Source organism: Bacillus cereus group sp. MYBK95-2, from assembly GCF_051915225.1.
Taxonomy (GTDB): Bacteria; Bacillota; Bacilli; order Bacillales; family Bacillaceae_G; genus Bacillus_A; species Bacillus_A cereus.
In genome coordinates, this window is record NZ_JBQAEH010000003.1 from 461372 (window position 1) to 519042 (window position 57671).

Here is a 57671-nt window from a genome sequence, read left to right on the forward strand (position 1 = left end):
GTTACAGCTCCCTATAATACAAATCAAATAGCGAAATGGTTAGAAGCACATGCAAAGCCTTTAAAAACAACTAATCCAACTGCATCTCTTAATGATTTGAAACCACTTAAGGATATGGTAGGTTCAGCTTCAATTGTAGGTTTAGGTGAAGCTACGCATGGGGCTCATGAAGTTTTTACGATGAAACACCGCATTGTTAAGTATTTAGTATCTGAAAAGGGCTTTACCAATCTAGTTTTAGAAGAGGGATGGGACAGGGCCTTGGAACTTGATCGATATGTTCTTACTGGTAAGGGAAACCCAAGCCAACATCTAACACCTGTATTTAAGACGAAAGAAATGCTAGATTTACTTGATTGGATTCGGCAATATAATGCTAATCCAAAACATAAATCGAAAGTACGTGTCATCGGGATGGACATTCAATCAGTAAACGAAAATGTTTATAATAATATAATAGAATATATTAAAGCGAATAATTCAAAACTGTTGCCTAGAGTAGAAGAGAAGATAAAAGGGCTTATTCCTGTAACAAAGGATATGAATACTTTTGAAAGCCTTACGAAAGAAGAAAAAGAAAAGTATGTTTTAGATGCTAAACAAATTAGTGCTTTATTAGAGGAAAATAAAAGTCATTTAAATGGGAAATCTAAAGAGTTCGTATGGATAAAGCAAAATGCTCGTATTATTGAACAGTTTACTACAATGTTAGCGACACCTCCTGATAAACCAGCGGATTTTTATTTGAAACATGATATTGCAATGTATGAAAATGCGAAGTGGACTGAAGAACATTTAGGAAAAACCATTGTATGGGGACATAATGGACACGTTTCGAAAACAAATATGCTTTCTTTTATATACCCTAAAGTAGCAGGGCAGCATTTAGCAGAATATTACGGAAAACGGTACGTATCTATTGGAACGTCAGTTTATGAAGGACAATACAATGTGAAGAATAGCAATGGTGAATTTGGCCCCTATGGAACATTAAAATCGGATAATCCAAACAGTTATAACTACATCTTTGGACAAGTTAAAAAAGATCAATTTTTTATTGATTTACGTAAGGCGAACGGCGTGACAAAAACTTGGTTAAACAAACAACATCCAATTTTCGCTGGAATAACTACCGAAGGGCCTGATATACCAAAAACTGTTGATATATCATTAGGTAAAGCGTTTGATATACTTGTTCAAATTCAAAAAGTGAGTCCATCTCAAGTACATCAATAAATTTAGAATCATGTGCCTTAATGACAAATTTCATAGTGTTTCATATAACACAATGAAATTTGTTTTATATAGCAAGAAGAATAATCGCATTAGAAAAAATCAGCAGTTTAACCTGTTAAGAGTAAAACGAATCTTACAATATGTAAAGCGCAAAAACACTGAAGCGAAAAGCATCGGTGTTTTTTACGCTTTCGGGCACAGATGCTACTTCAATCCTATTGTAGAAGTGATTTTGTATGTAAGGAATTTGTAAGGAATAGGTAAGAAAAAAGAGATTTTCATTGTGTAGGATAAAAATATAAGGAGGCATGAAGGGGGGAACAAGTACGGCCTACATATAAAACAAATAATCAGTAACAAGAGTGTTTTAAGGAAAAGAAGTAATTTCTATGGTTAATATGTATGTGGAAAAAGAGTGATTTAGAGATTGTTAGAACACAATGGTGTTTGTGAAAATAATGATTAGTACGTTGATTGCAAATTCAGTGTTGACTTTTATCATTGGGAGAGTTGATAGCTGTGTGGTTCGTATATGAGACAGCTATTAGCCATCAATACAATTTAAATAGAAGAGAGGAATTCTTTATGAAAACACGCAGTAAAATTACATGTGCAAGTCTAGCACTTTTAATAGGTGGAAGTTCCCTGTTATACATAACACCAACATCAGTTGTAAAAGCAGAACCTACGCAAAATGTATCTAGTTCGTTACAAACAAGTACGCAAAGCGATCGTACTTCCGTTAAGAAAGCAATGCGAGATGAACTGCAACTTGGATACCCGGGAATACTCGCTCAAATTTCTAAGGGTGGTAAAACTTGGAGTTATACGGCTGGGATAGCGGATCTGAGAACTAAGAAACCAATGAAAGCAGATTTTCGCTTTCGCATTGGCAGTGTGACGAAAACGTTCATTGCAACAGTTCTACTTCAATTATCTGGAGAGAACCGTTTGAATCTAGACGACTCCATTGAAAAATGGTTACCTGGCGTTATTCAAGGAAACGGATATGATGGTAACCAGATTACTATCCGTCAAATATTGAATCATACAAGTGGTATTGCTGATTATATAAATTCAAAAGACTTCGATATTACGGATATAAAAAAATCGTATACGGCTGAAGAATTTGTAAAGATGGGGATTTCACTTCCCCCAGACTTTGCCCCAGGAAAGGGTTGGTCTTATTCAAATACAGGATATGTAATACTAGGAATCCTTATTGAAAAAGTAACAGGAAACAGCTATGCGGAAGAGGTTGAAAATCGGATTATTGAACCGCTGGATTTGTCAAATACATTTCTACCTGGTAATTCAAGCGTGATTCCAGGCACCAAGCATGCCCGTGGCTACTTGCAACTAGACGGAGCGAGTGAGCTAAAAGATGTTACTTATATTAACCCAGGTAGCTCGGATGGAGATATGATTTCTACTGCTGACGACTTAAACAAATTCTTCTCTTGCTTACTAGGTGGCAAATTACTGAAGGAACAGCAGTTAAAACAAATGCTTACTACAGTTCCTACAAATAGAGAGGGAACCGGATATGGTCTTGGAATACTTGAAATTAAGCTTCCGAACGGTGTCTCGGTATGGGGACACAGGGGTGCCGTTCCAGGGTTTTCCACTTTTGCTGGTGGAACACTTGGAGGTAAACATACACTCGCTATCAATTCGAACAGTTTAAACCTTAATAACCCGGAAGTTTTTAAGAACATTTTACTTGCTGAATTTAGAAAGTAGGAAAAACGGATAAATTTTGTCATTTGTAATTTCCATCGGAATGGATTACCGCTTGAAAGAGTATAGAGGGATTAAGTATCTAGAAACAATCAAGCCAATCATGAAGAATGGCTAAGTAAAAGGATTTGTTTATACATTGGCCAATTAAAAGAGCAACAGATATAATGAGTGATTAGTATGTATCTAGTATTGCATTTGTATTGGTATCGTCACGGATTATAAATTTGTATAAGGTGCGAAGTTTAATTTAAGACTTCGCACTTTTGATGTTTAACAGCTTTTATTACGAAGCTATTAACAATAGAAAAAAGGAGAATGTAACTAGTTATGTGGATACTACTGTATGATTGGTGCAACAAATTGTGACTCTAACGTATTTGAAAGGCCTGATAAATTCAACGTTTATCGTCCTGACATTGATATTAAAAAGGCATTTAGTGGTACTGCAAGACATCTTGCTTTTGGATTAAGTATCTATAATTGTGTAGGAGCAGCATTTGCAAAATTAGAAATTGAAATAGATTCAACCATTAAAGATAATATTAGCAGGAAAAAATTGAGGGGCATTAAGGATTTTGTGAAGAAGACTTCAAAAATGAACTGAAATCTAATAAACAACGTAAAAGCTAAAAGATTTTCGCTGTGAGAACATCTCAAAATATTAAATTGATGGTAACTTTGTTGTAGCTCTTTAAACATACCTATATTAAAACCCAAATATCTCAGCATTAAATTGAGAAATTTGGGTTTTTCTAAAGGAATCAATTTTTTAAAAAATTTTTAGAAATTTAAACATAAAGTATTGTATACATGTAAGTATGATTAAAAATGAAAAGTTGTAAATGCTAAATTTAATTAAATACGCCTTGCTCTCTTTAACATTGGCCTGAATGAATAGTTTATAGGAGATTACACTGGCTAAAGATGCGATGATTGTTCCGAGCCCTCCAATATTTACTCCTAGTAATAAAGCTTTCCAATCAGAAGTAAAGTTTGATAGAAGAATTGAAGTAGGAAAATTGCTAATCAATTGACTCAAAAATATGGAACTAAAGAAGACTGAAGTATCTCCTCTTAAATTAGCGCGAGCAAATGTCTCCAGTGCATCCGAATGTGAAATGTTTCCGATGAAAATAAAAAAACAGACAAAGGTTATTAGAAGAAAGTAATCGATCTTAAATAGTAAGTTTCTATCTAACGTAAATGCTGCTATCAATGTGACTATTAGTGCAATGTAATAATTAATGACACCAAAAATAGATGCAATGATAGTGAGAAGTATTAAAATCCAGACGTTAGCTTTTTTTCGATTTTTCACGGTAATAACAGGTAGTTCTATTTTCAAATCTGTTTTTTGAAGTTTTTGAGTACATATAAATAACAAACTAATTCCAAGTACAGCTAAAAGCAGGATTGAACCTAAAAATGGGATGAGCTTAATTCCATAGTAAGAATATAGGTATAAATTTTGTGGGTTTCCCATAGGCATCAAGCTACTACCGATGTTTGCCGCAATTGTTTGCAAGATGATTGTATCCATCATGTTCATTTGTGTTTTTTTACTAATGACAAGTGTTATTGGTACAAAAGTGAGGAGAGCGACATCATTTGTTACAAACATGGAGCAAATAAAGCATAACAAAATTAGAATAATAGATATTGACCTGCTGTTATTGCATTTATTTAAAATGGCAACGGCAAGTTTGTCTAATATCTTTAGCTGTTCCAAGGCCTTAATGGCCACCATTAGATTAAATAAGCTAATTAACACTTCAAAGTTAATATATTCGATCTTTGGCGAATGTATTAAGCAGCTTACAATTGCTAGTATTAGTGAAATGGTAAGTACTAAATCTTTTTTTAAAAATCCGAATTTCATAAGGAGTCTTTTTTTATTTTGAACGAATACTATTTCTTTCACAATACACCACCTGTAATCTATGTTAGTAAATATACGTTTTTTGGGATAACTCGATATTGCTAGAAAAGAGGATGTCATAAGTTCCTAAATAAGAGTTTTGTAATGTTTCATCCCTTCAATAAAATCCTTTTTTGCTTAGTGTCTTTCATGTTGTAAATATGTGCAATATAGACGAATCCAGCTAGGGGGATTAATTGAGAAAACAAATGTTTTTTGTATGATACCATAAATAAATTAAATGCTTTATTTTTTTAATATTCTTATAATATTCTATTGATTCTTGATTTCAAATACTTTATAAGAAGTTCTAAAAGAGAAAAAGTATGCATGTTTTTTATGAAGAAAATAGAGGCTTGTCAAAGGTTAGGTAGAACAGAATCTGCGACGTTTGGATACTGTATAAAATTTACAAAATCTCAGTGTTTTTTAGATGGAAAAAACTTAAAATATTTTTTGTTTTTATAAAAATCTGTACTTTTTCGTAACATTCTGTACTTTTAATTATAAATTAAAGACAAGATTTTCTTAGTTGAATAGTGAAAGCGCTTTATAGAGTTTTTCGCGAAGTTTTTACCTAGCCTATTTTTGAGATTAGTAGTGAGAAAGGAGATATTTCCATGTTCTTGAGAAGATTAACAAAAAACCACTTAATCACTATTGATTATTATGATTTAAATCACCGGTAAACGAAACAAACATAGTAGTACAACAATGTTAGTGGATAAAAATATTAGTTTTGCAGAAAGGGGTAGAGCATCCGTTTGTATAATTGTTAAGTACTTCAAAATTTCAATTTTACGGTTACATGTTGTGATGTTTGCTTAAACAGGCCAATCCGATTCATATAGAAAATTTTTATCCTTGTTGTATTTGAATATGAAAGAGGTATTTATACCAGGAAATATAGGTGATTTTTATATAGATTATGATAGATAAATTTTGGTATGGAGTGATGATATGGAAAGGTTTTTTGTAGATTTAGTCGGATCAACAAATGATTTTTTATGGTCTAAATTGTTAATTATTATGCTTGTTATTTGCGGAATTTATTTTACATTTAAATTGAATTTTGTACAGTTTCGAATGTTAAAAGAGATGGTCCGTGTATTAATGGAGGGAAAAAGTGGTGCTAAAGATCAAGTTTCTCCTTTTCAAGCGTTTTGTATTGGTATGGCAGCCCGCGTTGGAACAGGGAATATTACAGGAATTGCGATTGCAATTGCATTAGGTGGTCCTGGAGCTGTATTTTGGATGTGGATTATTTCTATTATTAGCTCGGCCTCCAGTTTTGTCGAAAGCACATTAGCACAGATATATAAAGTAAAAGATAAAACTGGTTTCCGCGGTGGTCCATCCTATTATATGGAAAAAGGGTTGAATAAACGTTGGATGGGAGTATTATTCTCTATTTTAATCACAATTACTTTTGGTCTTGTATTCAATTCAGTACAATCAAATACAGTTACAATTGCTTTTCAAAACTCATTTGGTACAGATCGTCTAACAGTTGGGATAATCATGGCCATTGCTTTCGCTGCGATTATTTTTGGTGGTGTACAACGTATTGCAAAAATGGCTGAATACAAGGTGGTATTTTTAGCGGTATTATACATTGGAGTTGCATTATTTGTTGTAGTTACCAACATATCAAAAATGCCGGAAGTTCTTTCTCTTATTGTTCAAAACGCATTTGGTTTTAAACAAATAGCAGGCGGTTCAATTGGTGCAGCACTTATGAATGGAGTTAAACGTGGTTTATTTTCAAATGAAGCTGGTATGGGAAGTGCACCAAACGTTGCCGCAACAGCAACAACAAGTCATCCGGTGAAACAAGGACTGATTCAAGCATTTGGTGTATTAACGGATACACTGATCATTTGTACTAGCACTGCCTTTATTATTTTGCTGTCTGATGCATATAAACAACCGGGATTAAATGGTATTGCACTTACACAAGCAGCATTAAGTGAACACATAGGTCCTTGGGCATCGGGTTGTCTTGCTATCTTTGTTTTTTTATTTGGATTTGGTGCGTTAATTGGCAACTATTATTATGGTGAAACAAATATTCGCTTCTTACATACAAGTAAAGTGTGGTTAATGATATACAGAATAAGTGTGTTGGCTATGATTGTATTTGGTTCTGTTGCAAAGATTCAAATTGTATGGGATTTAGCGGACTTATTTATGGGCTTTATGGTTATTATTAATTTAATTGCTATTACCTTACTTTCAAAAGTAGCATTTGCGGCGTTACAAGATTATATAAACCAGAAAAAAGCTGGTAAAGATCCTATTTTTTATAAAGAAAACATTAAAGGGCTTGAAAATATTGAATGTTGGGATAGTTATGAGAAAACTTCAAAAAAGAAAAGTGTGTAATAAGAAGGATATTCAGACTGCAATATGTCTGAATATTTTTCTTGGTTCTAGTGCAAATATTATTGATTATAGTAAAGAAAAAATCATTCTATATAAAGTTAATAGTACGGGGGAATATGATTAAATGATAAAGGATTCTAGCGTTCAAGTTGAGAGTCAAGAAAAAGTTTGCTTAGATCAATGGGTAGCTCATTATCGAACGTATGCAGCTAAGGGACGAAGCGCCAGTTATATTCCTGCTCTGAGGGAAATAAATGTATCGCAGTTAGGTATTTGTATAGTAAAGCCAGATGGAACAATGATAAAATCAGGAGATTGGGAGATACCTTTCACATTACAAAGTATATCAAAAGTAATCGGTTTTATAGCCGCTTGTTTAAGTCGCGGTATTTCTTATGTATTAGAACGAGTTGACGTAGAGCCAACTGGAGATGCCTTTAATTCAATTATTCGTTTAGAGATACATAAACCAGGAAAACCTTTTAATCCTATGATCAATGCTGGAGCAATTACGATAGCTTCACTTTTGCCAGGGACATCGGTGCAAGAAAAATTAGAATCTCTATACGTATTAATTGAAAAAATGATAGAGAAGCGTCCCGCTATTAATGAAATAGTATTTCAATCAGAATGGGAAACGGCTCATCGTAATAGAGCATTAGCATACTATTTAAAGGAGAATGGTTTTCTAGAATCAGATGTGGAGGAGACACTAGAGGTTTACCTAAAACAATGTTCGATTGAAATAAATACAGAAGATATTGCCTTAATAGGGCTTATACTAGCACATGATGGATATCATCCTATTCGCAAAGAACAAGTGCTCCCTAAAGAAGTAGCTAGGTTAACAAAAGCTTTAATGCTTACTTGTGGAATGTACAATGCTTCCGGAAAATTTGCTGCTTTCATTGGATTACCAGCTAAGAGTGGGGTATCGGGCGGAATTATGACACTTGTTCCCTCAAAATCTAGGAAGGATTTATCGTTTCAAGATGGATGTGGTATTGGTATTTACGGACCAGCCATTGATGAGTATGGGAATAGTTTACCAGGAATTATGTTGTTAGAACATATTGCAAAAGAATGGGATTTAAGTATATTTTAAAAAGGAGCACAGATATTTTGGTGTTAGAGCGAGTCCAAAAGTGTTCAGACCTTATATTGTGTCTGAACATTTTTGAGTTATAAAGTATCTTTCTAAAGTAGAAGGGTGTAATGAATACTCACAATCTATAATGCTTTCGTTTATATCTTATTTATCAGCTTTTGAAAAAAATAGAGTAAGTATTGTATTAATGCAAATAGGTTTGTATACTGACTGTTAGGCGAAAGTGAGAAGTGATTATTTTGAATCTTAGTAATTTAGTAAAAAAAGACATCTATATTCTCGTTTTAATGATACTTACAGTACCCTTAGTAGGTGAAATAAAGTCATTTCCTTTAAATGAAACATTTAGAATGAGCTTTGGCGCACCAACATTTTTCTTTTTTTTGTTATTGTTTCGACGAATTCCAGCATTTTTACCGGGTTTTTTAACAGCGATAGTCGTGGTAGTATTTCGTATCTCAATGGATGTCATTATAAAGGGAAATATGGATTGGCTAGCCGCTTTTCATACTCACTATCCTAGTTTTTTCTTTTATTTTACTTATTCGTATCTCTTTCATTTAGCAAAAATCAAACGTTTTTATCATCAACCACTAATGATTGGTTTTATTGGTTGCATGATTGAAATACTGTCAGACTGTGTGGAATTAATGATTCAATATTTCGTATTAAAAACATCGATCACATCCGAGGCAATAAATGAGATCATTGTTATCGCATGTTCCCATAGTTTTATAGTTCTAAGCTTTTTCAATATGATGAAATTGTATGAAGCACAATCAAGGGAGAGACATATAAAGAAGCAAAATGAACACATGCTCATGCTCATCTCTAATTTATATGAAGATGCTGTTCATTTAAAGAAAACATTACAAGATGCTGAGAATATAACAAAAAAATCCTATGATTTATATAAAACCTTAGACTCCTTTGAGCACAAACAGATGGATTTTCAGTTTGAGGATTTAAGGCAACAGGCATTACAAATTGCTGGTGAGGTCCATGACGTTAAAAAGGATAACCAACGTATTTTTGCGGGACTTTCAAAATTAATTTCTGATGAAAGTTTTACAGATTATATGTCTGTGCATGAACTAGTAAATATCATTATACGGGCAAATACGAAATATGCACGGTTGCTAGAGAAAGACATCCAATTTGTGTATAAAATTGATGGTGTGCATCCTCATTATCATATTTACACAATCTTATCTATTATAAATAATATCGTTACAAACGCTGTAGAAGCTATCCAAGGTATGGGAACCATCACAATTGACATTAATAAAGACCACCATTTTGTTGAATTTCAAATAGGCGATAATGGTCCTGGTATTTCTTCAAAATATAAAGATTCAATTTTTGAGCCTGGGTTTACTTCTAAATATGATGATTTAGGCAACCCATCGACAGGTATCGGATTATCGTATGTTAAAGAAATGGTCGAACAACTTGAAGGTGATGTTACGCTTGAGGACAGAACCGAAGGAAAAGGATCAATTTTTATAATTAGATTAGGGATTGATCATATAATTTCGAAAGGGTGATTCTATGTATTTTTATATAGTAGATGATGAAAAAGCGGTTCGCTCAATGTTGGCTCAAATTATCGAGGATGAAGATCTTGGGGAGGTTATAGGAGAAGCTGAGGATGGTTTATCTTTAGAGCAACAAATGGTAATCCTTAAAAATATAGACATTTTATTTATCGATTTGTTAATGCCGAATCAAGATGGAATAAAAACAATTCGTCAAATAAAGCCTTCGTTTAAAGGGAAAATCATCATGGTCTCTCAAGTAGAATCAAAAGAATTAATTGCTGAAGCTTATTCGCTTGGTGTTGAATACTATATTATTAAGCCAATTAACCGGATTGAAGTATTAACAGTTGTTCGGAAAGTCATTGAACGAATTCGTTTGGAAAAATCAATAAAAAACATTCAAGAATCGCTTAATATGGTACTAAAATTGGATAGTAATTTAAGTACGCAAGAAAAATACCGTAGTGAAAAACATTTAAATACTTTCAATCATTTTCAAAATTCCATTCATTTTCTTTTGTCTGAATTAGGAATAGCCAGTGAAAGTGGAAGTAAAGATTTAATGGATATGCTAGATTATTTATATAAATATGAACAAGATAACACGTTGGAACAAGGCTTTCCCTCACTAAAAGAGATTTTTATGAATTTGGCTCAAAAAAAACTTGGGGATTCAGCTGAAGATGCCGAATTAAAAAGGTTCATAGAAGCTTCCAAACAACGGATTCGGAGAGCAATTTATCAATCATTAAACCATTTAGCATCCCTTGGACTTACTGATTTTTTAAACCCGAAGTTCGAAAATTATGCTTCTAGATTTTTTGATTTTACTACCGTAAGGAGAAAGATGACAGAATTGAATAATGAACCAACATTACCTGCTCGTATTGATACGAAAAAATTTATTCAAGTTCTTTATTTTGAAGCAAAACGAATACACCTGGAGTTAAGATGATAAACTCTTGCTAATTATTATTTTCAATTGATAGATTGATAATAATTTTTCTTTTTATTCTCTTTTATTTCATATTAGTTTTAAAATCAGAAAATTCCGTATCGATTCGATAGAAGTGTAGGAACTTAGAACAAAAGAATATGTAGTTTTTATTTTTTTCAACATTAATATTCATAAAAAAAAACGAGTATTTTCACAATAAAATATAAATACATAGTAAGTTGAATTTAAAAAAAGATGCTATCTTCTAGCATCTTTTTTTCTTTAAGAGGAAATATCATTGATCCTTATATTATTTGAAATTCAAATGCGGGCATATAAATAAGGGAAAAGGAGATAATATTTAACAAATTATAATTGGAAATGGTATTTTAGGTCAGAAATGTTTTTATACTAATTAGGTTATTGGTACTAAATAAGCATAATGTCTCGCTTTTCTGCTCTTTAATCTTATCGTTATTTTTTATTAAGTACATATCGTTTTTTAGAAATCTCAATCCTAGCAGAGTATATAAATTGGGTGATAAAAATGTGGAACATAATTACTTCTTATCTTCCAGATTGGAAAGTCTTTGTACAAGCGTTTATCTTGTTTTTAATTCCGTATACTATCTCAAGATTTTTTCATTGGGTTCGTATGTCAGAGAAAGAGTGGGAAGAATGAGTTGGTGGAAGTCAAGAGACAAACAAGTGAAAAAAAATAATATTCAAAGTAAAACGAAACAAGAGCATAAACCATCTCAAAATGCAAACGTTCATTTCACAAATGATTTTGCCTCTAACTTAGAACTTATAAAGCAACAAATCGGACATAATTCTGATGTTCGCTTTCGGAAGTTTAATATTGGACGCACAGATATTCAGGCTGGGATCGTTTTTGTTGATGGTCTATCAGATAAAGAGATAATTGACAAACATATTATGAAATTACTAATGGATGATTTTTCTGATGAATATAAAAATGAATCTTCTTATGTGGAGGGGACTGTTTCAAAAGAATATATTAAAAATAAAGTTCTTACAATTAGTGAAGTAGCAGAAGTCCATTACATAAAAGATTTAATACCCAAAGTATTGATAGGTTCAACAGCTCTTTTAATTGATGGTTTAGCAGATGTGTTTATTCTTGGTACAACAAAAGCAAATAAACGAAACATTGAAGAACCAGTATCGGAGGCATTAGTCAGAGGGCCACGGGTCGGTTTTACTGAAGTATTAAGTGATAATACCTCACTTTTGCGACGACACTGTGCGGATGAGAGCTTATCATTAGTAAAGCTACCAGTAGGAGAACGTGCAAAGAAAGAGTTAGTTGTCGCATTTATTAAAGATCTTGCTAGTACAGAATTGGTGGATGAAATAAAAAACAGAATTCAGAAAATTGACATAGACAGTGTACTCGAATCTGGTTATATAGAGCAACTTATTGAAGATAATTATCTCAGTCCTTTTCCGCAGATTCAAAATACAGAACGACCTGATCGTGTTATTAGTGCTTTGATGGAAGGTCGAGTAGCTATTTTGTTAGATGGAACACCATTTGTTTTAATTGCTCCAGTTACATTTAGCATGCTGCTGCAATCACCAGAAGATTATTATGAAAGGTGGCTTCCTGGTACACTTCTCCGCTTATTACGCTTCATGACAGCTTTTGTTTCATTATTTGCTCCAGCACTGTATATTTCTTTCATTTCATTTCATCCAGGATTAATTCCCACTAAGCTCGCTATTTCTATTATCGGATCGCGAGAAGGAGTTCCTTTTCCCGCTTTAATAGAAGCGTTAATTATGGAAATAGCTATCGAAGTTTTACGAGAAGCAGGTTTACGTCTGCCTAAACCGATTGGACCGGCAATGGGAATTGTGGGCGGTTTAATAATTGGTCAGGCTGCCGTAGAAGCAGGAATTGTTAGTCCAATAATGGTTATTGTTGTTGCGGTAACAGCTATTTCTTCTTTTACTATTCCGCAATATAGTGTGGGAATTACGTTACGCATTCTTCGTTTTGTAGCTATGTTTTGTGCTGCGATATTTGGCTTGTATGGAGTTATTCTCTTCTTTCTTTTACTTTGCAGTCATTTAGTGAAACTGAAAAGTTTTGGCGTTCCTTATACCAGCCCTGCTGTTCCATATCGATTCAGTGACTGGAAAGATTTTATGGTTCGCATGCCATTAAAAATAATGAGACGTCGACCGAAAATAATGCATACCAAAAAAACTATCCGCAAAAGGTAGCTGATGACGAAAGGAAGTGGCCTTCAATGATTACTATACCTAAAGACCGAATAACAACTTCACAAGCAGTTGTTATTATTGTAAATTACATACTTGGGACAGGAATTCTTACTTTGCCCAGAGCATCTGTGGAAAAAGTGAAAACACCAGATGTATGGTTAAGTGTGATATTAGGTGGGATACTCGCAATGGTTTCAGGAGTAATTATGGTCAAATTAAGTCAGCAGTTTCCAGAAAAAACATTTTACCAATACAGTCAAGATATTGTAGGGAAATGGATAGGCAGATTGCTTAGTTCTCTTATTATAGGGTATTTTCTTACAACTTCAGCATTTCAAATTCGTTCAATGGCAGAAGTAATAAGCTTTTTTTTGCTCGAAGGAACCCCCACATGGGCTATTGTTATGCCTTTTATGTGGATAGGTCTCTATTTGATTATGGGTGGTATTAATTCAATTGCACGGATGTTTGAAATAATATTTCCTATTACTGTTTTTATTTTTTTAATCATTTCCTTTATGAGTATCGGAATATTCGAGATAGATAATCTCCGTCCCGTATTAGGTTTGGGAATTAAACCAGTGTTAGATGGGATAAAAACAACGTCTCTCGCATATACAGGTCCTGAAATTATGTTAATTCTTTTGGTATTTATGGAACAACGAAAGAAAGCAGTAAAAGCTATTCTAGTTGGAATTTCTATTCCGTTAATCTTTTATGTAATAACTGTTGTAATGGTCATTGGTGCATTATCAATTGATGGGGTTGTAACAAGAACATGGCCGACAATTGACCTTATGCGCAGTTTTGAAATTTCTGGTTTGATATTTGAACGTTTTGAATCTTTACTGCTTGTAATATGGATTATGCAAATATTTGCTACCTATACGATTAGTTATTATGCAGCTGCATTAGGATTAGCGCAACTCTTTAAAAAGAGTATTCATCCGTTTATTTTTGCTTTGATTCCAATCATTTACATCATTGCTATGACTTCGAAAAATATAAATGACTTGCTTAAATTGGGGGATATGCTCGGTAATTTTGCATTATTTTTATTTGGTTTACTACCACTGCTTCTTCTTATTATTACGCGATTAAAAGGAGGAGTAGTGTGAAACATAAATTTAATTATATGCGGTTCTATTTGGCTTTGTTATGGACGCTTTTGCTTCTATTTTTAACAGGATGTTGGAGCAGTAAAGAAGTAGAAGAGTTGAGTTTAACTGCAGGTATAGCACTAGATAAAGGGAAGGATTCAACAATTGAGAAAGAGGATGAGGAAGGAGGTTATCCTAAAAGAAATCTTATAACAGCTACTTATCAAATTGTTAGTTCGCAAGCACAAAGTAAAGGAAATGGACAACAAAAACGTTATATAAATGTTTCTGAGACCGGTGATTCCATTCATCAAATTGTTCGTGAGTTTTCATTGAAAAGAGAGAGCACAATGTTCAGCCCACATTTAAAAAACATTGTTATTAGTGATAGTCTTGTACGTACATACAGTTTAGAACAATTACTTGAACAGTATCTCCGTGACAATGAAGTTCGGCTTAGCTGTATGCTCTTAATTAGCAAGGGTCTAGCGAAGGAGGTACTGGAATCAAACAAAAAAGGAGAAATCCCAGCATTTCGTTTGTCTGGAATTGCAGATAATAGAAATAGAACAACAAGGATTTTACCTCCTGTATCGCTCGCTAAATTGGAAGGAAAGATGCGGTCAGGGTCCAGTTTTCTTTTGCAAAATGTAATCTCGATAAAAGGAGAAACAAAATTTGCAGGAGCTGCTGTAATTAAAGGAAAGACAAAAAAGTTGATGGGCTTTTTAAATGAACAGGAATTGGAAGGAGTAGTATGGATAAACGGAAAAAGGAATGGTGGTGTGGTAAAAACTTTTGATAAAGAATCAAAGAAACTCATTATATACGAAATAAAGTCAATAAAAAGCAAAATCATACCACATGTTAACGGAAATAATATTTCCTTTGATGTAAACATTGAATCAGAAGGGCGTTTGTCTGAAAATTGGATACAATCAGGAAAAGATTTTGAAAATGAATTTTTAAAAAGGGAAGAAAAAGCTATTGAAAAAGAAGTAAAGCACTTAGTACATCATGTTACAAAAAAAATACAAAAAGAATACCAAGTCGATATTGCGGGTTTTGGCAACCAATTAAGAATTAAACACCCGAGAACATGGGAGAAAGTCAAAAAAAATTGGGATCAAACATTTAGTAAGGTACCGATTAAATATCATATAAATGTAACTATACAAGATTATGGAGCGTCAAGTTTAAAACGGTGAGATACCTTAATTGAAATTATATTTGCATCAAAACAAAAAGTTACAAAAATTTTAATTTGAAAATTTTTGTAACTTTTTGTTTTTTTATGTCCTTCTTATTATAGATTAAAGAAATGATTTTATCCCGCTATTTGCCGGGCAGCAAGACCCCCACCTCAAAATTCAGCGAAAGCAAAGAAGTTATTAGAGGTATATGTAAGCTCTATATAGGAAGGAGAATTTTGAAATTCTATTGATAAACCAAGTAATTGTAATAGCCCTTATTTAGAATAATAATTTCAAAATCAATAAAATTTAGAGTAGAAGGAGCAAGAGCAAATTATTATGAATAAACAAATAGGATTCATCGGATGTGGAAACATGGGTATTGCTATGATAGGTGGGATGATAAAAAAAAATATAGTTTCTCCAGATCAAATAATTTGTTCAGATTTAAACGTCATTAATTTAAAAAATGCTAGTAATGAATATGGCATAACTATAACTACTAACAACAATGAAGTCGCTAACAGTGCTGACATTTTAATTTTATCAATCAAACCAGATTTATACTCATCGGTAATTAACCAAATAAAAGATCAAATAAAAAATGATGTAATCGTTGTAACTATTGCTGCAGGAAAAAGTATTAAGAGCACTGAGAATGAATTTGGTAGAAAGTTAAAGGTTGTTAGAGTAATGCCTAATACACCGGCACTTGTTGGAGAAGGAATGTCTGCGTTATGTTTTAATGAAATGGTTACAGAAAAAGATATAAAAGAGGTACTGAACATATTTAATATTTTCGGCCAGACGGAGGTCATAAATGAAAAACTAATGGATGTTGTTACATCTATTAGTGGTTCTTCTCCAGCATATGTGTATATGTTTATAGAAGCCATGGCAGATGCTGCTGTACTTGGCGGTATGCCGAGAAAACAAGCTTATAAATTTGCGGCTCAGGCTGTATTAGGTTCTGCAAAAATGGTATTGGAAACAGGAATACATCCAGGTGAATTGAAGGATATGGTTTGTTCTCCAAGTGGAACGACGATAGAAGCTGTAGTAACGCTAGAAGAAAAAGGTTTAAGAACAGCTATCATTTCAGCTATGAAACGTTGTACGCAAAAATCTATGGAAATGTCTAGTTTAACTAGTAAGTGAGAAGCGAATTTATATAATATTTCAAATCTATTTAATGTAAAAGAAATATTATGAGGCTAGTTAATAACTAAGTAAATTTATATACAACACTAACGAGAAGAACAAACCTTATTTTAAAGGGGATACAGAAAATATGAGTAATTTACTAAAAAAGAAATCCGTTACACAATTGTTAGAGCATAATCAAAGCAAGACTTTAACGAAAACATTAGGAGCATTTGATTTAATTATGTTAGGGGTAGGCTCGATAGTTGGAACGGGTGTTCTTGTGTTAACTGGATTAGTAGCAGCAACAAATGCTGGTCCAGCAGTTGTTTTTTCATTTATACTTGCAGCAATTATATGTGGATTTATAGCATTATGTTACGCGGAAATTGCTTCTACACTCCCGGCGTCTGGTAGTGTATATACGTACTCATATGCAACAATTGGTGAGTTTGTTGCTCATCTAGTAGGTTGGTCATTGCTGTTAATATATATCGTGGCAACAGCAGCTGTCGCTGCTGGATGGACAGGCTATTTCCACAATTTAATAAAGGGATTTGGATTAGAGATACCTAAAGCTCTAGTAACGATTCCTTCGCATGGTGGTATTGTGAATCTACCAGCAGTAATTATTACATTGATATTGGCATGGATGTTATCTCGTGGTACGAGAGAAAGTAAACGAATCAATAATATAATGGTATTGATTAAAATTGGAATGATTTTGTTGTTTATTACGGTTGGTATATTCTATGTAAAACCAATGAACTGGATACCAATTGCACCATACGGTTTAAGTGGAATTTTTACGGGTGGAGCAGCTATTTTATTCGCTTTTACGGGTTTTGATATATTAGCAACTTCAGCAGAAGAAGTAAAAGATCCGAAACGTAATCTTCCAATCGGTATTATTGCATCATTAATCATATGTACAATTATTTATGTTATGGTATGCCTTGTTATGACAGGAATGGTTTCCTATAAAGAATTAAATGTTCCTGAGGCAATGGCTTATGTAATGGAAGTTGTAGGACAAGGAAAAGTCGCTGGTGCAATTGCTGCAGGTGCTGTAATTGGCCTTATGGCTGTTATTTTTTCCAATATGTATGCGGCAACACGAGTATTCTTTGCAATGAGTCGTGATGGATTGTTACCGAAATCATTTGCGAAAGTTAATAAGAAAACTGGAGCACCCACTTTTATAACTGGATTAGCAGGAATAGGGAGCTCTATAATAGCTGGGTTTATTGATTTGAAAGAATTAGTTAATTTAGTTAATATCGGTAGTTTGGTGACGTTTGCGTTAGTTTGTCTATCAGTTATTATCCTTCGTAAATCACATCCAAATTTAAAACGTGGATTTATGGTACCTTTTGTACCTGTATTACCATGCGTTGCAATTGTATGCTGTGTGTTTTTAATGCTAAATTTACCGTTAAGGACATGGGTGTACTTTAGTATTTGGATTACTATTGGGGTAGTAGTATATTTCCTTTATTCGATAAAATACAGTAAGTTAAATGAGGAAACGATCTCGAAATTAGATGATAAAATTGCGAGATAATAACGATCGAAAATTTTATTAATAATCATATTGATAGTTGAGTAACATAGAAACAGTTTTTTGACATTTAGCAAGAGATAAAATAAGAGATGCTAGGGCAGCTAAGTACTTTTTTAGAAACCTTGCTTGTTTTTTACGATTTAACGCTGCTAAGGAGAGAGAAGTATGAGTGAATTGCATTTTATGAGTATAGAAGAATTGGATAATAAATTGAAAAAATCTGACAGTGGTATTTATTTCATTAAAGACTATAATGACAATATTATTTATGTAGGCAAGGCTTTTAGTATAAAAAGTAGAGTATTAGCTCATTTTAATAGTTATTCCAATATTGAGGAATATGTACATTTATTTAATAAAGTAGCGTATCTCATTGAAGATAGTTTGTTAAAACGCTCTTTGTTACAAGTTACTTATATGATTAAATATAGACCAGTATTAAACAAAGAAGTACAAAAAGAATTCCCAGAGTTGTATACTCAATACATTAAGCAGACAAATAAAAAATCTATGTTGTTAGAAATTGATAAAGCTAAAGAAAAGGGGGATGAGTTAAAGAATAAATTAGTAAAATTAGTGGGTGGAAAAACTATGTTTTATGACATAATTTCTCTGTTAAACAATGGATATAACTATCATATCCTCGCAAAAGTATTGAGCATAGAACTTCAAACTTTAATTATAATGAAAGAATACCGAAAAAAATTCCCGATACCACATAATTATAAGAGGACAATAAAACATCAAGATATAATGTATGCTTTATCTGGAAAAAAGAATTTAAGTACTTCAAGGTTAAACACTTAACTTTAAAGTAGTAAATTCGTTGCTTTTGTAGCTTTTATTGTTATATTGAAATGCAATGTACATTTGTGTTTCAAATTTAATTGGTGGAATAAGGGGAGGGAAAGGGTTCCTGTAAAAATACTGGAATAAATTAGGTTGATCATGCATAAATAGCATAATTAGGCACATGTTATTTATAAATATTCAAAGATACGAAAGTGATACAAATGAAATTCTTATTTCTGCTACTACAAGTACTATTGAGCAAATGAAGTATGAAATTGCTTTTGAACTAGGAGTCACACTGGGACCTGATACATCACATCATCTGCAAATGGTTCGGATCGGTGGAGAGATTACAAAACGCTTAGTTCGAATGGCTGAAAAACAGTTAACAGGTCAATACAGACTACACTAAGAAAATAATCCGTATATATACGGATTATTTTTCCTTTAATTTACAAAAAAATAAATTTCGAAATTGAAAAAAACCTCTCAGATTCCTTTGTAATGATGTTTTTTAGTTATGTTAATGACGTAGGTATCGAAAGGTGATAAATTCGATACGAGCGATGTATGAACCCTTTAAAGAGTTTTGGTGTTATTTGCAATTTTAATTCCATAATACTTAAGCCGATATAATAAAATGTTTTATGTCTAAATCGATATAAAGGAATAGTTTTTAAGTGATATTTCTTTTTTTATAGAATAAGCAAAACTTGATATTGTAGTAAGAATTGTTTTGATGTCAATTTACTGTGCACCTTGGTTATTGAAGTTTTTGGTTGATTAACAACTATTGTATTTGGAAATTAATAATAAGTTTATCTCGCTATTTGCCCGTAAAAGCCCGATTGGTGTGGGCTAATAATCAGTGGGGATGAACAAAACCCCCACTGATTAAAGTTTCACTTTATGTGATGCGGTACTAAAATCATCTAGTTTGCTATTTTTAGTATTTGTAAAGTCTATATATATTTTCCTCTTTTGTGGAAAGTAAGCTAATGTTGCGACCAGTAATATAGTGTCATTTTTTTGAAAATTCCATTCGTTTTTTTATTTTTAGTTGATGAAAAGACCTTTCTCTCAATTAAATGTTTAGTTGAGTACTTGAATTTCCTCCATCTTGTACTTTTCAAAGCATAGTGCTTCAAAAATAGCCGTATCGCTTTCATCTGTTTCCAAATTCACAACTTCTTTATTATCTTTTTCTAAAATTTGGAGGAAAATAGTTTTTCAGTTTCACATGTAAATTAGCAGTATTTATTTTTTGAATTCAATTTGTAGAAAGGATTGAATTGGAACTTTGACTGTTATTTCTTGCGGTGGTACAGTATCTCCTGTTACTTCGCTTTATTTTAAATCTTTTTCCAGCTTGGTCCTCGCATTGACTACCACTGTATTTTGTAGTACTTCACTATTTTCTCAAGTTCAATAATTATATTTTGTAGAATTAAGAAAAGAACTTAGCTTATTTCCTTTACTTTACTTATCTACTCTGATATTTAGATGCTAACTACAATTAAATAATATATGATTTTTATAAAAAAGATATAGTAATATTTTGTTGTGAATTGTACTAATTTGATATTTTATAGTATTATTTGTCGTGAATTATATATAACAGAATATATTTTATGGATCTATAAAGGAGAATGTAATGAATACTTCTATCGATATACAACACTTGTGTGATCTTGCACATAAAGCATTTAATGCCCCTGTACATATTTTATCTGCAGACAAAAAAATTTTATATCATTCTACATCTGATAATGTTTGTAGTCCTTTTTATTCTTCAAAAGAAGAACATCTTACTGATATTTATCAAGAAAACGATCCCTTTAACTTGCCACTTTTCCGAAGTAACAACTATCTTGAAAATTTTGTTCTAATTCATATAGAAAATCATGATGATATTAAAGGGACTATCATAATCGGTCCTACTATACATCCAAAAGATTCAGATGATATGATCATAAAATTTCAGAAAGAATTTAAATCAAATGATAACATTCAAGAAAGACTTGCCTATTATCAGTGTTTATCTGAGATTAAAAAAACTACATTAATTGATATGGGAATTTTATTACATTACATGATTTTCAATGAAAAGTTAGATGTAGATATTGTCTTGGAAAAAAATAAAGTACTAGAGGAAATTCCTAATAAAAATGTGAAACCTGATTTATATATTTTAAAACGCCGACAAAACAAACCTAAAACGCACAATATGGCATTAGTAAATGATTTCTTTTCGACTATTAAAGAAGGGAATAAAAAAAAGTTAATACAGTATATGTATGCGGTTTCGCAAGAAGATGTTGAACTTATGCTAATAGAGGATCCGCTCAGGAATCAAAAAAACCTTGGAATTATTGCGATTACCTTAGCCACTCGATATGCAATAGAAGGAAACCTGCCACCAGATATTGCTTTTGCCCATAGTATTTTATATATACAAACCCTAGAACAATTAGATAATGTAGAATCTGTAAAGCGATTGTCAGGGGACGCTTTACGTACCTTTGCAGATCGTGTGAAAGAATACAATGCAAAAAAGTATTCTTACGCGGTTACTACATGTATAAAACATATTAATAAAAATGTTTACGATGGAATATCTCTGAATGAACTTGCTAATCATTTAGAAATTACGCCTACTTATCTGTCTAAACTATTTAAAAAAGAAATGGGAATTACTTTAAGCGAATATATTCAAAGGGAAAGAGTGGAAGAAGCAAAAAAATTATTAACACTCACTACTTATTCGTTATCAGATATCTGTGCGTGGCTTAACTTTAATGACCAAAGTTATTTTATAAGAGTTTTCAAAAAAATCACTAGTATGACTCCTAGGCAGTACCGTGAAAAATATACAGTAATATAAGCTTGTTATCTGCTGTCTTCAATGTAAAGACTTAAACATGGGTATAAGTATCCCAAAAAATGAAAATACACTAACCATTATTTTGCTAAAGAAAACAAAAAGACAGAAGGCTGCAAAGTGTTTCAAGTAAGCTTTGCAGCTTTTTTGTAATTTAAAACCTATGTTTATAACGATGATAAGTTTATAGACTACTATCTTCATACTGAATATTTATTAATAATGATATTATGATGTTTTGTGAAAAAATCAACAATATAACATATATTACTAAATATATCTACATTTTATGCAATTATACATAACTAAATAAAGGTAAAAAAGTATAAAAAGACCTATTATATTATTCTATAAGTATTTTTTCTAAAATAAAATTTCTTGGTTGAGCTAAAATAGTTATTTTTAACCGTATACACATTAATTTGTAATCATTACAATTACAGAAATGAAATTTACGGATAACTATATTTATATAATTTTTTTCGGTTCATATTTTTATTTAACAGTAAATTATCGATCGTAATCGACAAAATTTTTCTATTTACGCATTAAAAATTTAATGTTTTAATGAACAACATAACTGGTATGACCAGACAGAAAGGATAAGGTTACGCTAATAGGAATTATAGTGAAGTTGTAAGTAACATTATGTCGTTAATAATTTTATAAATAGTCAATTTATTTACAAGAGGTCAAGAATCAAATTTGTAATAAACCTGTTCTAAGTTTCTGCATAACAAAAGTGAAGTTATTCCGCAATAAAAGTATAAGCGATGTACAGTATAATTTCACCTTTTGTAGTCTAGTAAGGAGCTTGCTGATAAAACTAAGAGTAATATTATTAAATTTAAATTAAACAATGTTATGACAAGATTAACTGTAAGCATTGGTTTATTGATTCTCGCAGTTCTGTAAGTTAAACCGCAATTCTAGGGAAGAATTACTCATTTACTATTCATAGGGTGCTTGATTCAAATATAGTTAATAAATTTTTGTTATTTATATTTGAAAAAATAAAGTATCGAAGTGAGAAGTAAGTAAAATCCTTACATCCTATTAGAAGTAAAAAATAACGATATTATCCTATCTGAAAGATTTCTCCTTCTTAACCAGTTTACAAAGAGAGAGGTCGTACAAGTTATATGAATTAAGTTATAAAAACAATGGTAAAGGAGTGTACGGAATGAAAACTAAAATAATTACAGGATTATTAGTCACATCCATTGTAACTGGAGGGAATATTCCTATCAATACTCTCGCAACACCAATCGTTCAAGCGGAAACTCAACAGGAAGGCATGGATATTTCCTCTTCATTACGAAAATTAGGTGCGCAATCTAAATTAATCCAAACGTATATTGATCAATCTTTAATGAGTCCTAATGTACAGTTAGAGGAAGTCACAGCTTTAAATACAAATCAATTCCTAATCAAACAAGATATGAAGGAATGGTCATCGGAACTCTATCCACAGTTAATTCTATTAAATTCAAAAAGCAAAGGATTTGTAACAAAATTTAATAGCTATTACCCGACATTAAAATCGTTTGTAGACAATAAAGAAGATAGAGAAGGGTTTTCGGATAGACTTGAAGTACTTCAAGAAATGGCTATGACGAATCAAGAAAATACGCAACGGCAAATCAATGAATTAACAGATCTTAAATTACAGCTTGATAAAAAATTAAAAGATTTTGATACCAATGTGGCAACTGCGCAAGGCATACTAAGTACAGATGGAACAGGAAAAATAGATCAGTTAAAAAATGAAATATTAAATACAAAAAAAGCAATTCAAAATGATTTACAGCAAATTGCATTAATACCAGGGGCTTTAAATGAACAGGGATTTGCTATATTCAAAGAAGTTTATAGTCTTTCAAAAGAAATTATTGAACCAGCTGCGCAAGCAGGGGTGGCAGCATATAACAAAGGAAAAGAAATTAACAACTCTATTCTAGAAGCTGAGAAAAAAGCAGTGCAAGAAGCAACAGAGCAAGGTAAAACGGCTCTAGAGATTGAATCAGCAAAAAAAGCAGCTCGTGAAGCAATTGAGAAAAGCAAACAAGGTGAAATAGCAGCCGCAGCCGCAGCAAAAACACAAGAGTATGACCTGATGAAGGTCATTGATACCGAAAAGATTAAGAAAACATTTGGCGTTTTTGCTGAAGTAAATAAATTAACAGCAGAACAGCGAGCATATTTAGATGATTTAGAGAAACAAAATCAAAAAATATATGATTTAACAACGAAATTATCAATAGCTGATTTACAAAAATCAATGCTTCTTCTTACACAAAATGATTTGCATACGTTTGCAAATCAAATAGATGTAGAACTTGATCTACTAAAGCGCTATAAAGAAGATTTAAATCTAATAAAAAATAGCATTACAAAATTATCTACTAATGTTGATACAACTAGCGAGCAGTCTCAAAAAGATACATTAAGACAATTAAAAAATGTAATAAGTTACCTTGAAGAACAAGTATATAAATTTTAATATTGCGTTTTTTAGGAATTCATAAAGATTATAAGCATTTAGCGAAAGAAGGAGAATAGTCATGAAAAAATTTCCATTCAAAGTACTAACTTTAGCTACATTAGCAACTGTTATAACTGCTACTACCGGTAACACTATTCATGCATTTGCACAAGAAACGACCGCTCAAGAACAAAAAGTAGGCAATTATGCATTAGGCCCCGAAGGACTGAAGAAAGCATTAGCTGAAACAGGGTCTCATATTCTAGTAATGGATTTATACGCAAAAACAATGATTAAGCAACCAAATGTAAATTTATCTAATATCGATTTAGGCTCAGAGGGGGGAGAGTTGCTCAAAAATATTCACCTTAATCAAGAGCTGTCACGAATCAATGCGAATTACTGGTTAGATACAGCGAAGCCACAGATTCAAAAAACTGCTCGTAATATTGTAAATTACGATGAACAATTTCAAAATTATTACGACACATTAGTAGAAACTGTACAAAAGAAAGATAAGGCAGGTCTAAAAGAGGGTATAAATGATTTAATTACTACAATCAATACAAATTCAAAAGAAGTTACAGATGTGATTAAGATGCTACAAGACTTCAAAGGGAAACTATATCAAAATTCTACAGATTTTAAAAATAATGTTGGTGGTCCAGATGGGAAAGGTGGATTAACTGCAATATTAGCAGGTCAACAGGCAACGATTCCACAACTTCAAGCTGAAATTGAGCAACTTCGTTCTACTCAGAAAAAACATTTTGATGATGTATTAGCATGGTCAATTGGTGGTGGATTGGGAGCAGCTATTTTAGTTATTGCAGCTATTGGAGGAGCGGTCGTTATTGTTGTAACTGGCGGTACAGCAACACCGGCTGTTGTTGGTGGACTCTCGGCTCTTGGTGCAGCTGGTATTGGTTTAGGAACAGCGGCTGGTGTCACAGCATCTAAGCATATGGACTCCTATAATGAAATTTCTAACAAAATCGGAGAATTAAGTATGAAAGCAGATCGTGCTAATCAAGCAGTTCTTTCGCTTACTAACGCGAAAGAAACATTGGCATATTTATATCAGACTGTAGATCAAGCGATATTGTCTCTAACAAATATTCAAAAGCAATGGAATACAATGGGCGCAAATTATACAGATTTACTGGATAATATCGATTCTATGCAAGACCACAAATTCTCTTTAATACCAGATGATTTAAAAGCCGCTAAAGAAAGTTGGAATGATATTCATAAAGATGCAGAATTCATTTCAAAAGATATTGCTTTTAAACAGGAGTAGAACTGAAATATAAAACCTAAATTGGAGGAAAATGAAATGATAAAAAAAATCCCTTATAAATTACTCGCTGTATCGACGCTATTAACTATTACAACTGCTAATGTAGTTTCACCAGTAACAACTTTTGCAAGTGAAATTGAACAAACGAACAATGGAGATACGGCTCTTTCTGCAAATGAAGCGAGAATGAAAGAGACCTTGCAAAAGGCTGGATTATTTGCAAAATCTATGAATGCCTATTCTTATATGTTAATTAAGAATCCTGATGTGAATTTTGAGGGAATTACCATTAATGGATATGTAGATTTACCTGGTAGAATCGTACAAGATCAAAAGAATGCAAGGTCACATGCTGTTACTTGGGATACGAAAGTAAAAAAACAGCTTTTAGATACATTGAATGGTATTGTTGAATACGATACAACATTTGACAATTATTATGAAACAATGGTAGAAGCGATTAATACAGGGGATGGAGAAACTTTAAAAGAAGGGATTACAGATTTGCGAGGTGAAATTCAACAAAATCAAAAGTATGCACAACAACTAATAGAAGAATTAACTAAATTAAGAGACTCTATTGGACATGATGTTAGAGCTTTTGGAAGTAATAAAGAGCTCTTGCAGTCAATTTTAAAAAATCAAGGTGCAGATGTTGATGCCGATCAAAAGCGTCTAGAAGAAGTATTAGGATCAGTAAACTATTATAAACAATTAGAATCTGATGGGTTTAATGTAATGAAGGGTGCTATTTTGGGTCTACCAATAATTGGCGGTATTATAGTCGGAGTAGCAAGGGATAATTTAGGTAAGTTAGAGCCTTTATTAGCAGAATTACGTCAGACCGTGGATTATAAAGTAACCTTAAATCGTGTAGTTGGAGTTGCTTACAGTAATATTAATGAAATGCACAAGGCGCTTGATGATGCTATTAACGCTCTTACTTATATGTCCACGCAGTGGCATGATTTAGATTCTCAATATTCGGGCGTTCTAGGGCATATTGAGAATGCAGCTCAAAAAGCCGATCAAAATAAATTTAAATTCTTAAAACCTAATTTAAATGCAGCGAAAGACAGTTGGAAAACATTACGAACAGATGCTGTTACATTAAAAGAAGGAATAAAGGAATTAAAAGTGGAAACTGTTACTCCACAAAAATAGGGAAATATTAATTCTGTTGTAAAGTGAACTAAAACATAGCAAGTCTATGATTACACTGTTAAACAGAAAAGTAATAATTAATAAATCCTTATATAACAGAAAGGCGGAGTCTCATTAAAGACTTCGCCTTTCAATTATATATAAGTATGATTCGAATAAAAAATAACCTTGTAGTTTAATTGCTTTTTTAAAATTTGCAACAGAATCGGTTAATTTGAAGTAGATTATATACATTTTCTTTAATACTTAATGATTTGAAGGCTGCTAAAGAAAGTTCAAACGATACTGATAAAAGATGTAGAACTCATTTTGAAAGACATCGCTTTTTAATAAGATTAGAACTTGAAACCATACCTTATATAGGAGGAATACGAAATGATGAAAAAAATCCCTAATAAACTACTCGCTGTATCAGCGTTTATAACTATAACAACTACTTATGCAGTCATACCAATAGAAACTTTTGCAATTGAAATTGAACAAACGAACATTGAAAATATATCTCTTTCAGCAAATGAAGAACAGATGAAAAAAGCTTTGCAAGATGCTGGTTTATTTGCAAAAGCTATGAATGAATACTCTTATTTGCTAATTAATAATCCAGATGTGAGTTTTGAAGGAATAACTATTAATGGAAATGCAGATTTACCTAGTAAAATTGTACAAGATCAAAAGAATGCAAGAGCACATGCTGTTACATGGAATACACAAGTAAAAAAACAACTTTTTGATACATTGACAGGCATTATAGAATACGATACAAAATTTGAAAATCATTATGAAACATTAGTAGAGGCGATCAATACTGGAAATGGAGATACTTTAAAAAAAGGGATTAAAGATCTACAGGGAGGAATTCAACAAAATCAAAAGTCTGCAAAAGCATTAATAGAAGAATTAATGCAATTAAAAAATGCTATTGGAGAAGATGTTAGAACATTTGGAAGTCATAAAGAGACATTGCAATCGATTTTAAAAAACCAAGGTGCTGATGTGGAGGCGGACCAAAAGCGTCTAGAGGACCTTTTAGGACAAGTAAAATATCAGAAAGACATAGAATCTAAGGGGTTAGACATGGTGAAAATCCCCTTTATTCCAACCTTGATTGCTGGTGGCATAATGATAGGTGATGCAAGAGGTAAGTTAGGTTGGCTAGAACCTGAATTAGCAAAATTGCGTCAGACTGTAGATTATAAAATAACATTGAATCGTGTAGTTGGAGTTGCATTTCATAATATTAGTGATATGCATAGTATGCTTGATAGTGCTATCACTGCTCTTACTTATATGTCTACGCAATGGGAGGATTTAGATTCTCAATATTCGGGTGTACTGGGACATATTGATAAAGCTGATCAAAAAGCTGATCAAAATAAATATAAATTCTTAACCCCTAGCTTGAATGCAGCGAAAAACAGTTGGAAAACATTAAAAACAGATGTTGTCACTTTGCAAGAAGGGATAAAAATTGCAGAGAAAAAAGAACAGGATTTTTTGAATCAGCTTCGTCCATCAAACGTTTTCTACTTTTATAAAAAAATTCATAACGCATACACTTTTGAAATAAAGACTGGAACAAATGCGCCAAATGCGTCTTATAAAGTTATGAATTTAACGAAAAACACTGTTCATAATATGTGGAGTGGAGGGGCTAATACTAACATGTGGGCTGATTGGCTTTCATTCAATCCAAATGATGAATTTGCGGTAGTAGCAGTAGTGGATGGTAAAGAATATGTTGTGTATAAAGACAAAGTACAAAATATAATGAACTGAATCTGAAAGTAACGAAGTAATTGGAGCTGGAGAATAAACTAGACACCAAGTTAATCGAAAAATCTCCTTATATCCTAGAATATTTTGCTCAAGAAAAAGAATTTGTTCAGCGAAAAAGTAAATATTGAACCAAGGAGTTAGTTGTATTATGTGTATGGTTTTACCGAAAGGTTTCAAGTACATTACCCATACAATTATGTAGTTATCCTGAAGCATCTACAGATGTTCTTATCGACCTTGAAGAATTACTTAGCTTCCTAAGTGGAGTGATTTTATGCAAAATTAAGTGAACGTTTTTGTACATAGATTAGTTGACATTCATATAGATTTTTTCCATTTTCAAAGATAGTTTTGTTTTTTATGTTATTTTTCAAAAATTACTGCTGAAATTTCTATATTCATGACTCAGGATATAATTATTGTTTGATGAAATGACATACCACGTCCCTTAGAGTTTCATACGTATTACGATAACTTAAAGAAAAAAGATAATAGTAGTCAACGGTTACTATTATCTTTTTTGAACTATTTTTCATTAAAATATCTCATCTGCTGTGCTCCTTATTTACTTTTCCAGATTTTATTCTAGTTTAAAATTTATGCATTTGAACTGTTTATACAATTTGTAGGATTTTTAGCTTTTTTGTCGAATACACTTAATGCAAGGAGGGACATTACATGATTATTAAAGATTATTTCATCAACCTTTCTATTTTTTCTTTATTAGTTAGCGCAGCAATATTTATTCAAGTGTTTACAATTAATTCTAGTCGATATTTCGAAAAGCTCTATGGAGGGATTATTGCAGTTACGTTAATGTTCTTTTCTTTTCCATACATGGGATTTTCCTACGATCTTCGAGTTGTTCCTCTTATTCTATCTTTTATTTACTTTGGTCGTATTGCTGGTTGGATTACGTTAATTAGCATAATTGTAATGCGTATCTTTTACACTGGAGGGTATTGGGAACCTCCTGTGATTGCTTATTTAGGTATGGGGATTCTATTTTCTACTTTTAAAACTTATTTTAAAAAACTACATCCTTTTAAAAGTGCATCGCTATATTTTTCTGTTTTTATTGGAATAAAGTGGTTAGTTGGCGTATTATTTAATACTACATTACTTTACACAGGAGGCTTATTATATATAGCGTTAGGACTTTTAATTGGGCTATTTCTTATGGAAGCCTACCAGAGATTGTATTATTTAACACAGGACTTATCTAAAATGAATCGAGAATTAAAAAAATCGAAGCAAGAACTTGCAGATACCGTACATGAGCTTCAAGGAGGAATTTTTAAATTTAAAAAAGTGGATAAGCACTTTATACACACTTTATGTGATGGACAGTTTTATTATCAAAACGGATTTTATTCTGAACAGGTGGTAGGAAAAAGCTTACGTACTATTGATGCTTCTATTGTTCCTCCACATTTAGTTCCACAATTGATGAAGTACTATCTTCAGGCATGGGAAGGAAAAGAAATTATATTTGAATTACCTTGGCCAAATGATAAAACTATTATTCTTATTGCGCTTAGGCCGATTAAACGAAATGGACAAGTTATTGAAGTTGTTGGTTCTACAGTTGATATAACCGAAAGGAAAAAGGTAGAATCAGAATTAAGCGCTACCAAAGAATTATTGGAATCATTTATAAAGCACAATCTAGATGCTATTACCATTTCTGATCGAGAAGGGCATATTTTACAAGCCAATAAAGCTTATGAAAAGATATTTGGGTGGTCATCACAAGAAATCATAGGTAAGAGATTACCTTGTGTACCAGATTTTTTAATGGAAGAATCGCTTAAAAATATTCAGAAAATTCTAACAGGAGAATCGGTGGTTACTAGATTAGAAACTGTTAGACAACGGAGTGATGGGAGTCTTCTTGATATCAGTCTGACAGTTTCTCCTATACTAGATGTAAGAGGAAATGTGATAGCTTTATCAGCAATATGTAGAGACATCTCTGAAAGAAAACAAGCAGAAAGAGAACGGCATCAATTACACCAGCAATTAAGAGATAGTGAAATGAAGTACCGTGCACTAATCGAACAAGCAACTGATGCGGTATATGTAGTAGAGCTGAATGAAGATAATGCTCCAAGTCGATTTATTGAGGTAAACCCTGTTGGGTGTAGAAGATTTGGATATAGTAGAGAAGAGTTGCTCTCATTATCATTTTCAAATATAGTACCACAAGATTCTCAAATAATCGTAAGGTTATTAGAAAAAATTAAAAAAGGACAAACTTCCTTCACTTTGCAAGATGAATATGTTTTTCCAACAGGAAAAGTAATAACAACTGAGTTTAGTGTTCGTGTTTTTAACTTAAATGGTAAAAAAGTTTTTCTAAGTATTTCTCGTGATATCACTGAACGGCTAAAAACAGAAGAATTATTACGAAAATCTGAAAAACTTGCTGTTGTAGGACAATTAGCGACTGTAATGGCTCATGAGATTAATAATCCATTAACTGCAATGAAAGGGTTCATGCAATTACTAAAATCAACGGAAAATGAGAATAATCAGGGTTATATTAATATAGTATCATCAGAGATTGAGCGTATAGAGAGCATAACAACTGAATTTATGGCGGTAGCCAAACCACAGGTAGTAAAAATGCAACCTAATAACATTAGTGTGCTAATGGATCAAGTTTTAATGCTACTACAACCTCAAGCAATGATGCATAATATAAAATTTAGAATCGATCTTAACCCTGGTATTCCATTGATTTCATGTGAAGGAAATCAATTAAAACAAGTATTTGTTAATATATTAAAAAATGCAATTGAATCTATGCCGATGGGAGGAGAAATTCTGATTCAAATAAATATACTTGATAATAATCAAGTAAGCATTCGTTTTATCGATCAAGGGTGTGGGATTCCAAAAGAACGTATACCATACCTCGGAGAACCTTTTTATAGTATTAAAGAAGAGGGGATTGGCTTAGGATTAATGATCTGTTATAAAATCATTGAAACACATCAGGGAAAGATATTTATTAAGAGTGAAATGAATAAGGGGACTACAGTTGAAGTCACTCTCCCTATTTGTACACTTCAAAATTAAGATATTCTCTTACTGAAATTTTTTAAGAAACCATACAGAATGTAATGCCAATGTTACTTAATGAAATAATAAAGAGAAGAACACTGGTAAATGTACCCTATAGAATAGACACTTGAAAAAGCCTGTTATAAAAACATCCTTTCTTTAGAACCAAAAGAAAGGATGTTTTTAATATTGTAATTTTTCTTGGGGGCATTTCAAATTTTTACTTGTAATACATTTTTTAACTAATTTTGGTTAAGTTAGTTAAAAAGGCATTATTTTTAAGGAGCATATTCACATATAAATATCCCTCATTTTTAAAATAGAAATTTCTAAAAACTATATATAGGTTCTTTTTGAAAGGAAGGGTATTATCAATTGAAACCACATGAAAAAGTACCTGTTCACTCTATAAAATCTTTGCAGGAATTAATGCAATTACTAAAAAAATCTAAAGATTTTATAACGTTGGAGATCGCTTCAAACAAATCCTCTATAGTCATTTCATATTTTAGAACCTTAATCGATGTAAATATATTTCATGAAGAGGTTTTAACTTATATAAAAGAGAAGAGCTTCGATTCATTACAAGATATTCGGTCTGTCTTACCCTTTGAAAATTCAAAAATAACAAATCAAATGGAAGATATTCAGGATAGTATTTTAAACGGCTATATACTTATTCAGTTTGATACAGATAAATTAAATGGCTTGTTAATCAATGTGGCAAAGAAAGAAAAAAGAGATATTACAAAAGCTGAAATTGAATACAATATCGTGGGTCCACAAATCGCGTTTGTTGAAGATTTAGATGTAAACTTAAATTTAGTACGTAGAAAGCTTCCAACACCTTATTTACAAATGAAGGAATTGAAAGTAGGCTCTCTATCTAACACAACCGTTGCGATTGTATATATTGAGGGAATTGTAAATGATCAAAATCTACAAGAAATTATAAAAAGGGTGAGTCTAATAAAAACAGACCACGTTTTGGATAGCACGTATTTGATGCAGTTAATTGCAGACAACCCGAATTCTATATTTCCTCAATTTTTGAATACAGAACGACCAGACCGTGTAGCAGCTGTATTGGCAGAAGGGAAAATTGCACTTTTTGTAGATGGCTCACCTTATGCGATCACTCTTCCAACAACATTAATTGACTTTTTTTCTACGACAGAAGATTACACCATGCCTTGGATTATTGCCTCTTTTTTTCGTCTATTAAGGCTTTTTGCTTTTATGTTTTCTGTCTTAACGACTCCATTATATGTTGCAATCTTAACATATCATTACGAGCTTATTCCAAAAGAACTTCTTGAAACGTTAATCATATCGAGAAGTAAAGTACCTTTTCCTCCATTAATTGAAGCGCTTTTTTTAGAAATAACGATTGAATTACTGAGAGAAGCGGGGGCACGTTTACCAACTAAAGTGGGTCTAACTGTCGGTATAGTAGGTGGTATTGTAATTGGACAGGCATCTGTAGAGGCAAGTCTTACAAGTAATGTACTTATTATTATTGTTGCACTTTCAGCGCTTAGCTCATTTACAGCACCAATATATCGAATTGGTAATACAATTCGAGTAATTCGTTTTCCTTTTATAATATCTGCACACCTGTTGGGTTTATTAGGAATTGTTTTAACAAGCTCTTTGCTTTTAGCACGTTTATTACGTACAGAATCATTAAGACGTCCTTATTTGTTTCCTTTTTATCCTACACGCCCTACAGATTGGAAAGACAGCATTATCCGTTTGCCGATCTCAGCGATGTTTCGACGTCCTATTTTTTCAAGATCTAAACAGCGTTTTCGTTTTAATCCAGAAGAGGTAGAGAAAAATAAAATCAAATCACGAAATGATTTTGATGATTGAAATTAACAGGGAGGAGCATTATGAAACAGATCCCAATTGAGTATCAAGTCTCTCCATATATGGTGTTTTTTTTAATTATTACTATACAGATGGGGGTTGGTATGCTTGGTTTTGAAAGGATTAGTGCAAAATTAGTTGGAAATGATGCGTGGATTAGCACGCTGCTTTTTGGAATATCTGTTAATCTTATGATTTGGATTATATATCAGATTTTAAATCAGGGTAATGGAGATATCATTGCAATCAATCAAGACGTACTTGGAAAATGGATTGGTGGATTGTTCAACTTCATTTTTTTATCTTATATTGTATTGTTAGGTGCAACAACACTACATACCTATATCGAAGTAGTACATGTTTGGATGTTTCCTTCCATTTCATCTTGGATTATAGCAGGGGCTTTTTTGGGTCTATGTTATTACATTGTGACTGGAGGATTTCGTGTAGTTGCTGGAATCGGCTTCTTTGGAATCGTTATCCCAAGCATTCTAATCTTCACATTTTTTTATCCTTTGCAGTATGCAGATTTCCAAAATTTATTTCCAATTGCACAGCATTCATTCCTAGAAATTATGAAAGGAATGAAAGGAAATATGTTTAGTTTTTTTGGATTTGAAATGTTATTGTTATACTACCCATTTATTAAAAAGGCAAGAACGTCTCAAAAATATGCGCACTATGCAAATTTAGTAACGACTATTGTCTACACATACCTTATGATTTTAACTCTTGCGTTTTTTAGTGAAAAACAACTAGCGAGCGCGATATGGGCATATTTAAGCATGATTAAAATTATACAATTTCCCTTTATAGAGCGGTTTGAATACATTATTGTTTCTGTTTGGGCTTTTTTTATATTACCCAATGTTTCCTTTACATTATGGGGAGTAAGTCGTGGTATAAAAGAGGCACTGGGAATAAAGCAAAAATATGTTTTGCCAGTTATCATCCTGTTCATCTTTGTTTTATCATTTTTCTTGAATAACCGTAATAAAATTAACTTATTAAATACTTGGACAGGTCAAATTGGCTTTGTATATATATATGTATACCTACCTATATTATGGCTAATTCAAACCGCCAAAATAAAGTTAAGGAGATAAACATGAAGCGATGGATACTTTTCCTTATAGTAAGTGTCTTCTTAATAGGTTGTGCTAAAACGAAAATTGTGGATGACATTGACTTAGTTCAAGTTGCGGCATATGATACCGAAGCAAAAGGTAAGCTAAAAGGAACCTTTGCGATTTCAGCTTATAAAGGAGGCGGGGAAGGTGAAACGAAAATCTATTCAGCATCAGGCCAGACTGGTAGAGAAGTTCTTGCAAGAGCATCCGAAAAATCTTCTGGACCTCTAGAGTTGGGGCAATTGCGTGTTATTATATTTAATGAAAAAATAATTGATAAGGGAATGCAGGAAATTTTAGAGACTTTGAACCGAAATCCTAGTGTAGGAAATGCAATTTATTTAGCAATTACAAATGTAAAAGGGGAATCACTATTAAAGGGGAATTATTCTGAAGAAAAAGAAATTGCTTCCTATCTATCCTCTTTACTGGAGCAAAATATGGATAATGGAACGCAGCCAAAAACAAATTTTTTTATGTTTTTAAACCAACTTAATGATGATGCGAGAGATTCATATTTACCGATAATATCTAAAAAAGGTAATGTGTTGGAGTTAGATGGAATAGCCCTTTTTAAAAGATGTAAAATGGTTGATAAAGTAAACCCTAAAGATTTATTTGTATTTAAATTGTTGACAGATAATTTTAAACAAGGTACATACCAATTCAAACTACCTGGTTCCTCAAATACTTACGCCACGATAGAGAATATAAAAGCTAGAACAAAATATAAGATGGAGGGGAATAGTAAGCATCCATTCGTAAATGCTCATATTCAAGTTAAAGCTGAAATTCAAGAATTTACAAAAACAAAAAATCTAGATAATCCTAAAGAAATAAAAAAATTAGAAAAAATTATGGAAAAAGAAATAGAAAAAAAAGCAACTACATTGATAAAGAGATTTATTAAAAAAGACACAGATCCTATAGGACTTAGAAAGCTTGGTAGAACTCACGTAAGAAAATGGAACAGTCAAGAATGGGAAGAATCCTATAAACATTTACGTTTTCGTGTAACAGCTGATGTAAAAGTAACCCAATCTGGTGTTACAGAATAAATCAAATAAGATATGGGAAATTTTAATAAAAAAATATAGTCTCGCAGGAGATTAGGGAGAAGAGAAACGATTAACAAAGAATTTCATAAATAGTAAGATGCTTTGTTAATCGTTTTTATACCTGTAGCTTTATCACTTATAGTAATCATAATTATAATAAAAGAACAACGAAACAAATTCCCGATACCACATAATTATAAGAGGACAATAAAGCATCAAGATATAATGTATGCTTTGTCTGGAAAAAAAGAATTTCAGTACTTCAAGGTTAAACACTTAACTTTAAAGTAGTAAATTCGTTGCTTGTAGCACTTCAACTAGACTGTGCCCCCGAAAGTTAGAAAGGTCGGTTTATTAAGTAGCCTCTAGGGAATGAGCCTAGTACAATACTGGATTCATTTCCTTTTATTTTTCCTTGATTCTTTCATGATTATAGTACTTTATATACTTTGCTAATTCTTGTTTAAATTCTGTTATACTTTCAAATTCTTTCGATACAGAAATAGACATACAAAAACGCCATTCTTTCTTATAAATCTACAGAAAGAATGGCGTATTCTTCAAAAGTGAGTTCCTTTATTGAAAAGTTTTAGTTCTATATGACAGATAAAAGGGCAAGCAACGCTAAAATAGCGAGAAATCCTTGTTTCATGATAATTGATTTATTGGATGTGAAACCTCCGAAAATAGCTGCTACCACTATACAATGATGAAAAATAATTGAATCATATAACCAATGGGATTGTTTCCAAGTATAAGTCCCCGAATGAGGCTAGCTGCTAAGAATTCATTATATAAACCGTTTGCAAATTAATTGTCTAAGTATTTCTAAGTTTAAAGAGTACAGTGTCTTCGTTTTTTATTGAATCAACTTTTACATGTTGGTTCAATATTTTCTATTCTCTTGGAACTTAGTTCTCGTTTACTTCTCACAAAAGCAATAAAATCTATTATCTCTTCTGTTGACAGTGCTTCTCCATCTATTAAAAGTGTTGGATCTGGATCGTTTAGGAGTCTTGTAATATCAATTACATCTTTGTTTTGATGTGAATGTTCAATTCGGCCTAATATATAATCTACAGATGTATCAAATAAATCGGCTATTTTTGATAAAGATTGTAATGAAGGTAATCTATAACCATTTTCATACCCGGCATAGGTGCTTTTCGCAATCCCAAGTCGATCTGCTGTCTCTTGTAAGGACCATTTTTGATTTTTTCTTAATTTAGATAAACGTTCCAGCATTCGTCTCATACCCCATCTAATTTTATTAAATTAATTATAACATAGAAAAAGAATCAAGAATAGAAAAAAAGTACGCGTATTGAATACAAAATCTTGATTAATTCAAATTAAGTTCTATAATGATAAATATAAATACGCATTACGCGAACGATATATCGTTGTTTATTTTATGGAGGGGTTGTGTATGAAGAAAATTTTATTACTTGCAACTGGTGGGACAATTGCATCTGTGGAGGGGAATGAGGGGCTTGTTCCAGGATTGTCCGCTGAGGAATTATTGAATTATTTTTCGAAGTCTTCTCGAAACTTAGAAATAGATTGCAAAATCTTAATGAATATTGATAGTACCAATATGCAACCTGAGCACTGGAAAGAAATAGCTAATGCTGTTTTTAATCACTATGATGACTATGACGGGTTTGTGATTACACATGGAACGGATACGTTAGCTTATACATCTTCTGCGTTATCTTATATGCTGCAAGGTTTAAGAAAACCAGTTGTTTTAACAGGTTCACAAGTACCTATTAGTTTTAAAAAGACAGACGCAAAAAAAAATGTAGCTGATGCTCTTAGGTTTGCCTGTGAGGATGTTGGCGGTGTGTTTATTGTTTTTGATAGTAGGGTGATTATTGGGACGAGAGCAGTTAAAATGCGAACAAAAAGTTATGATGCATTTGAAAGTGTGAATTATCCATATGTTGCTGAGGTAAATGAAGATGAGGTGAAATATCATTGGAAGCCAACTTCCTCACATAGTGAACTTTCAATAAATACTAATTTATGTACGGATGTTTTTCTTATGAAATTGTATCCAGGTACAAAGCCTGAGGTATTTGATTGTTTAAAAGATTTGTATAAAGGGATTATTATTGAAAGTTTTGGAAACGGTGGATTACCTTTTGAAGGAAGGAACTTGCTTTCGAAAATTCAAGAGTTGACTGAAATGGGGATTGCTGTAGTGATTACTACTCAATGCCTGGAAGAAGGAGAAGACATACTTCTCTATGAAGTAGGACGGAAAGTGGCGCAACATCAAGTAATATTGTCTGGAGATATGAATACGGAAGCCATCATAGCAAAATTGATGTGGGCGCTTGGGAAAACTAATAAATTAGAAGAGATTAAAAAAATTATTGAAGAGCCTTTAGCCTACGATTTAACAATAAAATCTGATAAGGATTGGTAATGACTTCATATGATTTATTTAGGTTTTACATTTAATATGGGGGATAAATTAAAATGGCAATGACAAACAAGAACGTGCGAGTGGAGAATGATTTTTTGGGAGGAAAGGAATTACCTATTGAGGCATATTACGGAATTCAGACTTTACGCGCTGTTGAAAATTTCCCGATTACAGGGTATAAAATTCATGAAAGTTTAATTAGAGCGTTCGCAATTGTAAAAAAAGCAGCAGCGCTTGCGAATACAGATGTAGGAAGATTGGAATTGAACAAGGGCGGTGCGATCGCAGAGGCTGCTCAAGAAATTCTTGATGGAAAATGGCATGATCATTTCATCGTAGATCCAATCCAAGGCGGAGCGGGTACTTCAATGAACATGAATGCAAATGAAGTCATTGCCAATCGTGCTCTTGAATTATTAGGGATGGAAAAGGGAGACTATCATTATATTAGTCCAAATAGTCATGTAAACATGGCGCAATCAACAAACGATGCATTCCCAACAGCGATTCATATCGCTACATTAAACGCATTAGAAGGTTTATTACAAACGATGGGTTATATGCACGATGTATTTGAATTAAAAGCAGAACAGTTCGATCATGTGATTAAAATGGGTCGTACACATTTACAAGACGCTGTGCCAATTCGCCTTGGACAAGAATTTAAGGCGTACTCTCGTGTACTTGAACGTGATATGAAACGAATTCAGCAATCACGTCAACACTTATATGAAGTGAACATGGGAGCAACTGCAGTTGGTACAGGCTTAAATGCAGATCCAGAATATATTGAAGCGGTTGTAAAACATTTAGCTGCAATTAGTGAACTACCACTAGTTGGTGCAGAAGACTTAGTAGATGCAACGCAAAATACAGATGCATACACAGAAGTATCTGCAGCACTGAAAGTATGTATGATGAATATGTCTAAAATTGCGAATGACCTTCGCTTAATGGCATCAGGTCCACGTGTTGGTTTAGCAGAGATTATGTTACCAGCTCGTCAACCAGGTTCATCTATTATGCCAGGGAAAGTAAACCCTGTTATGCCAGAAGTTATTAATCAAATTGCGTTCCAAGTAATAGGTAATGATCATACAATTTGCCTTGCTTCAGAAGCAGGACAATTAGAATTAAACGTGATGGAACCAGTACTTGTTTTCAACTTACTGCAATCGATTAGCATTATGAATAACGGTTTCCGTGCCTTTACAGATAATTGCTTAAAAGGAATTGAAGCGAATGAAGATCGCTTAAAAGAGTATGTTGAGAAAAGTGTAGGAATTATTACAGCCGTGAACCCTCATATCGGTTATGAAGCAGCAGCTCGCGTTGCGAAAGAAGCAATTGCAACAGGGCAATCCGTTCGAGAACTTTGTGTGAAAAATGGTGTATTGTCACAAGAAGACTTAGAGTTAATTCTAGATCCATTCGAAATGACACATCCAGGGATTGCAGGAGCAACTCTTTTAAAGAAAAATTAAAAGAAGAGGGGGGACAAGTCCCTCCTCTTTGTTTACAATATAGGGATTTTATATGTGAATAGAGGTAGGGAGATTATAAGTAAGTAACAGTGGCGTTTAATAGTTCATAGAAACAAAATTAAGAGGAGCAGCAATATAATCAACATCACTTTTAAGTTAGTTAACATTGTTATCGTGTCCGCTATTTGGTTACTTAATACTTTAATTCATGTTTTTACCAATTATTTATTACCTCAAAATGCAAAGTTTTTGAAAATAACTATTTTAGATGTGAGATGAAAATAGGGGATAGATACTTAGCATTTAATAAAAAAAGATAAGATTACGAAATGTAATCTTATCTTTTCATTAAGAATAATGAATTGTAGCTTTAAGGCTTCAGAATGACTTTTATACAGTCGTCTTCACGATTATTAAAAATCTGATAACCATAACTCGCTTCTTCAAGGGGAATTTTGTGTGTAATAATCTCTTTTGGATCAAATTCTTTATTTGTTATTTTTTCAAATAGTTCCGGCATAAAATGAATGACAGGTGCTTGTCCCATTTTAAGATTAATATTTCTAACCCAAAATGCACCGAGTGGAAAGGCGTTATAATTGCCACCATAAACGCCGGTCATTTGAACCGTTCCATATTTTCTTACGGCTTTCGTAGCGATTTGAATAGGACCGAGAGTTCCACCTTGTAATTTTAATTTTTGTTCCAGAAATTCTAGAGGCGATTTTTTTCCATCCATCCCCACACAATCAATAACTACATCAGCACCGCCACGTGTAATTTCCTTTAAATGTTCTCCCATATCGGGGAATTTTGTAAACTCAAATACCTCAACATTGTTAATCTTTTTTGCATAATTCATCCGATAATCTAAGTAATCCACTGCAATTACACGTTTAGCACCTTGCATCCAAGCGAATTTTTGTGTCATTAATCCAACAGGTCCACAACCAAGGACGATAACAGTATCACCTGGCTTAACGCCTGCGTTTATTACACTCCAATAGGCTGTTGGTAAAACATCTGATAGAAATAGTAGGGATTCATCTTCAAGTTCGCATGATTCCGGTATAACAAATGGAGTGAAATTTCCAAAAGGAACTTTTAAATATTCTGCTTGTCCGCCCGGATGATTACCAAATTTCTCTGTATAACCAAAGTATCCACCAGAATCGTAATGAGGGTTTGAGTTATCACATTGACTTTCCATTTCATGTTGGCAATAGAAACAATGTCCACAAGAAACGTTGAATGGGATGACAACACGATCGCCTTTTTTCACTTTAGTGACATCTGGCCCGACTTCTTCAACGATTCCCATTGGTTCATGGCCGATAATGTATCCTTGAGGTAAGGGCATGTTGCCTTGATATAAATGTAAATCAGAACCGCAAATAGCGGTTGAAGTAATTTTTACAATAATATCATCTTTTTTCTCTAATTTTGCATCATCCACTTGTTTAACCTGTACTTGGTTTGGTCCTTGATAGGTTACAGCCTTCATCTCATATCTCCTTTTGGGTTATGTCTCAAAACATAATTTTATTTAATCTCTTGGTGAAATAGAAATCTTTCTTTTGTTTACTGAAGGGAATTAGAAAGTATACATAGTGTTGTTATGAAAGTATGTTATATCAGTTATTCTTTCTTATATGTTTTGCCCTACTTTAAGAAAAAAATCAATTTTTATTCATAATCTAATTTCCATAAAAAGGATAATTATTTTTTCGTAATTTGTAGCATATTAAAAACATCGGAGGTGAAACAATATGGGAAAAAATAATAGTGGAAGTCGTAATGAAGTATTAGTTCGAGGCGCTGAACAAGCTCTTAATCAAATGAAATATGAAATTGCACAAGAGTTTGGTGTACAACTTGGTGCAGATACAACAGCTCGTTCAAACGGATCTGTTGGTGGTGAAATTACAAAACGTTTAGTAGCAATGGCAGAACAACAACTTGGTGGTAGAGCTAACCGCTAAGTAAATTGGCTTAAAATATAGCAAATATGTAAATCAATTTCTTTTGTGTATTCATAAAAATAAAAAACCTTATATTAAACAGATTCTCACTCAAAGATTATTGATAATCTTCTTTCATAATCTTTGAGTATTTAATTTGTAAACTACTTTCCTAAACAATAAACACGCAGTGTTGGAAAGGTGTTTTCCATGCATAGTAGAAAATCTTTTGCAGGAAAAAGCATACTTAAAAATTTGATTTCAATATTGAAATCAATATTTATTATGATATTTTCGAAAGGTAGGAATTTAAAAATGGGTATATTAAGTGGAAATCCTCAAAATGAACCTTTACATTACGGAGAAGTATTTGACATTTGGAGTTATCTTCTTGCTGCACAGGGTGCAATTGCAAGCCATCAAGTATTTATGAATCACACAGGTGATGAAGATTTGAAGAAGTTTTTAGAAGGCTTAATTGAAAATGATATGAATTCGGAAATAGAAGAATTAAAAGCTCTTTTAAAGATTAATGGGGTCGCTTTACCGCCTGCTCCTCCAGAACGACCAGTTGCATCTATCGAAGACATTCCTCCTGGAGCACGTATTAATGATGTTGAAATTGCTGCAGCTGTTTCTACAGGATTAGCAGCTGGACTTGTGACATGTAGTCAAGTAATGGGAAAATGCCTTCGAGAAGATGTAGGTATGCTATTCGGACAATTTCATATGAAAAAAGCGCAGGCAGGTGTAACTCTGCTACGTTTAAGTAAGAAAAAGGGATGGGTAGTTCCACCTCCATTACATGTAAGAAATTCTGACCAAGCGTAATAAACAAAAATAAAAAAGTGGCGTTGGCCACTTTTTTATTTTTTAGATGTATCCTTAAGCTTGGATTTATTTATGGTGGAAGAATCTATATATTCATCTGACATTTCTATAGCATATTTATTATGTTGAATATGATTGTGATTTGTTAATTTATCGTCGTTACGTAGCACTAGCCTCTTCATATAAATGTGGAAGAAAACTTCTGTTCCACCAATAATTAAAGCGGCTATAAATGAAGAAAATCCAATATTATGAGTAGCATCTAAATTAGTAAACAAGGATGTTAATAACCAAATTCCAAAGAAGCTTAAACCGAAATCTGCCATTGTAGCAATCGCATTTCCGTATTTAGGTAAAATGAAGAGATCTCCGATTAAATAGGCAGTTCCCGTAAGAAAAAGAGAAATTAGTAATACTCTAGGAATTGAAATGCCTTGAAAGATACTGAGCATGATTAGCAATACTGCAGTTATCGCTGTGTACTTAATTAATAAAGCAACAATATGTTTCATCATTTTCCTCCATTGTTTAAACGTATATGGAATAAAATATTTCATTAAAAACGGATTATGCTTTTATATAGCGTAACCCGTTTTAATCACCCTTTAATGGTAAGAAGTACAACCTGGGTAAGAAGCAGGCTTATACTATGGATAGTATTTGCGGAATATCGAGCTTTATTCATAAAGGGTAGTTCCATTCTTATAATAGAGAGGTTGCCTAAGTACAGTTTTGTTCATATTAAACTTAATATTTTTGGTGTTTTGATTTTGTATCATATTCTGATTCGTTAATATAAAAATAAACAAAGTATTTTCGCGTTTAATGCATCTTTTTATCTATATATTTTCCGTAATCAGGCACAGCAATTTTATCAAATTCTTGAACGAGTGTTTTGAGGCTTGTTGATAGCAATTCACCCGACATAGGTACCCCATGTCCAGTAACAGCGGTTAGAGGCTTTAACTTCTCTAGCTTAATAACTGACTCTTTAGCAGCTTTCCAGTCTGTTGTTAAATAACGAGGCGGACCGCTTATTTCCTGTTCTTGAGTTATTACTTTATACAGATACTCCTGTTTCACTGTAACAAAAGCGTCCCCAGCGATTAAAGTTTGGTCTTTTTCTCGGAATAATGAAATATGCCCTGGAGTATGTCCTGGTGTATGAATCCATCTAAACTCTGGCATATGGGGAACAGTTCCATCGATGGGTAGCGCTTTTACGTTATTTCCTAAGTCAATTGGTTCGTTTGGGAACAGAGGAGACATTTTCGCTACCATACCACCTTCAACTGTAGGATCTGGTTCTGGATAGCTTTGTTGTCCGGTCAGGAATGGTATCTCCATTTGATGTGCATAGACGGGAACATCCCAATACTTGATGAGTTCAATTATTCCCCCAACATGATCAAAATGGCCGTGAGTTAAAATAATTGCTTTTGGGCGACTATTGGTACCAAATCGATCCTCAGCAATAGAGATAATTTCATTTGCACATTTAGGCATTCCAGCATCAACTAAAACAAAATCATTGGTATGCGGATTTCCAACAAAGCATATATTGACGATTTGAATCGTGTAACAAAATAAATCAGGTAATACTTCGATGCCGTGACCACTCTCAATTGAAGTTGCTGGAATAAACTTGTAATCACTTCCATAATTCATTTCATTGTCCAATTTTTCTCCCCCTTAATATATTTTAATACGACATTATAGTTCCCTAATCTTGAAAATTCATTTTGACGAATTTTAGAAAAGAATTAATATGAGATTAAAAAACAATAATTTAGTCCTAGAATTAAGAGGGATTCATATCAATTTATATAAAGTGCAAACAAAAAATATTGCTTTTAAAGTCACAGATTCTACTATTTTTCGAGGCGAATTTATGGCTTAATAAAAGATTTATAAAGATATTACAATATGGATTTATATAAAAAACACATAACAAATGTCGATAGAAATCCATTATGTCTAATGATTGCTTTTCATAATAAAAGAATGTTTAAGTTTGGTGATGTAATTGAAGTGAATTAGAGGGGAAATAGAAGTGATGATCTCTTCCTAACTTAATTATAGCATGTAATTTACGTTCGAAATAGACTGTTTCTTCTCATTTACTACTGTTACAATCAAGAACACATGAATAGTAAGGAGAGGTGCCAAATGAGTTCTTTCGTTCTCGATTTTCAGGAAATAGAAAAAACGCAGCTTTTTCTCGTTGGTGGAAAAGGATTGAATTTAGGGGAGTTATCCAATATTCAAGGGATACAAGTGCCAGAAGGATTTTGTGTTACAACGGTAGGGTATGAACAGGCCATTGGAAAAAATGGAGCGTTTCAAACTTTATTGAATCAATTAGCAATGCTAAAAATTGAGGAACGAGATCGAATTGGTGAAATTAGTAAGCAGATTAGAGAAGTCATTATGGCGGTGGAAATTCCAGTTGATGTAGTGGAATCAGTAGCTCATTATCTCTCGCACTTTGGCGATGAACATGCATATGCAGTGCGTTCGAGTGCTACTGCTGAAGATTTACCGTATGCCTCGTTTGCTGGTCAACAAGATACGTATTTAAATGTTATGGGAAAAGAAAACATTTTGCAGCATATTAAAAAATGCTGGGCTTCTTTGTTTACAGATCGGGCGGTTATATACCGAATGCAAAACGGTTTTGATCATAATCAAGTTTCTATATGTGTTGTCATTCAAAAAATGGTTTTCCCTGAGGCTTCAGGGATTTTATTTACTGCGGATCCGATTACTTCGAATAGGAAGGTGTTGTCAATCGATGCCAGCTTTGGACTTGGCGAGGCGCTAGTATCTGGATTGGTTTCTGCCGATAATTATAAGGTAAAAGAAGACGAAATCGTCGAAAAGGTCATCGCAACGAAAAAATTAGCCATCTATGGACGAAAAGAAGGCGGAACAGAGAGAAAGAAAATTTCTCCTAATCAGCAAAAAGTTCAAACACTTACTGAACAACAAATTTTACAACTAGCACGCATCGGAAGACAAATCGAAGCTTATTTTGGTTGTCCGCAAGATATTGAATGGTGCTTAGTTGATGATACATTTTATATAGTCCAAAGTAGGCCGATTACGACTTTATATCCAATTCCAGAAGTAAATGATGGGGAAAATCACGTATATGTATCGGTCGGTCACCAGCAAATGATGACTGATCCTTTGAAGCCATTAGGAATGTCTTTATTTCAGTTAACATCTTTCGGACCAAGGTTTCAAGCTGGGGGAAGGTTGTTTGTTGATGTTGCACAAAGATTGGCTTCACCTGCAAGTAGGGAGTTTTTATTAAATACAATAGGTGAGTCGGAGCCGCTTATTAAAGATGCATTAATGACTGTAATAGAGCGAGATAATTTTATCAAATTGTTACCGGATGATGAAAAAGAAAATAGTAAGAGAATGCCGCCTGCAGGCTCACAACCACAAATCGAAAATGATCCAGCAATCGTTACGGATTTAATAAAGAATAGTGAAGCATCGATCGAAGAGTTAAAACAAAACATTCAAATGAAATCAGGATCAGATGTACTTAGTTTTATTTTAGAAGATATCCAGCAATTAAAGAAAATATTATTTGATCCGCAAAGTATGGCTGTAATTATGGCAGGTATGAATGCTTTATCATGGATCAATGAAAAAATAGAACAATGGCTAGGGGAAAAGAATGCAGCAGATGTACTTTCACAATCTGTACAACATAATATTACGTCAGAAATGGGGCTAGCGTTATTGGATGTGGCAGATGTGATCCGGCCGTATCCGGAAGTCATTGCGTATTTACAGCATGTAGAAGATGACAGATTTTTAGATGAATTAATTCAGTTTAAAGGCGGGGAAAAAGTTCGGGATGCAATCGATGCCTTTCTAAATAAATATGGAATGAGATGCAGCGGAGAAATTGACATTACGAAAACGCGCTGGAGTGAACAGCCAGCTACAATTATACCGATGATTTTAAATCATATAAGAGACTTTGAATATGGTGCTAGTAAGCGGAAGTTTGAAGAAGGGCTGCAGGAAGCTTTGAAAAAAGAAGCAGAGCTGTTAGAGCGATTGCAGCACTTGCCGGATGGGGAACAAAAAGTAGAAGAGACGAAGAGAATGATTTGTAACCTCCGCAATTTCATCGGTTATCGTGAATATCCGAAATACGGCATGATTCATCGTTATTTCATATATAAGCAGGCATTACTGAAAGAAGCAGAGAAACTTGTGCAAAATAATGTTCTGGATGAAATAGAAGATATATACTATCTAACTTTTGAAGAACTTCACGAAGTCGTCCGCACAAATAAACTAGATTACAAGATTATTCATAAACAAAAAAATGCGTACAAATTATATGAAAAACTAACACCTCCGCGTGTTATCACGTCTGATGGAGAAATCATTACAGGTAAGTACAAACGCGAAAATCTCCCGGCTGAAGCAATTGTAGGTTTGCCTGTTTCTTCTGGAGTGGTTGAGGGGAGAGCACGCGTTATTTTAAACATGGAAGACGCGAATTTGGAAGATGGAGATATATTAGTTACGGCATTTACCGATCCTGGGTGGACACCTTTGTTTGTTTCTATAAAAGGGTTAGTCACTGAAGTCGGCGGGCTTATGACGCACGGAGCAGTGATTGCACGTGAGTATGGCCTGCCAGCAGTTGTTGGAGTAGAGAACGCTACGAAACTAATAAAAGACGGGCAACGAATTCGGGTACATGGAACAGAAGGATATATTGAAGTGTTGTAGTTGTATTTTAGATAAATAAAGAAATCGTCCACTAAATATAGTGGACGATTTCTTTATGATTTTAATAGTTTTATCAACTTTCATCAATATTTTCTGAAATATTGATGAATCAGAATGTATGTTCATCTAAAACAAAGGATTTTTTCAAAAATATTACAAATTCAGACAATGCATTGATAATTTTCTGAATTTTCCGTAATATATAAACGTTGTATCGTATTTAATATTGGGGAGGAATAGGGATGAAGAAAAAACCTTTTAAAGTGCTGTCTACGCTTGCGGCGGCAGCTGTGCTTAGTTGCACATTTGGGTATGGGGGTCAATCTGTTTATGCGGCAACGCCGTCTAATGGAGGAACTTTAAGTCCGATTGATGAAAATTTAATTCAAGAGGAGCGTTTAGCAGATGCGCTCAAGAAACGCGGTGTAATTAATGAATCTACGTCGAAAGAAGACACATTAAAAGCTGTTGAAAAATACGTAGAGAAGAAAAAAGGAGAAAATGCGGGAAAAGAACCAGCAGCGGGGGATAGTGTTACGAGAGAAGCGGCTGACTTTTTGAAAAAAGTTAAAGATGCAAAAGCAGATGAGAAAGAAAAAGCAGATCAACCTGCTAGTGGTCCAGTAGCGGGACAAGAGCCGGTTAAAGGGGGATTAAACGGCCAAGTACCAACTACTTCAGCGAAGCAAAAACAATATAACGGTGATGTTCGTAAAGATAAAGTTCTCGTATTGCTAGTAGAGTTTGCGGACTTTAAGCATAACAATATTGATCAAGTACCAGGTTATATGTATTCAAATGATTTTAATCCAGAACATTATCAAAAAATGTTATTTGGTAATGAGCCATTTACACTCTTTGATGGTTCAAAAGTACCAACATTTAAACAATATTATGAAGAGCAATCTGGTGGTAGTTATACAGTAGATGGCACAGTAACAAAGTGGTTGACAGTTCCTGGTAATGCGGCAGATTATGGCGCAGATGCAGGAGATGGCGGTCATGATAATATGGGACCAAAAGGACCTCGTGATTTTGTAAAAGAGGCATTAAATGCGGCTGTAGAAAGTGGTATTGATTTATCTGAATTTGACGAATACGATCAATATGACAATAATGGTGATGGCAATAAAAATGAACCAGATGGTCTGATTGATCACTTAATGGTCATTCACGCTGGAGTTGGGCAAGATGGGGGCGGTGGTAGACTAGGTGATGATGCAATTTGGTCACATCGTTGGCACCTTGGAACACCATATCCAATTGAAGGAACAAAAGCAAAAGTTGATAACTGGGGCGGTAAGATGGCAGCATACGACTACACAATTGAGCCAGAAGACGGAGCGGTTGGTGTATTCGCACATGAATTTGGTCATGATTTAGGTCTTCCAGATGAGTATGATACGAAGTACACAGGAGCAGGTGAGCCAATTAACTCCTGGTCTGTTATGAGTGGCGGTAGCTGGGCTGGTAAAATTGCAGGAACAACGCCACCGAGTTTCTCTCCGCAAAACAAAGAGTTCTTTCAAAAGAACATAGGTGGAAACTGGGCCAATATTGTAGAGGTTGACTATAATAAATTAAATCGTGGTATTGGCTATGCGACGTATTTAGATCAAAGTGTAACGAAATCAAATCGTCCTGGTCTGATTCGTGTTAACTTACCAGATAAAGAGGTGAAAGGTATTCAGCCTGCATTCGGTAAGAAGTACTACTATAGTACAAAAGGTGATAACCTTCATACAACATTAGAAACGCCAGTGTTTGATTTAACAAATGCAACAAATGCGAGGTTTGATTATAAATCAATGTATGAAATTGAAACGGATTATGACTTCCTTGAAGTACATGCAGTGAAAGAAGATGGTACGAAAACGTTAGTGGATCGAATTGGTGAAAAAAATGTGAAAAATGGTCTAGACACAACAGATGGTAAATGGGTAGATAAGTCTTATGACTTAAGCAAATTCAAAGGTCAAAAAGTAAAATTAGTATTCGAATACATTACAGATGGTGGTTTAGCGCCGACCGGTTTTACTTTTGATAATGCTACATTAACTGTAGATGGAAATGTTGTGTTCTCTGATGATGCAGAAGGCGAAACGAAATTTAAATTAAATGGTTTTGTTGTAGCAGACGGTTTTGATAAGAAGAAGCATAACTACTATTTAGAGTGGAGAAACTATGCTGGTGCTGATCAAGCGTTAAAATATAGCAGTGGTGTACCATATAATACAGGTCTGCTAGTATGGTATGCAGACTCTAGCTTTACAGATAATTGGGTTGGTTTACATCCAGGTGAAGGTTTCTTAGGAGTTGTTGACTCTCACCCAGAGGCAATTGTTGGAACACTAAACGGCAAACCAACTGTTAAAAATAGTACACGATTCCAAATCGCAGATGCTGCGTTCTCCCTTAACCAAACGCCAGCATGGAAAGTGGTATCTCCAACACGCGGAACATATGATTACAAAGGATTACCAGGTGTAACGAAGTTTGATGACTCTAAATTGTATATAAATGATTTAATCCCAGATGCAGGACGTAAATTACCGAAATTTGGATTGAAATTTGAAGTAGTTGGACAAGCAGATGATAATTCTGCAGGTGCAGTTCGTTTATATCGTTAATAATGTAGAAGCTGTTGAAGGGGAGTCCTTTCAACAGCTTTTTTTACAGAAACATAAATTTCAAGTTATTAATAAAATAATAGAAATTACTAAGCAAGCGGGCTTATTTCTTTAAGCCAGCAGCATAAAAAGGTCCATGAACTGCGATTGTTGATAAAAAGCGAGCAATCTCCTCAGGTGTTTCTTTTTGTCCATTATTTAACCATTGTTGGATGACACCTATATGTGCAGATGCCATATAAGAAGTTAAATATTCGCTTGGAACAAGTAAATTCTCCTTATTAATGAGAGGACCATTCGTATCTTCAAATAATGTTTTCCACATAAAGTCTTTCAGTTTTGTTTGGAAAGATAAATCTCCTTTCGGACTTAGTACAGCTCTCATAAAATCACTATTTTCATTTAGAAATTCAAGAATAGAAGTGATAAGTATAAATGGCATTGTTGGAGAAGGATTTGATCCAAGGTCAGCAATAACTTCCGGGAATTTCTGTTTAGCAATGCTAGAAAACTCGTACATAATGTCTTCTTGGCATTTTGTCATTAAATCAAATTTATCTTGATAGTGCGCATAGAAAGTACCGCGATTAATGTTTGCTTTCGTTGTAATATCTTTCACTGTAATGGCGTCAAAACCTTTTTCTTCAATTAGCTCCACCAATGCATTTCGTATGGCAGTTTTCGTACGAACAACACGCAAATCTAAATTATTATCGCGCAAAGCATATCCCTCCTTAATTTTACTCAACACATTTGGAAAATGTGTCTTATAACCAACACATTCACGATTTTTGATTATTGTATAAGGTTCAACTCGAACATATAATTCAAAATATAAATAAACAACACGTTGTTGGTTATTATAGATCAAATTAAGGGAGGAGAAAAGAAAATGTTTAAAAATAAACTTTTATTTTTATCACCAGTTATTGCACTACTTGTTGTTTTTATTTTTTCATTAACGCTATTTCCAACTGTTCAACCGCAGCCGAAAAACTTGCCAATTGCAATTGTAAATGAGGATCAAGGTGTAGAAATTCCAAATCAACCGAAAATGAATATGGGGCAAACGATCGTTGATAACATGAAAAAAACAGCGAAATCAGAGGAAGAACCCGCAGTGAAGTGGGTAGAAGTAAAAAATAAAGAAGCCGTTCAAAAGGGATTAAACAATAAAGAGTATTACGCGGCATTAGTCATCCCGAAAGAATTTAGCGCAAAACAAGCGTCGTTACGAACACCACAGCCATCTTCACCTGAGATAGAAATATATATTAATCAAGGAATGAATACGGCTGCATCAACTATGGCAGGGCAAATATTACAGGCGATTGTTGATAATATGAACAATACTGTTCGTACACAAATATTAGAAGGGTTGAAAGCAAAAGGAGCTACTGTAACAACAGATCAAGCTGAGAAATTAGTAACACCTATTGTAAAGAACGTCAAAAATGTGAATGAGGTCGGCAAAAATAGTGCGAACGGTAACTCACCAATATCATTATTCCAGCCGTTATGGATTGCAAGTTTAGCTAGTGCAGCGATTATTTTTATTGCGATTAGTAAAATGCCAGTAAGCTCAAGAAAAGAAAACTTTCTGTTAAAAGTAAAACAAATCGTAACAGGAGCTATTGCGACACTTGTAATTGGGTTTGGTCTTACATGGATTGCAGATGGGATGGTAGGGTTAAATATTTCGAACTTCACGGATACAGCTCTATTCTTATCCATTACTTCTTTTAGTTTCTTCTTAATGATATCTGCAGTACTATCATTAGTTGGGCTAAAAGGAATCGGTTTATTCGCTTTATTACTATTCTTCGGGGCACCGTTATTATCATTAGCACCTGAGATGTTGTCTCCGTTTTATCAAGACTGGGTTTACTCATGGTTACCAATGAAATTTATGATTGAAGGCCTAAGAGAAATCTTCTTCTTCGGAAAAGGGTTAAGCTGGAATACACCTGTTACTGTACTCGTTTGGATTGGTATAGTAAGTATGGTTACTATATTAGCAACTGCACTCAAACGTAGTGTAGTAAAAGGGCATAAAACAGAATTGAACGCTTAAAAACAAGCCGTTTCACTAATTAGTGAAACGGCTTGTTTGTGATTTTTTCTCAATGTAAATGCTTGATTGTTGAAAAGTGTAGTGTTTAGAATTAAGGCGAAATCTTTAAAGATCGCGTACGTTCCAAACAATCTCACCACGTTCATCATCCCACGTACTGTGATGCCGCTTAAATCCTATCTTTTCTAGTACCCGGAGGGAAGCGATATTCCAAGCACCTACAGTCGACCAAAGTCTTTGGCGCCCAGTAGCAATCGCCGCGTCCAGTACAACAGATGCGGCCTCAGTCGCATAACCTTTACCATGAGCGCTGCGGAACAACTCGTATGCAATCTCCGGCTCTTCAAGTGTGGAACGACCGATAATTAAGCCACAGTACCCAATGAAATCGCCTTCGTCTCTCCTTCGAATAGTGAGAAGGGAAATACCATTTTCGTCTGCCTTCTTGCGCATCTCAATAAGCCGGTTACGAACGGAATCAACGGCTGGAATGTCCACGCCACGTTCGCCAATTAATTTGCTCAGCCAAACGGAATCGGATTCCTCCCACATACTAAGCTCAAGTCTTTCGGTTTTCAGCTGGAAGGCCATAGTTTTAAATAAAGATGGCATAGTGGTACCTCCTAGTTATATGACTGGATTCATAATAGCTTCGCATCTCAACACCACATCTGGTTGGAAACCTGATTCATTCGCGAATTTATAGCAACAGCGTACAAAAAAATAGTGATATTTTATCCGCTATTTGCCGTGTAGTAAAATCCCCACTGATTATAGTTTCACTTTATGAATAAGCAATTCCTTTACAAAATAGACCCTTTTCTCAAACTTTTCTTTCAATCTAAAGCCGTCCCGTTATATACACAGGCTCCTACTATTTCTAAATGCATAAAATGTTAAGCGAAAGTATGGGGGGATATGATGTATAATTCGAATTATTATGATTGGTATAGGCAGAATGATAAGTTAATTAGTGATATTGAAAAAGCTATAAATGGAGAGTATAGCGCTATAAGCTGCTATGCAAAATTAGCGAATATGGCTCCAAATCAAGTAGAACAAAAACAAATTCTTGAAATTCGTAATGATGAAATAAAGCATTTCCACAACTTTGTACAAATTTATACGAACTTAACTGGTAGGCAGCCAAAACCACAAATTACTGAAGACTGCCCAAATACGTATTTACAAGGATTAGAGTTCGCTATACAAGATGAACAAAAAACAGTAGATTTTTATTTGGAAATTTCAGATGAGACATCGGATGTACATTTGAAAGAGTTGTTACGGAGAATAGCTGCGGATGAACAAAATCATGCAGTATGGTTTTTATATTACTTCGTGAAGTCGAAGTGAGCATTAAGAATGACTGATGTGGTGAATATATTAGAAGTTATTTTAAAACGCAGTGCAACGATTGAATAAGATATGTAAATGTAAGTAGAAGGAAACCGTTTCGCTAGTAGTGGAGCGGTTTTTTTATGATGTACTTATGTATCGACAAAATATAGTAATTAAATTTGATATATAATGTATAGAACAAAAATAAATAAGCTAGGAGCAGACATATGAAAAGAGGGATTACAGTAGATATTCTAGATGGATATGATAATTTACTTTGGAAAGTATTAAAGCCAATTGATATTACTGTATTTGATTGGCGAGTGAGGGATGAGGAGTCCTACTTAATAGCACGTGGTGAATTGGATGAGGCATTATTTCCAGAAGAACCAAGTGTAGTGGAAGGGTTAGCGTTGAAAAAGTTAGTTAAAGACAACATATATTATCTTATTTTTGCAGATTTAAAAGCATATCCTAAAGGAGAAATAGCGATAGATATTGAAACATACGAAGAGTTTAAGGAAAGCAAGTGTGAGGTAGTTGTATTAGCGGTGGATGCTCAATACATACAAATTTATGCGAAAGATCAAAAATCGATTGAATTAATGTATGAAAACGCAGTGAATCAAGGATTTTATGTAGAATATATTACAGATGAAAATGATGGAAGGACTCGTTTGTCAGTATGGTAGCAATTTGAAAGGGGAAAGGCAATATGGAGAGAAATATAAGTAAAGAATATGCAATTCGAATTGCTACTGAAAATGAAAGTGATAGTATTATCCTTTTATTAAAAGAGGTAGCACAATGGCTACAATATAAAGAAGTGGATCAGTGGCAGTATCTTTTAGGAGAGGAAGCTACGGCTGAAATACTAGAATGTATAAGAGAGAAATATACATATGTTGTTCTGAAAGAAGCTGAAATAGTTGGTACGGTTACAGTTTCTCCTAAACAAAATGAATGGGATGAACATATTTTTGGTAAAGAGGAAGTTTCTAATTCATTATATATTCATAGATTTGCGGTGAAACGGAAGTATAAGGGAAATGGAATAGGAGAATGGATTTTACGGTGGGTAGAAGAGAATGTGCAATGTGATAAAGAGTATTTGAAGTTAGATTGCGTGGGGCATAATCGTACGTTGAATGATTTTTATAAGAAAAATAGTTTTGAATATGTTGGAAGTACGGATGGGCTTAGTAAGTTTCAAAAGAAAAGGAGAATGTGAATGCATCCAATTAACGTAAGTTTAGTTGAAAAGTTAATACAGGAACAGTTTCCTGAATGGGCCCATTTAGAAGTGAAACCTGTAAAGTTTAGTGGGTATGATAATAGGACGTTTCACTTAGGGGATGAGATGAGTGTAAGATTGCCAAGTGATGTGGCATATGCACCGCAAGTAGAGAAAGAAAATAGTTGGCTTCCTATATTAAATAAGGGGCTTTCTTTACCGATTTCTACCCCACTTGCGAAAGGAAATCCGTCTGAAGCGTATCCATTGCCTTGGTCTATTAATAAGTGGATAGAGGGAGAAACAGTTACGAAACAAAACGTTCGGGATTTAAATGAATTTGCGGCGGACTTAGGATCTTTTTTAGTAGAATTGCAATCTATTAATGCGAGTAACGGACCTTTAGCTGGAACACATAATTTTTACCGAGGCGGACTTATATCTGTATATGATGAAGAGGCGAGAGTTGCTATTGAAAATAATAAGGATGTTTTTGACGAGGCATTATTAAAACACCTTTGGAATGTAGCACTTAGTTCAACATGGGATCGTAAGCCAGTTTGGGTTCATGGAGATGTAGCGCCAGGGAATTTACTCGTTAAAGATGGAAAGCTTTGTGCTGTAATTGATTTTGGTATTTTAGGTGTAGGAGATCCTGCTTGTGATGCAGCGATGGCGTGGACGTTTTTTGATGAAAATAGTAGAAATGTATTTAAAGAAGTATTACGCATGGATGAAGAAACGTGGAATAGAGCGAGAGGATGGGCACTTTGGAAGGCGTTAATTACATATGATGCGAATAGGGAGAGTAATGAAAAAGTAGCAGAAGAGTCGTATCGTTTCATTCAAGTGATTGTGGATGATTATGAGAGGTAATAGAAAAGCCTATTTTAAAATAGGCTTTTTCATATGATTAAATAGTAGAAATGGAAAGAAGGAATATAATATAATTGTACGGAATATTTAGATAACGGGAGGTGTCGAATTTTGAGTGAAATTGAATTAAAGAGTAATGTAATTAAGACAGGGCGAGAGAAGGGGATTATTCTTCGGTTTATACTTGCTAGTCTCGTTGGAGTGTTTATGTTTTTCGTTCCTGTTACGATAAACGGTGCATCGTCTATTATGATTGATCATATCGTATCGTGGATTAGGGCTTCGGTTCCTGGCGTAGTACCTTATTATGCATTATTTGTTATGGCGATTGGTGCGATTTATCCATTTTATACGAAGAAATGGAATGCATCTATTGTAGACATTTGTTTTTCTATTTTAAAAGTAGTTGGCGTTGTTTTTGGCATATTATATTGTTTAAAAGTAGGACCAGCTTGGTTCTTTGCGCCAGATATTGGGCCGTTTTTGTATGAGAAGCTAGTCATATCAGTAAGTTTGCTCGTTCCAATTGGCTCGGCGTTTTTAGCGTTATTAGTCGGATATGGATTGCTTGAATTTATCGGTACATTTTGTCGTCCGATTATGAGGCCATTATGGAATACGCCGGGGAGATCGGCGATTGATGCAGTTGCGTCCTTCGTTGGAAGTTATTCGCTTGCCCTTCTTATTACGAACCGCGTGTATAAAGAAGGAAAGTATACGACAAAAGAAGCGGCGATTATCGCTACAGGATTTTCTACAGTATCCGCTACATTTATGATCATCATCGCAAAAACATTAGATATTATGCATTTATGGAATGTTTATTTTTGGACTACACTTGTTGTAACATTCATCGTGACTGCTATCACCGTAAGAATCCCGCCCCTTAGTAGAAAACCAGATACATATGTAACAGAAGAAGGGTTCCCAGAGCCTGTTTATAAAGAGAAAATGTTGGAACGTGCTTGGGAAGATGCGTTAGAAGTATCAAAGTCTGCACCGAGCATTATGAAAAATATTGCAGTGAATTTAAAAGACGGATTTATTATGACAATGGGAATTTTACCATCCATTATGTCAGTAGGATTAATTGGTATCGTCTTAGCGAAGTTCACGCCAATATTTGATTGGATCAGTTATATTTTCTATCCGTTTACATGGTTATTACAATTACCGGAAGCAGACTTAGCTGCTAAAGCCGCATCAGTTGGCATTGCAGAAATGTTTTTACCGTCATTATTAGTAGTAAGTGCACCACTCGTGACAAAGTTTGTTATTGCAGTTGTTTCCGTATCATCTATTTTGTTTTTCTCCGCTTCCATTCCTTGTATATTATCAACAGATATTCCGTTAAAAGTATCTGAACTCATTATTCTGTATGTGCAGAGAACGATTTTAACGTTGCTTATTATTACGCCGATTGCTTATTTGTTGCTTTGAAGTTTTAATAAGATAAAGTTAAACAAAAGAAGCCGTCTGTAAAAAGAGGGCTTCTTTTGTTTAAAAGCGGGATATTCTTATTTATTTTTCGTATATGACGTAACGCTTCTTAAGAAGATTCCTAGTCCCGCAAAAAAGAATCCTAAGCATAATAAGCTGCCTGGCGTTCCCAAAGTAATTTGATCTAGCATTTTTTATCCCCTCCCGTTTATCATTGAAAAAAGAATTTATTGTAAATTATCAAAAAATTATTTTTTTAATGATTACTGATGAGTCTTCCTACCTTATACGAGAAGAATATATTTGAAAAGAATTCTTTTCTTTATATTTTTTTATTCTTATAATGCGTTTTTGATTCTTATGATATAGTAACAACAAAGGGGGCTTAAAAATGGAAATTATTCACGAAAGAGCAAAGTTGCGGTTAATGGATAATACTGATGTCGAAACTTTGTTTTCGATTGTAGAAGGAAATCGGGATATTTGGGCGTATTTAATCTCTAAAATGGATAGTGTGCAAGATATGCAACAATACGTTCAAAAAGCGATAAAGGGTTACGGAAGAGGTACTCAAATACCTTTCATAGTCGTAGATCAACAGTCGAATAAGATTGTAGGAAGTACACGTTTATATAATATTTCAGTAGAAGATAAGACAGTTGAGTTAGGGCAAACGTGGTATCATCCGAGTGTGCAACGTACGAGTATAAATACAGAGTGTAAGTATATGCTTCTTCAGTATGCTTTTGAAAAATTGCATATGCTGAGAGTGCAAATTAAGACGGATGCAAGAAATGAAAAAGCACAACGAGCAATTGAAAGGTTAGGCGCAGTAAAAGAGGGTGTGCTTCGAAATGAAAGAAAATTACCGAATGGTTATGTGAGAGATGCGGTGGTGTACAGTATTATCTCGAGTGAATGGCCAAGCGTAAAAGAAAAATTGTTAGA

45 protein-coding genes and 4 pseudogenes (2 of these 49 running past the window's edge) are annotated in these 57671 nt (G+C 33.6%); 39 read left to right on the forward strand and 10 right to left on the reverse strand.

The window, feature by feature from the left end; all coding sequences use genetic code 11:
- The 3 genes from ACTFN4_RS13735 to ACTFN4_RS13745 form a co-directional block, all read left to right on the forward strand.
- Nucleotides 1-1236: the 3' portion of an erythromycin esterase family protein gene (locus ACTFN4_RS13735; protein WP_410989409.1), read on the forward strand. Its footprint begins 96 nt before the window's first position; only the last 1236 of its 1332 coding nucleotides appear in the window; the start codon falls outside the window, past its left edge; its stop codon occupies nucleotides 1234-1236.
- A 585-nt stretch (nucleotides 1237-1821) separates the two neighbouring features.
- A complete protein-coding gene (locus ACTFN4_RS13740) occupies nucleotides 1822-2979 on the forward strand; it encodes a serine hydrolase domain-containing protein (RefSeq protein ID WP_033695826.1) in 1158 nt (385 codons plus the stop codon).
- A gap of 343 nt (nucleotides 2980-3322) precedes the next feature.
- Nucleotides 3323-3583 (forward strand): cytochrome P450, encoded by a 261-nt coding sequence (locus ACTFN4_RS13745; protein WP_025687852.1) that lies wholly within the window; start codon nucleotides 3323-3325, stop codon nucleotides 3581-3583.
- Between the two features lie 165 nt (nucleotides 3584-3748).
- Here the strand turns inward: ACTFN4_RS13745 and ACTFN4_RS13750 are convergent, their stop codons facing one another.
- Nucleotides 3749-4900, reverse strand: coding sequence for an SLC13 family permease (locus tag ACTFN4_RS13750; RefSeq protein ID WP_025687853.1), 1152 nt, complete (start codon nucleotides 4898-4900; stop codon nucleotides 3749-3751).
- Nucleotides 4901-5857: 957 nt separating this feature from the next.
- Between ACTFN4_RS13750 and ACTFN4_RS13755 the strand changes: the two genes are divergently transcribed.
- The 12 genes from ACTFN4_RS13755 (at nucleotide 5858) to ACTFN4_RS13810 (ending at nucleotide 19325) form a co-directional block, all read left to right on the forward strand.
- Entirely contained in the window at nucleotides 5858-7282 is a 1425-nt protein-coding gene (locus tag ACTFN4_RS13755; RefSeq protein ID WP_000439275.1) for an alanine/glycine:cation symporter family protein, read from the forward strand.
- Between the two features lie 124 nt (nucleotides 7283-7406).
- Nucleotides 7407-8387, forward strand: a complete 981-nt coding sequence (glsA, locus tag ACTFN4_RS13760; protein ID WP_439962451.1) for a glutaminase GlsA — start codon at nucleotides 7407-7409, stop codon at nucleotides 8385-8387.
- Nucleotides 8388-8620: 233 nt separating this feature from the next.
- The gene (locus ACTFN4_RS13765; RefSeq protein ID WP_000584790.1) at nucleotides 8621-9937 is read left to right on the forward strand and encodes a sensor histidine kinase; all 1317 of its coding nucleotides are present in this window, start codon (nucleotides 8621-8623) and stop codon (nucleotides 9935-9937) included.
- A gap of 4 nt (nucleotides 9938-9941) precedes the next feature.
- A complete protein-coding gene (locus tag ACTFN4_RS13770; RefSeq protein ID WP_000274085.1) occupies nucleotides 9942-10886 on the forward strand; it encodes a response regulator in 945 nt (314 codons plus the stop codon).
- A 529-nt stretch (nucleotides 10887-11415) separates the two neighbouring features.
- Nucleotides 11416-11550, forward strand: a complete 135-nt coding sequence (locus tag ACTFN4_RS13775; protein WP_000267088.1) for a hypothetical protein — start codon at nucleotides 11416-11418, stop codon at nucleotides 11548-11550.
- Nucleotides 11547-13121, forward strand: coding sequence for a spore germination protein (locus ACTFN4_RS13780; protein WP_135811528.1), 1575 nt, complete (start codon nucleotides 11547-11549; stop codon nucleotides 13119-13121). The genes ACTFN4_RS13775 and ACTFN4_RS13780 overlap by 4 nt, the downstream gene beginning before the upstream one ends.
- Before the next feature lie 26 nt (nucleotides 13122-13147).
- Nucleotides 13148-14239 (forward strand): spore germination protein, encoded by a 1092-nt coding sequence (locus ACTFN4_RS13785; protein ID WP_439962452.1) that lies wholly within the window; start codon nucleotides 13148-13150, stop codon nucleotides 14237-14239.
- A complete protein-coding gene (locus tag ACTFN4_RS13790) occupies nucleotides 14236-15429 on the forward strand; it encodes a Ger(x)C family spore germination protein (protein WP_000680795.1) in 1194 nt (397 codons plus the stop codon). Before ACTFN4_RS13785 ends, ACTFN4_RS13790 begins: the two co-directional genes overlap by 4 nt.
- Nucleotides 15430-15753: 324 nt before the next feature.
- Entirely contained in the window at nucleotides 15754-16572 is an 819-nt protein-coding gene (gene proC / locus ACTFN4_RS13795) for a pyrroline-5-carboxylate reductase (protein ID WP_001041291.1), read from the forward strand.
- A gap of 133 nt (nucleotides 16573-16705) precedes the next feature.
- Nucleotides 16706-18121, forward strand: a complete 1416-nt coding sequence (locus ACTFN4_RS13800) for an amino acid permease (RefSeq protein ID WP_439962453.1) — start codon at nucleotides 16706-16708, stop codon at nucleotides 18119-18121.
- Nucleotides 18122-18286: 165 nt separating this feature from the next.
- Nucleotides 18287-18928 carry an excinuclease ABC subunit C gene (locus ACTFN4_RS13805; protein ID WP_001292165.1) on the forward strand — a complete coding sequence of 214 codons (642 nt, stop codon included), beginning with the start codon at nucleotides 18287-18289 and terminating at the stop codon, nucleotides 18926-18928.
- Between the two features lie 166 nt (nucleotides 18929-19094).
- Nucleotides 19095-19325, forward strand: a complete 231-nt coding sequence (locus ACTFN4_RS13810) for an alpha/beta-type small acid-soluble spore protein (RefSeq protein ID WP_000897399.1) — start codon at nucleotides 19095-19097, stop codon at nucleotides 19323-19325.
- 680 nt (nucleotides 19326-20005) lie between these two features.
- Here the strand turns inward: ACTFN4_RS13810 and ACTFN4_RS13815 are convergent.
- Nucleotides 20006-20137, reverse strand: coding sequence for a peptidase (locus tag ACTFN4_RS13815; protein ID WP_076876078.1), 132 nt, complete (start codon nucleotides 20135-20137; stop codon nucleotides 20006-20008).
- 430 nt (nucleotides 20138-20567) lie between these two features.
- Here ACTFN4_RS13815 and ACTFN4_RS13820 point away from each other — a divergent pair, with 430 nt between their 5' ends.
- From ACTFN4_RS13820 to ACTFN4_RS13870, 11 genes and pseudogenes are all read left to right on the forward strand, one after another.
- Nucleotides 20568-21797 (forward strand): helix-turn-helix domain-containing protein, encoded by a 1230-nt coding sequence (locus tag ACTFN4_RS13820; RefSeq protein ID WP_001097903.1) that lies wholly within the window; start codon nucleotides 20568-20570, stop codon nucleotides 21795-21797.
- Between the two features lie 1180 nt (nucleotides 21798-22977).
- Nucleotides 22978-24297, forward strand: a complete 1320-nt coding sequence (gene hblC / locus ACTFN4_RS13825; RefSeq protein WP_000850151.1) for a hemolytic enterotoxin HBL lytic component L2 — start codon at nucleotides 22978-22980, stop codon at nucleotides 24295-24297.
- A gap of 61 nt (nucleotides 24298-24358) precedes the next feature.
- Nucleotides 24359-25579, forward strand: a complete 1221-nt coding sequence (gene hblD, locus ACTFN4_RS13830) for a hemolytic enterotoxin HBL lytic component L1 (protein WP_000714435.1) — start codon at nucleotides 24359-24361, stop codon at nucleotides 25577-25579.
- Between the two features lie 36 nt (nucleotides 25580-25615).
- Entirely contained in the window at nucleotides 25616-26743 is a 1128-nt protein-coding gene (gene hblA, locus ACTFN4_RS13835; RefSeq protein ID WP_000591975.1) for a hemolysin BL binding component B, read from the forward strand.
- A 375-nt stretch (nucleotides 26744-27118) separates the two neighbouring features.
- Nucleotides 27119-28519 (forward strand): hemolysin BL regulatory component HblB, encoded by a 1401-nt coding sequence (hblB, locus tag ACTFN4_RS13840; protein ID WP_086693075.1) that lies wholly within the window; start codon nucleotides 27119-27121, stop codon nucleotides 28517-28519.
- A gap of 20 nt (nucleotides 28520-28539) precedes the next feature.
- A pseudogene (locus ACTFN4_RS13845) lies at nucleotides 28540-28767 on the forward strand (hypothetical protein); the annotation flags it as partial.
- A 430-nt stretch (nucleotides 28768-29197) separates the two neighbouring features.
- Complete coding sequence (locus ACTFN4_RS13850) at nucleotides 29198-31603, forward strand: PAS domain S-box protein (protein WP_417052404.1); 2406 nt, start codon at nucleotides 29198-29200, stop codon at nucleotides 31601-31603.
- Nucleotides 31604-31963: 360 nt separating this feature from the next.
- The gene (locus ACTFN4_RS13855) at nucleotides 31964-33463 is read left to right on the forward strand and encodes a spore germination protein (protein ID WP_000802295.1); all 1500 of its coding nucleotides are present in this window, start codon (nucleotides 31964-31966) and stop codon (nucleotides 33461-33463) included.
- A 20-nt stretch (nucleotides 33464-33483) separates the two neighbouring features.
- Nucleotides 33484-34566 carry a GerAB/ArcD/ProY family transporter gene (locus tag ACTFN4_RS13860; RefSeq protein ID WP_000809697.1) on the forward strand — a complete coding sequence of 361 codons (1083 nt, stop codon included), beginning with the start codon at nucleotides 33484-33486 and terminating at the stop codon, nucleotides 34564-34566.
- A gap of 2 nt (nucleotides 34567-34568) precedes the next feature.
- The gene (locus ACTFN4_RS13865) at nucleotides 34569-35648 is read left to right on the forward strand and encodes a Ger(x)C family spore germination protein (RefSeq protein WP_000832874.1); all 1080 of its coding nucleotides are present in this window, start codon (nucleotides 34569-34571) and stop codon (nucleotides 35646-35648) included.
- A gap of 147 nt (nucleotides 35649-35795) precedes the next feature.
- Nucleotides 35796-35928, forward strand: a pseudogene (locus ACTFN4_RS13870) (excinuclease ABC subunit C); the annotation flags it as partial.
- A 125-nt stretch (nucleotides 35929-36053) separates the two neighbouring features.
- Here ACTFN4_RS13870 and ACTFN4_RS13875 read toward each other — a convergent pair.
- The 3 genes and pseudogenes from ACTFN4_RS13875 to ansR all read right to left on the reverse strand — a co-directional run.
- Nucleotides 36054-36140: pseudogene (locus tag ACTFN4_RS13875) on the reverse strand (IS3 family transposase); the annotation flags it as partial.
- 103 nt (nucleotides 36141-36243) lie between these two features.
- Nucleotides 36244-36458: pseudogene (locus ACTFN4_RS13880) on the reverse strand (DUF1304 domain-containing protein); the annotation flags it as partial.
- A 57-nt stretch (nucleotides 36459-36515) separates the two neighbouring features.
- Nucleotides 36516-36893 carry an HTH-type transcriptional regulator AnsR gene (ansR, locus tag ACTFN4_RS13885; RefSeq protein WP_000893569.1) on the reverse strand — a complete coding sequence of 126 codons (378 nt, stop codon included), beginning with the start codon at nucleotides 36891-36893 and terminating at the stop codon, nucleotides 36516-36518.
- 184 nt (nucleotides 36894-37077) lie between these two features.
- Between ansR and ansA the strand changes: the two genes are divergently transcribed.
- Entirely contained in the window at nucleotides 37078-38082 is a 1005-nt protein-coding gene (gene ansA, locus ACTFN4_RS13890; protein ID WP_000722302.1) for an asparaginase, read from the forward strand.
- Between the two features lie 53 nt (nucleotides 38083-38135).
- Nucleotides 38136-39566 (forward strand): aspartate ammonia-lyase, encoded by a 1431-nt coding sequence (aspA, locus tag ACTFN4_RS13895; RefSeq protein ID WP_001251924.1) that lies wholly within the window; start codon nucleotides 38136-38138, stop codon nucleotides 39564-39566.
- Nucleotides 39567-39936: 370 nt separating this feature from the next.
- On the opposite strand, the gene ACTFN4_RS13900 is transcribed toward aspA, so the two are convergent.
- Nucleotides 39937-41070 carry a zinc-dependent alcohol dehydrogenase gene (locus ACTFN4_RS13900; protein ID WP_000649086.1) on the reverse strand — a complete coding sequence of 378 codons (1134 nt, stop codon included), beginning with the start codon at nucleotides 41068-41070 and terminating at the stop codon, nucleotides 39937-39939.
- A 265-nt stretch (nucleotides 41071-41335) separates the two neighbouring features.
- On the opposite strand from ACTFN4_RS13900, the gene sasP reads away from it, so the two are divergent.
- On the forward strand, nucleotides 41336-41548 hold the full coding sequence (gene sasP / locus ACTFN4_RS13905; RefSeq protein WP_439962454.1) for a small acid-soluble spore protein, SasP family: 213 nt from the start codon (nucleotides 41336-41338) through the stop codon (nucleotides 41546-41548).
- A 294-nt stretch (nucleotides 41549-41842) separates the two neighbouring features.
- Entirely contained in the window at nucleotides 41843-42358 is a 516-nt protein-coding gene (locus ACTFN4_RS13910) for a DUF3231 family protein (protein WP_001986359.1), read from the forward strand.
- A gap of 35 nt (nucleotides 42359-42393) precedes the next feature.
- Here ACTFN4_RS13910 and ACTFN4_RS13915 read toward each other — a convergent pair whose 3' ends face one another.
- Nucleotides 42394-42870 (reverse strand): YndM family protein, encoded by a 477-nt coding sequence (locus ACTFN4_RS13915; RefSeq protein ID WP_000680674.1) that lies wholly within the window; start codon nucleotides 42868-42870, stop codon nucleotides 42394-42396.
- Nucleotides 42871-43180: 310 nt separating this feature from the next.
- Entirely contained in the window at nucleotides 43181-44038 is an 858-nt protein-coding gene (locus ACTFN4_RS13920) for an MBL fold metallo-hydrolase (protein WP_086384921.1), read from the reverse strand.
- A gap of 489 nt (nucleotides 44039-44527) precedes the next feature.
- Between ACTFN4_RS13920 and ppsA the strand changes: the two genes are divergently transcribed.
- Together ppsA and ACTFN4_RS13930 are read left to right on the forward strand one after the other, a co-directional pair.
- Nucleotides 44528-47128 (forward strand): phosphoenolpyruvate synthase, encoded by a 2601-nt coding sequence (ppsA, locus tag ACTFN4_RS13925; RefSeq protein WP_135811526.1) that lies wholly within the window; start codon nucleotides 44528-44530, stop codon nucleotides 47126-47128.
- A 242-nt stretch (nucleotides 47129-47370) separates the two neighbouring features.
- Nucleotides 47371-49758 (forward strand): immune inhibitor A domain-containing protein, encoded by a 2388-nt coding sequence (locus ACTFN4_RS13930; protein WP_000728991.1) that lies wholly within the window; start codon nucleotides 47371-47373, stop codon nucleotides 49756-49758.
- A 103-nt stretch (nucleotides 49759-49861) separates the two neighbouring features.
- Here the strand turns inward: ACTFN4_RS13930 and ACTFN4_RS13935 are convergent, their stop codons facing one another.
- The gene (locus ACTFN4_RS13935; protein ID WP_001205505.1) at nucleotides 49862-50479 is read right to left on the reverse strand and encodes a TetR/AcrR family transcriptional regulator; all 618 of its coding nucleotides are present in this window, start codon (nucleotides 50477-50479) and stop codon (nucleotides 49862-49864) included.
- A gap of 171 nt (nucleotides 50480-50650) precedes the next feature.
- Between ACTFN4_RS13935 and ACTFN4_RS13940 the strand changes: the two genes are divergently transcribed.
- Nucleotides 50651-51832 carry a YhgE/Pip domain-containing protein gene (locus ACTFN4_RS13940; protein WP_000475842.1) on the forward strand — a complete coding sequence of 394 codons (1182 nt, stop codon included), beginning with the start codon at nucleotides 50651-50653 and terminating at the stop codon, nucleotides 51830-51832.
- A 105-nt stretch (nucleotides 51833-51937) separates the two neighbouring features.
- Here ACTFN4_RS13940 and ACTFN4_RS13945 read toward each other — a convergent pair whose 3' ends face one another.
- Nucleotides 51938-52444, reverse strand: a complete 507-nt coding sequence (locus tag ACTFN4_RS13945) for a GNAT family N-acetyltransferase (protein ID WP_001139523.1) — start codon at nucleotides 52442-52444, stop codon at nucleotides 51938-51940.
- Between the two features lie 309 nt (nucleotides 52445-52753).
- Between ACTFN4_RS13945 and ACTFN4_RS13950 the strand changes: the two genes are divergently transcribed.
- From ACTFN4_RS13950 to ACTFN4_RS13975, 6 genes are all read left to right on the forward strand, one after another.
- Nucleotides 52754-53188: a ferritin-like domain-containing protein gene (locus ACTFN4_RS13950; protein WP_000282831.1), complete on the forward strand. Its 435-nt coding sequence runs from the start codon at nucleotides 52754-52756 to the stop codon at nucleotides 53186-53188.
- 212 nt (nucleotides 53189-53400) lie between these two features.
- Nucleotides 53401-53865, forward strand: coding sequence for a DUF2691 family protein (locus ACTFN4_RS13955; protein ID WP_000820201.1), 465 nt, complete (start codon nucleotides 53401-53403; stop codon nucleotides 53863-53865).
- A gap of 23 nt (nucleotides 53866-53888) precedes the next feature.
- Complete coding sequence (locus tag ACTFN4_RS13960; RefSeq protein ID WP_000440749.1) at nucleotides 53889-54404, forward strand: GNAT family N-acetyltransferase; 516 nt, start codon at nucleotides 53889-53891, stop codon at nucleotides 54402-54404.
- Nucleotides 54405-55283, forward strand: coding sequence for an aminoglycoside phosphotransferase family protein (locus tag ACTFN4_RS13965; RefSeq protein ID WP_000553375.1), 879 nt, complete (start codon nucleotides 54405-54407; stop codon nucleotides 55281-55283).
- Between the two features lie 111 nt (nucleotides 55284-55394).
- Nucleotides 55395-56723: a YjiH family protein gene (locus ACTFN4_RS13970; protein WP_001289416.1), complete on the forward strand. Its 1329-nt coding sequence runs from the start codon at nucleotides 55395-55397 to the stop codon at nucleotides 56721-56723.
- Nucleotides 56724-57114: 391 nt separating this feature from the next.
- Nucleotides 57115-57671 carry the 5' portion of a GNAT family N-acetyltransferase gene (locus ACTFN4_RS13975; protein ID WP_000402586.1) on the forward strand. Its footprint extends 31 nt past the window's final position, so the window shows 557 of its 588 coding nt (coding positions 1-557); it begins with the start codon at nucleotides 57115-57117; the stop codon falls past the right edge of the window.

Coding starts and splice junctions, on each gene's coding strand:
- ACTFN4_RS13775 (WP_000267088.1), top strand. CDS start 11,416: ATGTGGAACATAATTACTTCTTATCTTCCAGATTGGAAAGTCTTTGTA.
- ACTFN4_RS13940 (WP_000475842.1), top strand. CDS start 50,651: ATGTTTAAAAATAAACTTTTATTTTTATCACCAGTTATTGCACTACTT.
- proC (WP_001041291.1), top strand. CDS start 15,754: ATGAATAAACAAATAGGATTCATCGGATGTGGAAACATGGGTATTGCT.
- ACTFN4_RS13860 (WP_000809697.1), top strand. CDS start 33,484: ATGAAACAGATCCCAATTGAGTATCAAGTCTCTCCATATATGGTGTTT.
- ACTFN4_RS13865 (WP_000832874.1), top strand. CDS start 34,569: ATGAAGCGATGGATACTTTTCCTTATAGTAAGTGTCTTCTTAATAGGT.
- hblD (WP_000714435.1), top strand. CDS start 24,359: ATGAAAAAATTTCCATTCAAAGTACTAACTTTAGCTACATTAGCAACT.
- hblB (WP_086693075.1), top strand. CDS start 27,119: ATGATGAAAAAAATCCCTAATAAACTACTCGCTGTATCAGCGTTTATA.
- ppsA (WP_135811526.1), top strand. CDS start 44,528: ATGAGTTCTTTCGTTCTCGATTTTCAGGAAATAGAAAAAACGCAGCTT.
- sasP (WP_439962454.1), top strand. CDS start 41,336: ATGGGAAAAAATAATAGTGGAAGTCGTAATGAAGTATTAGTTCGAGGC.
- ACTFN4_RS13785 (WP_439962452.1), top strand. CDS start 13,148: ATGATTACTATACCTAAAGACCGAATAACAACTTCACAAGCAGTTGTT.
- hblA (WP_000591975.1), top strand. CDS start 25,616: ATGATAAAAAAAATCCCTTATAAATTACTCGCTGTATCGACGCTATTA.
- ACTFN4_RS13910 (WP_001986359.1), top strand. CDS start 41,843: ATGGGTATATTAAGTGGAAATCCTCAAAATGAACCTTTACATTACGGA.
- ansR (WP_000893569.1), bottom strand. CDS start 36,893: ATGCTGGAACGTTTATCTAAATTAAGAAAAAATCAAAAATGGTCCTTA.
- ACTFN4_RS13780 (WP_135811528.1), top strand. CDS start 11,547: ATGAGTTGGTGGAAGTCAAGAGACAAACAAGTGAAAAAAAATAATATT.
- ACTFN4_RS13745 (WP_025687852.1), top strand. CDS start 3,323: ATGATTGGTGCAACAAATTGTGACTCTAACGTATTTGAAAGGCCTGAT.
- ACTFN4_RS13930 (WP_000728991.1), top strand. CDS start 47,371: ATGAAGAAAAAACCTTTTAAAGTGCTGTCTACGCTTGCGGCGGCAGCT.
- ACTFN4_RS13915 (WP_000680674.1), bottom strand. CDS start 42,870: ATGAAACATATTGTTGCTTTATTAATTAAGTACACAGCGATAACTGCA.
- ACTFN4_RS13950 (WP_000282831.1), top strand. CDS start 52,754: ATGTATAATTCGAATTATTATGATTGGTATAGGCAGAATGATAAGTTA.
- ACTFN4_RS13740 (WP_033695826.1), top strand. CDS start 1,822: ATGAAAACACGCAGTAAAATTACATGTGCAAGTCTAGCACTTTTAATA.
- ACTFN4_RS13755 (WP_000439275.1), top strand. CDS start 5,858: ATGGAAAGGTTTTTTGTAGATTTAGTCGGATCAACAAATGATTTTTTA.
- glsA (WP_439962451.1), top strand. CDS start 7,407: ATGATAAAGGATTCTAGCGTTCAAGTTGAGAGTCAAGAAAAAGTTTGC.
- ACTFN4_RS13960 (WP_000440749.1), top strand. CDS start 53,889: ATGGAGAGAAATATAAGTAAAGAATATGCAATTCGAATTGCTACTGAA.
- ACTFN4_RS13800 (WP_439962453.1), top strand. CDS start 16,706: ATGAGTAATTTACTAAAAAAGAAATCCGTTACACAATTGTTAGAGCAT.
- ansA (WP_000722302.1), top strand. CDS start 37,078: ATGAAGAAAATTTTATTACTTGCAACTGGTGGGACAATTGCATCTGTG.
- ACTFN4_RS13810 (WP_000897399.1), top strand. CDS start 19,095: ATGTTATTTATAAATATTCAAAGATACGAAAGTGATACAAATGAAATT.
- ACTFN4_RS13955 (WP_000820201.1), top strand. CDS start 53,401: ATGAAAAGAGGGATTACAGTAGATATTCTAGATGGATATGATAATTTA.
- ACTFN4_RS13965 (WP_000553375.1), top strand. CDS start 54,405: ATGCATCCAATTAACGTAAGTTTAGTTGAAAAGTTAATACAGGAACAG.
- hblC (WP_000850151.1), top strand. CDS start 22,978: ATGAAAACTAAAATAATTACAGGATTATTAGTCACATCCATTGTAACT.
- ACTFN4_RS13900 (WP_000649086.1), bottom strand. CDS start 41,070: ATGAAGGCTGTAACCTATCAAGGACCAAACCAAGTACAGGTTAAACAA.
- ACTFN4_RS13770 (WP_000274085.1), top strand. CDS start 9,942: ATGTATTTTTATATAGTAGATGATGAAAAAGCGGTTCGCTCAATGTTG.
- ACTFN4_RS13820 (WP_001097903.1), top strand. CDS start 20,568: ATGAATACTTCTATCGATATACAACACTTGTGTGATCTTGCACATAAA.
- ACTFN4_RS13850 (WP_417052404.1), top strand. CDS start 29,198: ATGATTATTAAAGATTATTTCATCAACCTTTCTATTTTTTCTTTATTA.
- aspA (WP_001251924.1), top strand. CDS start 38,136: ATGGCAATGACAAACAAGAACGTGCGAGTGGAGAATGATTTTTTGGGA.
- ACTFN4_RS13805 (WP_001292165.1), top strand. CDS start 18,287: ATGAGTGAATTGCATTTTATGAGTATAGAAGAATTGGATAATAAATTG.
- ACTFN4_RS13945 (WP_001139523.1), bottom strand. CDS start 52,444: ATGCCATCTTTATTTAAAACTATGGCCTTCCAGCTGAAAACCGAAAGA.